Annotated in this window: 51 protein-coding genes, 2 tRNA genes, 1 rRNA gene, 1 pseudogene and 1 riboswitch; of the genes and pseudogenes, 45 read left to right on the top strand and 10 right to left on the bottom strand. The window is 38.5% G+C overall.

Annotated features, from left to right (window positions below; genetic code table 11):
• Positions 1-420: 420 nt before the first annotated feature.
• The 3 genes from moaC to mgtE all read right to left on the bottom strand — a co-directional run bounded on the left by moaC (position 421) and on the right by mgtE (position 3397).
• A complete protein-coding gene (moaC, locus tag PQ474_RS19490) occupies positions 421-906 on the bottom strand; it encodes a cyclic pyranopterin monophosphate synthase MoaC (protein ID WP_273846946.1) in 486 nt (161 codons plus the stop codon).
• 292 nt (positions 907-1198) lie between these two features.
• On the bottom strand, positions 1199-1798 hold the full coding sequence (locus tag PQ474_RS19485; protein WP_273846944.1) for a DedA family protein: 600 nt from the start codon (positions 1796-1798) through the stop codon (positions 1199-1201).
• A 237-nt stretch (positions 1799-2035) separates the two neighbouring features.
• Positions 2036-3397 (bottom strand): magnesium transporter, encoded by a 1362-nt coding sequence (mgtE, locus tag PQ474_RS19480; protein WP_273846941.1) that lies wholly within the window; start codon positions 3395-3397, stop codon positions 2036-2038.
• A gap of 190 nt (positions 3398-3587) precedes the next feature.
• A riboswitch (M-box (ykoK) riboswitch) is annotated at positions 3588-3753 on the bottom strand.
• A 231-nt stretch (positions 3754-3984) separates the two neighbouring features.
• On the opposite strand from mgtE, the gene PQ474_RS19475 reads away from it, so the two are divergent.
• From PQ474_RS19475 to PQ474_RS19415, 13 genes are all read left to right on the top strand, one after another.
• Positions 3985-4398: a fluoride efflux transporter FluC gene (locus PQ474_RS19475; protein ID WP_273846939.1), complete on the top strand. Its 414-nt coding sequence runs from the start codon at positions 3985-3987 to the stop codon at positions 4396-4398.
• Positions 4395-4772 carry a fluoride efflux transporter CrcB gene (gene crcB / locus PQ474_RS19470; RefSeq protein WP_273846938.1) on the top strand — a complete coding sequence of 126 codons (378 nt, stop codon included), beginning with the start codon at positions 4395-4397 and terminating at the stop codon, positions 4770-4772. Before PQ474_RS19475 ends, crcB begins: the two co-directional genes overlap by 4 nt.
• Positions 4773-4795: 23 nt before the next feature.
• A complete protein-coding gene (locus PQ474_RS19465) occupies positions 4796-5935 on the top strand; it encodes a trans-sulfuration enzyme family protein (protein ID WP_273846936.1) in 1140 nt (379 codons plus the stop codon).
• A gap of 143 nt (positions 5936-6078) precedes the next feature.
• Positions 6079-6194 (top strand): 5S ribosomal RNA (gene rrf / locus PQ474_RS19460).
• A 204-nt stretch (positions 6195-6398) separates the two neighbouring features.
• Positions 6399-6472: transfer RNA gene (locus tag PQ474_RS19455), tRNA-Met, on the top strand.
• 183 nt (positions 6473-6655) lie between these two features.
• Positions 6656-7702: a thiamine-phosphate kinase gene (gene thiL / locus PQ474_RS19450; protein ID WP_337956381.1), complete on the top strand. Its 1047-nt coding sequence runs from the start codon at positions 6656-6658 to the stop codon at positions 7700-7702.
• Between the two features lie 5 nt (positions 7703-7707).
• Positions 7708-8163: a tRNA (adenosine(37)-N6)-threonylcarbamoyltransferase complex ATPase subunit type 1 TsaE gene (gene tsaE, locus PQ474_RS19445; RefSeq protein ID WP_273846934.1), complete on the top strand. Its 456-nt coding sequence runs from the start codon at positions 7708-7710 to the stop codon at positions 8161-8163.
• Positions 8160-8882 carry a tRNA (adenosine(37)-N6)-threonylcarbamoyltransferase complex dimerization subunit type 1 TsaB gene (gene tsaB, locus PQ474_RS19440; protein WP_273846932.1) on the top strand — a complete coding sequence of 241 codons (723 nt, stop codon included), beginning with the start codon at positions 8160-8162 and terminating at the stop codon, positions 8880-8882. Before tsaE ends, tsaB begins: the two co-directional genes overlap by 4 nt.
• A complete protein-coding gene (gene rimI, locus PQ474_RS19435; RefSeq protein WP_273846929.1) occupies positions 8875-9333 on the top strand; it encodes a ribosomal protein S18-alanine N-acetyltransferase in 459 nt (152 codons plus the stop codon). The genes tsaB and rimI overlap by 8 nt, the downstream gene beginning before the upstream one ends.
• Positions 9330-10346, top strand: a complete 1017-nt coding sequence (gene tsaD, locus PQ474_RS19430; RefSeq protein WP_273846926.1) for a tRNA (adenosine(37)-N6)-threonylcarbamoyltransferase complex transferase subunit TsaD — start codon at positions 9330-9332, stop codon at positions 10344-10346. The genes rimI and tsaD overlap by 4 nt, the downstream gene beginning before the upstream one ends.
• A 272-nt stretch (positions 10347-10618) precedes the next feature.
• A complete protein-coding gene (locus PQ474_RS19425; RefSeq protein WP_273846923.1) occupies positions 10619-12802 on the top strand; it encodes a hypothetical protein in 2184 nt (727 codons plus the stop codon).
• Positions 12756-13154: a hypothetical protein gene (locus PQ474_RS19420; protein WP_273846920.1), complete on the top strand. Its 399-nt coding sequence runs from the start codon at positions 12756-12758 to the stop codon at positions 13152-13154. The genes PQ474_RS19425 and PQ474_RS19420 overlap by 47 nt, the downstream gene beginning before the upstream one ends.
• 251 nt (positions 13155-13405) lie before the next feature.
• The gene (locus PQ474_RS19415) at positions 13406-14365 is read left to right on the top strand and encodes a ComEC/Rec2 family competence protein (RefSeq protein WP_273846917.1); all 960 of its coding nucleotides are present in this window, start codon (positions 13406-13408) and stop codon (positions 14363-14365) included.
• A gap of 48 nt (positions 14366-14413) precedes the next feature.
• Here PQ474_RS19415 and PQ474_RS19410 read toward each other — a convergent pair whose 3' ends face one another.
• Complete coding sequence (locus tag PQ474_RS19410) at positions 14414-16348, bottom strand: ABC-F family ATP-binding cassette domain-containing protein (protein ID WP_273846914.1); 1935 nt, start codon at positions 16346-16348, stop codon at positions 14414-14416.
• 177 nt (positions 16349-16525) lie between these two features.
• On the opposite strand from PQ474_RS19410, the gene PQ474_RS19405 reads away from it, so the two are divergent.
• The 5 genes from PQ474_RS19405 (at position 16526) to PQ474_RS19385 (ending at position 20615) form a co-directional block, all read left to right on the top strand.
• Positions 16526-17161, top strand: a complete 636-nt coding sequence (locus tag PQ474_RS19405; RefSeq protein WP_273846911.1) for a redox-sensing transcriptional repressor Rex — start codon at positions 16526-16528, stop codon at positions 17159-17161.
• A 168-nt stretch (positions 17162-17329) separates the two neighbouring features.
• Positions 17330-17509, top strand: coding sequence for a twin-arginine translocase TatA/TatE family subunit (locus PQ474_RS19400; RefSeq protein ID WP_273846908.1), 180 nt, complete (start codon positions 17330-17332; stop codon positions 17507-17509).
• A gap of 17 nt (positions 17510-17526) precedes the next feature.
• Positions 17527-18279: a twin-arginine translocase subunit TatC gene (tatC, locus tag PQ474_RS19395; RefSeq protein ID WP_273846905.1), complete on the top strand. Its 753-nt coding sequence runs from the start codon at positions 17527-17529 to the stop codon at positions 18277-18279.
• Between the two features lie 250 nt (positions 18280-18529).
• A complete protein-coding gene (locus tag PQ474_RS19390; protein WP_273846903.1) occupies positions 18530-19066 on the top strand; it encodes a DoxX family protein in 537 nt (178 codons plus the stop codon).
• 136 nt (positions 19067-19202) lie between these two features.
• Positions 19203-20615: an MDR family MFS transporter gene (locus PQ474_RS19385; RefSeq protein WP_273846900.1), complete on the top strand. Its 1413-nt coding sequence runs from the start codon at positions 19203-19205 to the stop codon at positions 20613-20615.
• A gap of 331 nt (positions 20616-20946) precedes the next feature.
• Here the strand turns inward: PQ474_RS19385 and PQ474_RS19380 are convergent, their stop codons facing one another.
• Both PQ474_RS19380 and PQ474_RS19375 read right to left on the bottom strand, forming a co-directional pair.
• A complete protein-coding gene (locus PQ474_RS19380) occupies positions 20947-21165 on the bottom strand; it encodes a YdiK family protein (RefSeq protein ID WP_273846898.1) in 219 nt (72 codons plus the stop codon).
• Positions 21162-21887: a CPBP family intramembrane glutamic endopeptidase gene (locus PQ474_RS19375; RefSeq protein WP_273846895.1), complete on the bottom strand. Its 726-nt coding sequence runs from the start codon at positions 21885-21887 to the stop codon at positions 21162-21164. The genes PQ474_RS19380 and PQ474_RS19375 overlap by 4 nt, the downstream gene beginning before the upstream one ends.
• A 390-nt stretch (positions 21888-22277) precedes the next feature.
• On the opposite strand from PQ474_RS19375, the gene groES reads away from it, so the two are divergent.
• From groES to PQ474_RS19290, 17 genes and pseudogenes are all read left to right on the top strand, one after another.
• Entirely contained in the window at positions 22278-22562 is a 285-nt protein-coding gene (gene groES / locus PQ474_RS19370) for a co-chaperone GroES (protein WP_273846892.1), read from the top strand.
• Between the two features lie 49 nt (positions 22563-22611).
• Entirely contained in the window at positions 22612-24252 is a 1641-nt protein-coding gene (groL, locus tag PQ474_RS19365; RefSeq protein WP_273846889.1) for a chaperonin GroEL, read from the top strand.
• 353 nt (positions 24253-24605) lie between these two features.
• Positions 24606-25460, top strand: a complete 855-nt coding sequence (locus PQ474_RS19360; protein WP_273846886.1) for a MurR/RpiR family transcriptional regulator — start codon at positions 24606-24608, stop codon at positions 25458-25460.
• A 353-nt stretch (positions 25461-25813) separates the two neighbouring features.
• The gene (locus PQ474_RS19355) at positions 25814-26491 is read left to right on the top strand and encodes an RraA family protein (protein ID WP_273846880.1); all 678 of its coding nucleotides are present in this window, start codon (positions 25814-25816) and stop codon (positions 26489-26491) included.
• 22 nt (positions 26492-26513) lie between these two features.
• On the top strand, positions 26514-27395 hold the full coding sequence (locus tag PQ474_RS19350; RefSeq protein ID WP_273846877.1) for an NAD(P)-dependent oxidoreductase: 882 nt from the start codon (positions 26514-26516) through the stop codon (positions 27393-27395).
• 125 nt (positions 27396-27520) lie between these two features.
• On the top strand, positions 27521-27991 hold the full coding sequence (locus tag PQ474_RS19345) for a tripartite tricarboxylate transporter TctB family protein (protein WP_273846876.1): 471 nt from the start codon (positions 27521-27523) through the stop codon (positions 27989-27991).
• Between the two features lie 12 nt (positions 27992-28003).
• Positions 28004-29518 carry a tripartite tricarboxylate transporter permease gene (locus PQ474_RS19340; RefSeq protein ID WP_273846873.1) on the top strand — a complete coding sequence of 505 codons (1515 nt, stop codon included), beginning with the start codon at positions 28004-28006 and terminating at the stop codon, positions 29516-29518.
• 57 nt (positions 29519-29575) lie between these two features.
• The gene (locus tag PQ474_RS19335) at positions 29576-30655 is read left to right on the top strand and encodes an amidohydrolase family protein (RefSeq protein WP_273846869.1); all 1080 of its coding nucleotides are present in this window, start codon (positions 29576-29578) and stop codon (positions 30653-30655) included.
• Positions 30656-30684: 29 nt separating this feature from the next.
• Positions 30685-31680: a tripartite tricarboxylate transporter substrate binding protein gene (locus PQ474_RS19330; protein WP_273846867.1), complete on the top strand. Its 996-nt coding sequence runs from the start codon at positions 30685-30687 to the stop codon at positions 31678-31680.
• Positions 31681-31996: 316 nt separating this feature from the next.
• On the top strand, positions 31997-33022 hold the full coding sequence (locus PQ474_RS19325) for a tripartite tricarboxylate transporter substrate binding protein (protein ID WP_273846864.1): 1026 nt from the start codon (positions 31997-31999) through the stop codon (positions 33020-33022).
• Between the two features lie 107 nt (positions 33023-33129).
• Positions 33130-33717 carry an HDIG domain-containing metalloprotein gene (locus PQ474_RS19320; protein ID WP_273846862.1) on the top strand — a complete coding sequence of 196 codons (588 nt, stop codon included), beginning with the start codon at positions 33130-33132 and terminating at the stop codon, positions 33715-33717.
• A gap of 375 nt (positions 33718-34092) precedes the next feature.
• Positions 34093-34341: an Ldh family oxidoreductase gene (locus tag PQ474_RS19315; RefSeq protein ID WP_273846860.1), complete on the top strand. Its 249-nt coding sequence runs from the start codon at positions 34093-34095 to the stop codon at positions 34339-34341.
• Between the two features lie 37 nt (positions 34342-34378).
• A pseudogene (locus PQ474_RS19310) lies at positions 34379-34897 on the top strand (Ldh family oxidoreductase).
• Between the two features lie 95 nt (positions 34898-34992).
• The gene (locus PQ474_RS19305) at positions 34993-35136 is read left to right on the top strand and encodes a hypothetical protein (protein WP_273846858.1); all 144 of its coding nucleotides are present in this window, start codon (positions 34993-34995) and stop codon (positions 35134-35136) included.
• Between the two features lie 698 nt (positions 35137-35834).
• Entirely contained in the window at positions 35835-36575 is a 741-nt protein-coding gene (locus PQ474_RS19300) for a Fic family protein (RefSeq protein ID WP_273846855.1), read from the top strand.
• A 933-nt stretch (positions 36576-37508) separates the two neighbouring features.
• The gene (gene betA / locus PQ474_RS19295; RefSeq protein ID WP_273846852.1) at positions 37509-39194 is read left to right on the top strand and encodes a choline dehydrogenase; all 1686 of its coding nucleotides are present in this window, start codon (positions 37509-37511) and stop codon (positions 39192-39194) included.
• Positions 39195-39382: 188 nt separating this feature from the next.
• The gene (locus tag PQ474_RS19290) at positions 39383-39652 is read left to right on the top strand and encodes a VanZ family protein (protein WP_273846848.1); all 270 of its coding nucleotides are present in this window, start codon (positions 39383-39385) and stop codon (positions 39650-39652) included.
• Positions 39653-39779: 127 nt separating this feature from the next.
• Here the strand turns inward: PQ474_RS19290 and PQ474_RS19285 are convergent, their stop codons facing one another.
• Positions 39780-40676 (bottom strand): glycine betaine ABC transporter substrate-binding protein, encoded by an 897-nt coding sequence (locus tag PQ474_RS19285; RefSeq protein ID WP_273846845.1) that lies wholly within the window; start codon positions 40674-40676, stop codon positions 39780-39782.
• Positions 40677-40844: 168 nt separating this feature from the next.
• Positions 40845-41396 carry a choline uptake/conversion transcriptional regulator CudC gene (cudC, locus tag PQ474_RS19280; RefSeq protein ID WP_273846842.1) on the bottom strand — a complete coding sequence of 184 codons (552 nt, stop codon included), beginning with the start codon at positions 41394-41396 and terminating at the stop codon, positions 40845-40847.
• Between the two features lie 289 nt (positions 41397-41685).
• Between cudC and betB the strand changes: the two genes are divergently transcribed.
• The 3 genes from betB (at position 41686) to gerQ (ending at position 44994) form a co-directional block, all read left to right on the top strand.
• Complete coding sequence (gene betB / locus PQ474_RS19275) at positions 41686-43158, top strand: betaine-aldehyde dehydrogenase (protein ID WP_273846840.1); 1473 nt, start codon at positions 41686-41688, stop codon at positions 43156-43158.
• Between the two features lie 863 nt (positions 43159-44021).
• Entirely contained in the window at positions 44022-44498 is a 477-nt protein-coding gene (locus PQ474_RS19270) for a cell wall hydrolase (protein ID WP_273846838.1), read from the top strand.
• Positions 44499-44634: 136 nt separating this feature from the next.
• Positions 44635-44994 (top strand): spore coat protein GerQ, encoded by a 360-nt coding sequence (gerQ, locus tag PQ474_RS19265; RefSeq protein ID WP_390187630.1) that lies wholly within the window; start codon positions 44635-44637, stop codon positions 44992-44994.
• A 282-nt stretch (positions 44995-45276) separates the two neighbouring features.
• Here gerQ and PQ474_RS19260 read toward each other — a convergent pair whose 3' ends face one another.
• Together PQ474_RS19260 and PQ474_RS19255 are read right to left on the bottom strand one after the other, a co-directional pair.
• Positions 45277-46716, bottom strand: a complete 1440-nt coding sequence (locus PQ474_RS19260; RefSeq protein ID WP_273846834.1) for a glycoside hydrolase family 1 protein — start codon at positions 46714-46716, stop codon at positions 45277-45279.
• 260 nt (positions 46717-46976) lie between these two features.
• Positions 46977-47741, bottom strand: a complete 765-nt coding sequence (locus PQ474_RS19255; protein ID WP_273846951.1) for an HAD-IIB family hydrolase — start codon at positions 47739-47741, stop codon at positions 46977-46979.
• 396 nt (positions 47742-48137) lie between these two features.
• Between PQ474_RS19255 and licT the strand changes: the two genes are divergently transcribed.
• The 7 genes from licT (at position 48138) to PQ474_RS19220 (ending at position 57583) form a co-directional block, all read left to right on the top strand.
• Entirely contained in the window at positions 48138-48986 is an 849-nt protein-coding gene (gene licT, locus PQ474_RS19250) for a BglG family transcription antiterminator LicT (RefSeq protein WP_273846950.1), read from the top strand.
• 225 nt (positions 48987-49211) lie between these two features.
• Positions 49212-51146 carry a beta-glucoside-specific PTS transporter subunit IIABC gene (locus tag PQ474_RS19245; RefSeq protein ID WP_273846832.1) on the top strand — a complete coding sequence of 645 codons (1935 nt, stop codon included), beginning with the start codon at positions 49212-49214 and terminating at the stop codon, positions 51144-51146.
• Between the two features lie 86 nt (positions 51147-51232).
• A complete protein-coding gene (ascB, locus tag PQ474_RS19240) occupies positions 51233-52669 on the top strand; it encodes a 6-phospho-beta-glucosidase (protein ID WP_273846831.1) in 1437 nt (478 codons plus the stop codon).
• 17 nt (positions 52670-52686) lie between these two features.
• Complete coding sequence (locus PQ474_RS19235) at positions 52687-54096, top strand: aryl-phospho-beta-d-glucosidase (RefSeq protein ID WP_273846829.1); 1410 nt, start codon at positions 52687-52689, stop codon at positions 54094-54096.
• A gap of 413 nt (positions 54097-54509) precedes the next feature.
• Complete coding sequence (locus tag PQ474_RS19230; RefSeq protein ID WP_273846826.1) at positions 54510-55610, top strand: D-alanine--D-alanine ligase; 1101 nt, start codon at positions 54510-54512, stop codon at positions 55608-55610.
• Between the two features lie 218 nt (positions 55611-55828).
• On the top strand, positions 55829-57199 hold the full coding sequence (locus PQ474_RS19225; RefSeq protein ID WP_273846824.1) for a UDP-N-acetylmuramoyl-tripeptide--D-alanyl-D-alanine ligase: 1371 nt from the start codon (positions 55829-55831) through the stop codon (positions 57197-57199).
• A 308-nt stretch (positions 57200-57507) separates the two neighbouring features.
• Positions 57508-57583 (top strand) — tRNA-Ala (locus PQ474_RS19220).
• Positions 57584-57671: the final 88 nt, after the last annotated feature.

Below are 57671 nucleotides of genomic sequence, written 5' to 3'. Positions count from 1 at the left end.
AGACGAAGAATGACAGATTTCTTTTCTTTTTTCCTTCATAAACATAATTCTCAAAAGAGCCTAGTTCTTATAAAGAGTCTATATCCAAATTAAATAGTTCTGCAGCACGACTTAGCAGGTCCTCACTAAAATAATGTTCTACAGCCTTTTCCAATCCCTATTCACTCCTTTTATTATTTAATTAATGTTATTCTGCTTGAAATCGTTAAAACCCTTTTATTTTGAATCTAGAGGAGGTGTGAATGCATAACAGTATGAGTCAACGTTATTTCTTGTAAAATAGGAAGTGGAAGGTATGGAGAGTCAAAAGAAGCTTCGTGTTTAAGAATAAGTGTAAATAAGAGGAATCCGCTCGAACAAATAGACGTGATCATGAGAAAAAAGAGGACTAATCAGTTGATTGCCCTCTTAAACAAACATTTATTTAGAAATATGATAGTCTCCATTTTTTCCACCTGTCTTGCTAATTAACAGGGTTTCTTTAATACAGATACTTTTATCAATGGCCTTACACATATCATAAAAAGTCAAAGCTGCAACGGAAACGGCTGTTAAAGCTTCCATTTCAACTCCAGTGCTACCGTTACAACGTACAGATGCTTGGATGATTAAATTGTATTGATGATTGTCTTCTATGTATTCAAATGTAAAGTCTACTCCTTTAATTTGAATAGGATGGCACATCGGGATCAGTTCAGATGTTTTTTTGGCTGCCATAATGCCAGCGATTTGGGAAACTTGCAATGGGTCACCTTTTTTGATTTGTTGATTTTGAATGGCTTCGTATAATGCTCTTTTAAAGGTGATCGTACTTTGAGCAACAGCCGTACGAGTAGTTTCTGTTTTCTCTGTAATATCCACCATTTTAGGTCGCCCTTCTTCATTCCAATGTGTAAAGTCGCTCATGTGAATCAACTCCTAATCATTTTTTAACGGTATTCGTAATCTCTATACTTCTTAAAATAGAGTTTATGTTAATAGAACTAGTTGCTGTCTACCTATGTAGTACTTTAAACTATTTTTATCATCTTACCAAATTTTACTGTGTTTTAGCCTAGAAATATAAGCATATACCCATTATTGCAAGGAGACAAAAAGAAGAATCTCGGTCTTGAAAGGGTTGATAAGAAATATAGGATGTAGTGGAAAGGAAAAAAGCGTGGCAATTACCACGCTCTTTTTAAGTTTAGTTGTAGGACTATGGCTTTTTTTTCTTTGTTCTAAAAAAGAACAGCAGTGCAACAATCGATAATAGAATGGAGACACCAAAGTAGACGATAATTTTATAAGCCTCAAACGATTGTTTAATAAAATACCATTTAATACCGAGTTCGTAACCCGTTACGACAAATAAAGAGACCCAGAACAAAGCACCAACATAAGAATATATCATAAATATCCGAAGTGGCATGCGAGCAATGCCTGCTAGGTAACCTGTTAAGTGTCTAACTCCGGGAATAAAATAACCAATTAGCAATAACCATTTACCATGTTTGAAAAAGAGTTGTTGAGCCTTGTGTACTCGTGTAGGAGTAAGGCGTATTTTTCCTCCGAATTTCAAAAGAAACGGTAGACCTAATTTTGCACCAAGGAGATAGCTAATCGTGATCCCGATAATCGATCCTAGATAAGAACTTACCAATGCTGTAAGTAGGTCGACTCTGCCTAGATAGGCATAATATCCAATGGTGACTAACAAGATTTCGTCAGGGACAGGAAGTCCGACGATTCCGCCAACAAGAGCCAGAAAAATCCCGAAATAGCCATATTCAAAAATAAGATGCTTTAATAGTTCCATATTATCTTCCTGTTCTGTAGGGGCTTGTTCTAATTATAGCTAAAATTTAAGTGAGAAACGAGTTTTCAAAAAAAATGTATGAAAAAGAGAGTAACTCAAAATTTGAATTACTCTGTTACTAAATTGACGTAATTAACATATCATGTCTTTACCAATACATACAAAACTTAGGAAGTGACCAGGCAAAGTTTAGGCAAGGACTTAGCGCTAATTTCCATAGAAAGTTTATTAGCCTTTTTAAAGAAACTCAAGCAAGGAAGTCGCAATGGTAAAGTAAATGAGTAAACCTAAAATATCATTAACGGTTGTGATAAAAGGGCCAGATGCGAAAGCTGGATCTAGCTTAAGTTTATTAATGATGAGTGGAACAATAGCTCCGATTACAGTTGCAACACTTAATGAACAAAAGATTGAAATACCAACGATAACTGCAAGGATAAAGCTTCCATAGAAGATTGGGATAATGAGAAGGAGGGCAAGAGCGCAGATGAGCCCAATCATCATACCTGTATTAAATTCTCTTAATAATGTTTTAAATAATCCTTTCTTCTCGAGAGTACCAAGTGCAAGTCCCCTAACGACAACTGCTAAAGATTGTGTCCCTGCATTTCCGGCAGATCCCATTAGTAAAGGGATAAAGGCTGCCAGTAGGACAATTTGACTCAGTGTATCTTCAAATTGGTCGATGACGCCAGCTGTAATTAGACCAAAAAACATGAGAAGAACAATCCAGGGGGCCCGTAATCTTGCCGCTTTAAAAGCAGTTACATTTACATCGGTTGCACCACGAGAAGCTGTAAAATCTCCTAAATCTTCGGTGGCTGCGTCTTCTAATACATCCATGACATCATCAACGGTTACAATCCCTAAAAGAATCCCAGCAGGACTAACAACAGGAGCTGCTAAGAAATCATATTTTTTAATCAACTGTGCCACTTCTTCTTGGTCTGTCGTTGAGGCGACAGATACAACTCTAGGGCTCATTAAATCCTTCACAAGTTCATGGGACTGAGCGGTGATCAAGTCGCGTAACGAAACAACTCCAACTAATTGCTGCTGATAGTCGACGACGTACAAATAATAGATGGTTTCTGCGTTAGGTGCTTCTTCTCTTAATTGCTCAATGACTTCTTGAGCGGTTTGGGTGGAGGTAAGAGAGATAAATTCTTTAGTCATAATGGCTCCAGCCGTTTTAGATGGATACGCCATTAATTCTTTTACATCATTAGCATCTTCTAAGTTCATCGCTGTTAAAATTTTGAGTGCTTCTGCTTGTTCTAACTCTGCCAAAAAATCAGCAGCGTCATCTGCATATAGATGGTTTATCATTTCAGCTGCATAGTGATGGTCGATCTCCGTAATGAGATCCTTCTGTTCCTCAATCTCAAGAGCTTGGAAAACATCCGCCATTTCCTCAGAAGTGATTAGTTGATAAAGGTTTTGTCTATCTTCTTTTTCCAATGTCAAATAAAAATCAGCTTGATCTGTAGGGTGAAGCTGTAGGAAGTCTTCTTGAAATTGTTCAAGTTCATTCTCTTTTATTAAGCCAAGTAAATAGTTCGCGTATTCATCTCTAGTATCATTGTTAAGTCTAACCATGTGTTATGACCTCCTTCTAAGTTGAGTCACCACAGGCCACTAGGTGCATGTGGAATTTTTTAATTTTATAATTAATGGGGTCTGGTTCTGGCTTCTTATCCATACATGCACCACCTTAACAAATTAATAGAAAAGACACCTCAACGAATGCGAGGTGCCTAAAAAACATACATAATCCTTCGATTTAGAAGTGATCCTCCATTCGTAGAGCTTTAGCACTGTGCGGCATAGGTCAACGACCAGCTACATTAAGAACCACCTTATGTCGATAGTTCCTGTTGACCCATTGGCGTCTTTGGACATTTTTGGGCAGCAGCGTATCTCCAGCACAGGAGCCTCACCTAACGAGGTATATTTTATTTTTCACAATCCCCACCGTAAATCATATGCTTCTATCTGTCAATAGGTTAATAGAATAGCAGTAGGAAGATCTTACAAGAGACAGCAATGTCTCAAGGTCACTGAAACAAGGTGAAAAGTAACCTTATATACGCTCTTTAAAATGGAACTATATTACGTCACTCTTGCTAGAAGAGGCTTCTTTACGATAAAATCAAACTATTCGTACGAATTAGGAGCGTTTTTTTGTGAATAAACAAGTGATTCAAAATCTAACGGCGATTACGATTGGTGCTGCAGTAGGGACAAGCCTCAGGTACTCTCTAAATCTCTACACTCTAGCAGCAGGTTATCCAATTGGTACCGTTATCGAGAATTTGCTTGGGAGTGGCTTACTTGGTTTTTTAACAGGGTGGTTCGTCTTTAAGCATCCTCGTGAATGGGTAAAAGTCGGTCTAGGCGTTGGCTTATGTGGTGGGTTTACTACGATGTCAACATTGGCCAGTGATAGTGTTTTTTTATTATTAGAACGATCTTGGTGGATGAGTGCTATTTACTTAATGGTTTCTATAATTGGTGGAATGATACTTGCCTTATTCGGGTTTATGCTTGGGCAGAAATGCGGTCATAAGCAAAAGGAGAAGGAGGGGAGTAAGGCTTGAACATATTGCTTGTTAGCATTGGAGGAGTAGCTGGGGCAATAGCCAGGTACTTACTCGGCCTTATTCTCATGAAGCGGTTTCCTACTCCTCCCTTTCCGATAGCTATGCTTTTAGTGAACCTTTTAGGATCATTCGGTCTAGGGACTTTTCATGGTGCTTATTATGGAATCATTCCATTAGGAGCTTATGAAGAGCCTGTCTTTTTACTGATCGCTATTGGTTTTTTTGGAGCTTTTACAACTTTTTCAACCTTTAGTACGGAGGCAATCTTATTGCTTCAGAAAAAAAGGTGGAAGGCTTTGATTGCGTATGTAGGATTATCGATTGTAGGATCGATTTTAGTATTTGTGCTTGGATTCACACTGTTTAAATAAACGATTAATTAGGGGATGAAGAAATGACCGAGACGAATTTCAATACAAAAACAGTCCATTTTCAAACAAAGGAGCCAGCTCGGAACGCGAGTAAGGCGAAGCCGATTTATCAGACATCAGCCTTTGTTTTTACCGATTTAGATGATATGGAGAGCTTTTATGAAGGAGAAAAGGAATACCTATATTCAAGATACAGCAATCCAAATACAGATGATTTAGGGAAAGGGATTGCCCTGCTTGAAGAAGCAGAGGACGGGGTTGCGACTTCATCAGGAATGTCTGCGATTTTAGCAGGGATCCTTGCCGTTGCCGGTCAAGGTGATCACGTGATAGCTTCGGATGATTTGTACGGAGGGACGTACCAATTATTTGCGCAAGAGTTATTGAATTTTGGAATCGAAGTCAGTTTTATTTCGTTTGAAAATTTAGATGCCGTTACAAGTTCGATTAAAGAAAAAACAAAGCTCATCTATACGGAGTCTGTAACCAATCCTCTTCTACGTGTGGAGAACTTAGAAGAGGTCATGAAAATCGCCAAAGAACATGGGATCAAAACCATGATTGATAATACGTTTGCAACCCCGTATTTATTGCAACCGTGTAAGCTTGGGGTTGATTTAGTTGTTCATAGTGCAACAAAATACATCGGTGGCCACAGTGATGTAACAGCTGGAGTTCTTGTCGGAACACAGGAGTTAATTAATGTAGCCAAATCAAAAGTAATCACACTTGGCTGTAATTTAAGTCCATTTGAGGCATGGCTTGCATGCAGAGGGTTAAAAACATTAAGTGTGAGAATGGAAAGACAAAGCCGTAATGCACAGGCGTTAGCAGATGCGCTCAGCTCACATGAGGGAGTAGCAAGAGTTTATTATCCGAAATTTGTTTCGGAAAAAGGAAATGGTGCAATGGTCAGTATTGATCTTGCTGAGCATGTAAATGTTGAGACCTTTTTCAGATCACTCGGTTGGGTAAAAATTGCTCCAACATTGGCAGGTGTTGAAACAACGGTTTCTTATCCATTACGTACATCGCACCGCACGATTCCTGAGACACTCCGAAATGAATTAGGAATAGGAAAACAATTGGTTCGTATTTCAGTGGGAATTGAAGATCAGAAGGACATCATCAAGGCTTTTATGAAAGCAATTGAAAAAGCGTAATACACTTCTAAGAAAAGACATAGCTTACAAGCTATGTCTTTCTTCGTTTATACTTTTATCAACTAACCAGACATTATTTTTATAAAAAGCTTGCTTTCTTAAAATCAGCATGGTATGATATATCTTGTGTCAGAGAAAAACAGTCTGGTGGCGATAGCGAAGAGGCCACACCCGTTCCCATGCCGAACACGGTCGTTAAGCTCTTCAGCGCCGATGGTAGTTGGGGGCTTCCCCCTGTGAGAGTAGGACGTTGCCAGGCTGAAATTTATTTGTATAAAATAAGTTGAGTTGGCTATACTAAATAAGGTAGTCAAGTAAAACATTATAACGACGCGGGGTGGAGCAACGAGCAATACATCGTTGAACTCACTACGAGTAACATTGACGCATAGACGTCTGGGATTTGCTAGAAGAGGAAAATGTCTTCTTCATTGAAATAGCATCTTCCGTAACTTTAAAACGACGCGGGGTGGAGCAGTCTGGTAGCTCGTCGGGCTCATAACCCGAAGGTCGGTGGTTCAAATCCGCCCCCCGCAATACCAGGAAAAACCAAAGCGATTACAGCTTTGGTTTTTTTGTTTTTAGTGTTGGATCATAAATCCGTCCTTTACGAAAAAAGCACGTAGATTACGTTAAAATTCTGAGTGCATATTTAATATCGCCATTTCTATTAGGCTTTTTCCATGAAATCGGATAAACTAGAAGAGACGTTCCTTAGGTGTGAAGCATCCTAAGGATTTTTCAGAATTCGTTTATGGGAGTGGGACGATCAAAATGGAAGATGAATTTGCATTTATCTCGAAAATCTCGCCTAAGCAAACCCATCAACCCTCTCTAATATGTGGGATTGGCGATGATGCTGCTGTTTATCGTGGAGCTCCTAATTTGGATGAGGTCGTATGTGTCGATACGATGGTCGAAGGGATTCACTTTCGTCGTGATACGCTAACGCCTTTTCAAATTGGGAAAAAGGGTCTTGCTATAAATGTAAGTGATGTAGCTGCTATGGGAGCAGTCCCAGCCTTTTATCTTGTATCCATTGCTATTCCACCTACCTGGACCGAAGAGGAGCTAGGTGAGGTCTTTAAAGGGATGGATGAGATCGCTAAGCAACACAACATGGATTTAATTGGTGGAGATACCGTATCGATTAAAGAGTCGCTTGTGTTGACGGTGACGGTCATTGGGCGAGTGGAAAAAGGGAGAGGCCTTTATCGCAGCTCGGCCAAAGCGGGAGATCTTATTTTTATAACAGGCGCTGTGGGGAGTTCAGCTGCAGGGTTAGACCTTTTATTTGAAAAAGGGTTAAACGGAGATTTTAACGAAAAGGAACAGATTTTAGTAAAGAGTCATCAAGAGCCGCTGCCACATGTTGCTGAAGGAAGAATGTTAGCATATTCACAAAAACGAATTGCCTTAAATGATGTAAGTGATGGAGTGGCTAGTGAAGCAAATGAAATTGCAGAAGCAAGCCAAGTGAAAATGATCATTGAAGCAGACAAGCTTCCCATTCATGAGGCGATGAATGCTTATCCACTAGAAAAACGGCTTAAATGGGCTCTTTTTGGAGGAGAAGATTTTGTTTTAATTGGGACAGTGCCGAAAGAAGAAGCTGTTGAGCTCGCAGATCAATTTCAAACACAGGGTCACTTGTTCAAGATCATTGGTTTTGTAGAAGCAGGACCAGCGAGTGTTTATATAAAGCAAGATGACGAGTTAAAGAAATTAAAGAAACATGGATATAATCATTTTCAAAAGCGTGGGTGATCGAAGTGAACGAATGGAGCCTAATAACGGAATCTCCAGAAGCGACGATGGAACTAGCAGAGAAACTAGGGGAAATCGTGAAACCAGGTGACGTGATTACATTAGAAGGTGATTTAGGAGCTGGCAAAACGAGTTTTACAAAGGGGCTTGCTAAAGGGTTAGGTGTGAAACGAGTTGTCAAAAGTCCAACCTTCACGATTATAAAAGAATATAACGGTAGAATTCCTCTTTATCATATGGATGTGTATCGGATGGAAGATGATACGGAAGATTTAGGGCTTGAAGAATATTTTTACGGAGAAGGTGTTTCGGTCATTGAATGGCCAAGCATGATTCTCGCCCAATTACCTGAAGACCGGATGATCATTAGCCTTTTACATATGGGAGAGACTAGTCGGAAGATTACGATCTATTCAACAGGTGCACGGTCTTCTGAATTAGTAAAGGAGTTATCATTATGAGTAAGACATTAGCAATAGATACCTCTTCCTTTGTCATGGGTTTGGCTGTTACAGATGGTGATCTGACACTGGGAGAAGTGACAACAAATATAAAAAAGAATCATTCAATTCGGCTGATGCCAGCGATAGATGCACTGATGAAAGAAGTTGGGATGAAGGCGAAAGAGTTGGAACAAATTGTCGTAGCCAATGGTCCGGGTTCCTATACAGGTGTTCGTATTGGCGTGACAACGGCTAAAACACTGGCGTGGTCGCTTCAAATCCCTGTTATAGGTGTGTCTAGTTTAGCTGTGATGGCGCAAGCGGGCCGTTTTTTCAATGGAATTGTCTCGCCAATTTTGGATGCGAGACGTGGACAGGTGTATACAGGGCATTACGCAAGTATGGGGATGTCTGTTGAAATCGTCGAAGAAGATCGCTTAATTATGCTAGAAGATTGGTTAAAACATCTAGAAAATCTAGGTGAACCGGTTCTTTTTATTGGACAAGATGTGGAATTACATCGTTCATTGATTGAGGAGAAATTAGGTGATCATGCTCACTTTGCTCTAGGGGCCATGGCCTTACCGAGAGCGGCTGAATTGGCTAGGTTAGGAAATGATCAAAAGAATAGGGAAACAACCGTCACTCATACGTTTGTACCGAATTATATACAGTTGGCAGAAGCAGAGGCCAAGTGGCGTGCGGCGCAACAGGAAAAGGATGAGGCCCATGATTGATCAAGAAAAAGGGATGATTCGTTTCATGACTGTTGAGGACTTGCCTGCTGTTATGGCTGTAGAGCAAGACGCATTTTCTACACCGTGGGACTCGGCAATTTTTAAAAGTGAGATCACCTCTAACCAATTTGCTCATTACCTCGTGTATGAAATCGATGATGTCATTATTGGCTACTGTGGACTTTGGGTCGTGATGGATGAAGCGCAAATTACGAACATTGCCATTCATTCCAATTATCGAGGTCAGAAACTAGGAGAGCAATTGTTACGTTATGTGATAGCGTTTGTGAAACAAATGGGGGTGACGAAGCTTTCTTTAGAAGTTCGTGTTTCAAATAGTGTGGCACAAAACCTTTACCGGAAAGTAGGGTTCCAAGAAGGTGGAATTAGAAAAAATTATTACGCAGATAATTTAGAAGATGCTTTAGTAATGTGGGTGAATGTAGAATGAATACAAATGAATTAATTTTAGCCATTGAAACAAGCTGTGATGAAACGTCAGCAGCCGTGATTAAAGACGGCACGACGATTCTAAGTAATATCGTTTCCTCACAAATTGAAAGTCACAAACGATTTGGTGGCGTTGTACCAGAAATTGCATCAAGACATCATGTCGAGCAAATTACCGTGATTATTGAAGAAGCGATGCAACAAGCAAATGTAGAGTTTGCTGATTTAAGTGCTGTTGCGGTGACGGAAGGACCCGGTTTAGTGGGAGCCTTATTGATCGGTGTGAATGCCGCGAAGTCGATTGCTTTTGCCCATGATATCCCGCTTATTGGGGTCCATCATATTGCAGGACATATTTATGCGAACCAATTAGTACAGCCATTATTGTTTCCTTTAATGGCACTAGTTGTTTCAGGTGGGCACACGGAACTTGTTTATATGAGTGAAGATGGCTCGTTCGAAATAATCGGTGAAACGCGAGATGATGCTGTCGGTGAGGCCTATGATAAAGTGGCTCGAACACTTGGTCTTCCTTATCCAGGAGGTCCTCATATCGATCGTTTGGCTGCAGAAGGCAAAGAAACCATTGCTTTTCCACGTGCGTGGCTAGAACCCGATTCCTATGACTTTAGTTTCAGCGGATTGAAGTCTTCGGTTATTAATACACTACACAATCTTAAACAACGTGGCGAAGAAATGGTGATTGAGGACATTGCCGCAAGCTTTCAAGCTAGCGTCATTGAAGTTCTTGTAAAAAAGACAAAGCGCGCAACGGAAGAATACGGAGTCAAACAACTACTCTTAGCTGGTGGAGTTGCTGCGAATAAAGGCTTACGGCAGGCGCTAGATGAAGAGTTTTCTACAGGCGAAGTAGAATTAGTCATCCCTCCTTTTTCGCTTTGTACAGACAATGCAGCAATGATTGGAGCAGCCGCTAGTGTAAAATGGAGAAAAAATCAATTCTCCTCTTATGACTTGAATGGGAATCCAGGGCTTGATTTAGAACAAAGATAAATGTTTAAAACCACTTATTGGAGCAAATGCTACCAGTAAGTGGTTTTTTTACAGTTGTGCACAATTATTATCCACAATAATGTTAACACTGTGGGTAAGTTTAAAAATACTAGAGTTAATGCTGTTTTTGTTGTGGTTAACTTTACTTGTGGATAACGTAGTGGATAATGTGAATAAATTAAGAAACTCTTATAAATTAAGGGTTTTAGTTGTGTATAACTATGTGGATAGTGTGGATATGTCAGAAAATTAGGCCAAAAAGGTTGAGTGTTATGTGGAGAAAAGTGTTGCTGGTTGTATTTATTAGTTTTCTAGTTATTCCAATCGTTGAAAGCCAAGCTGAACAAGTTGATGAATCAAAAAAAATTCTGGCTCTAATCGTACCTGGTTTGTCGTTTAACGAGGCGGAATGGCTCATCTATCATGGTGATTCATCGATATGGAAGAATGCCTCTTTTGGAGCCATGAACGTTCGGTCGGATGGACCTTATTCGTATTTGAATCACATGGTTACAATTGGAGCAGGTGCCAAAGCAGTCGGAGTACAAGGATGGAATAGCTTTGAGTTAGATGAGGAGATAAATGGTTTTGAAGCTAGTGAGTGGATGTACCAGCTTACTGGGTTCAAACCGATGACAGGATTAGTTCACCCTGATTATCACCGTTTAGAAGACAAAAATAAAGAAACAACTCACAAAGGGTCAGTTGGTCTTTTTGGAGAGATATTAAAGCAACATGATATTGCTAGAGCTGTGTACGGGCATAGCGATACGTTGGAGGAGAAGGTTCGGTATGGTTCGTTATTAGCGATTGATCAAAGCGGGTATGTGAGTGGACAGTTAAAAGAGGCTGTTCAACATAAAACCGGTGCTCCTTATGGGATCGAAATGAATGAGGATTTTCTTATCAACAAGTTGTCAACAAATGTGGAGAAAGGTAATCAGTTTTTTGTAATTGAGTGGGGGGATTTATATCGCCTTTATGACCAACAAAATTATATGGAGGTTCATCACTTTGAAAGGGAAGAAAAAAGACAACTAAAACGAATTAGTTCATTCGTAACAAGAGCAAGAAATGAAGTGGACCAAGTTTGGTTGTTAGCTCCAATGATGAATAAACAAGCGTATGATGAACGGAAGCAGCTTGCTCCTGTTTTCTATTGGGGAGAAAATGCAGGGGGATTTCTAACATCTAATACAACCAAGCAAGACTATTTGGTTAGTAGTCTTGATCTTATTCCGACGTTTCTTGCTGCTTATGATATACAAGAGAAGGGTTTTTCCGGAAATGCGATTAAGCAATCAAATATTGGAATGGTCGATAAAACACCAGTTATAACGAGGGTCAACGAAATCGTATTAATTTATAAAAGCCGTGCTAGTGTATTGTCCATTTATATTTCTTGTCTAGTTATTGCGTTGATTGTAGCCGCGATATTTGGCTTTCTTGGGGCGAATAAAAGACAAACTTGGCGCTATATAACTAGACTAATCTTGCTTTGTGCATTATGGTCGCCTTTTTGGTTTCTCGCCTTGGCTGGAGTTGTTGATAAATTGGGGATAGCAGGATTTGTCTTAACCTTAATAACTGGTTCTTTTTTATGTGGATATATTGTGGAAAGAACAGCTCGGAATCCAATCTTTTGGATAGGGTCTTTTACCTTTTTATTAATGACAATCGATGTTTTTATGGGATCTCCACTTATGCAACGGTCTTATTTAGGTTACGATCCCATCATAGGAGCAAGATATTATGGAATCGGCAATGAATTTGCAGGTGTGTACCTTATTTCAGCCATGATGTTGCTTCATCCTATTTTAACCCATTCCAATCGTGTCTTAAGAATTGCGTACATCACCATCATGCTTCTTTTCTTAACAATTGTTCTTGGAAAAAATACACTTGGTACGAACGCTGGAGCAACTTTGTCAGCGGGATTGGCCTTTGCTTTTTTATGTTACCGGTCGGTGTTTCAAACTTGGTCTTGGCGACTTCTAGTGCTTTTGTTTGGGGGGGCGCTTAGTTCGTTATTCATCCTTCTATATATGCTACAATTAACGGGAGAACAAACACACATAGGTTTGGCATTTGAACGATTATTAAATGGGGATCTTCTTTATATTAAAGACACCATTCAACGCAAATTAGCAATGAATTGGAAGATCTTTAAGCATTCAAATTGGACTCAATTGTTTGTTACGAGTTATTTGCTTGGTGCTGTAATTCTTTATCGAAAAAGACTACAGCTTAATGAGCTAGGAAAACAGCTCTTTTTACAAACGGGTGTCATATCGTCATTTGCCTTACTCTTATTAAATGATTCTGGAGTCGTTGCAGCGGCAACGTCCATGTTCTGTGTGGTATCAGCCCATTATTATTGGTTGTCAGTAAGCAAGGAGGAGAATGAGTTTGTCATTGGAAAAACGATTAATCCTGGCCAGGCGGTTGAGGATTAGTGTTCTTGTTATCATTGCCATCGGTCTTGCGATGGACTATTTTCCTCAGATGACAGGGGGAGCAGTTGGGAAAAATGCGATATTCGCCTTGGTTTTGTTCTGTTTTCTCGCTGCAGTGGTTGCGGAAATTTTGCTGCCTAGAAAGAAAAACAAAAAGGTAAATGTTCCGTTGTTTGAACATGATTTGTTTTTTATTATGTATGTCATTGCGTTAATTGCTTTATATACGTTCTTAGGTGGAAATTCGCAAATTGGGTTAACGATTGTTCATCCTGTACTATGGATATTTGTTGTCTATGCCTTTATCAAGTGGAATTTAGAAAGAAAGCAAGAAAAGGAAGAAGTAGAGTAAGGATTGAAAGACGAATCTGGCCTATTTGCTTGACTGCAAATAGGTCAGATTTTTTTTAGGTGAAAGTTTAAGTGATTCAATGAAATAGGGAAATCTATTGGAAGAGTAACGGCTTTTCCCTGAGAAGAACGCGTCTTTTTAATGGAAAAAGATGTCGAATAAAGCTAATAATTAGGACCAAATAGGAGACACTTTAACTAACATAGGATTTGTTCAGTACGACAGTTTGTAGCAGAAAGAGGGATCAGACGATGTTTCATCGGTTGGTATATATCTTACTCATGTTGCTAGTAATGATTAGTTTAATGGTCTCTATTAGTCCTGGTAGCACAGTGATAACGACGTCAAGTATAGAAACGGTTACTTTAAATACAGAGGAAGTATTTGACACAAAACAGAACGAAGGATCATTGCAGGTTAGGTATTTACATTTAAAAGCAGATCGTAAATCAGGAGATTCCATTTTCATCCAAAGTCCGGATGGATACACAATGTTAATTGATGCAGGGATGGTCGACACGGGAGAACAATTGGACAGGTATTTAGATCATTTATCTGTGGATCAGATTGATTATGTGATTGCGACACATCCACACCACGATCATATTGGTGGATACCATACTCTTTTGCAATCAAGAAAAATAGACACTCTGCTTATGCCAGAACTTCCACATACAACGGAAGTTTACTCCGTCTTTCTAAACAAAATGATCGAGAAAAACATTCGACCAACTTATGTAAAGGAGGGGGACCGATTTAAGCTTGGAGAAAACATTGACGTTGAATTTCTAAGTCCGAGCGAAGGGGAATTAGAAAAAGCAAGAAAGGAAAAGAAGCTTTCTACTAGAGATATAAATAATCTTTCCTTAGTCATTAAAGTAACTTATCAAGATCATAGCTTTCTATTTACGAGTGACATTTATCAGAAACAAGAGAAGCAATTAGTGCATTTTAAAAAAGAGCTGCTAGATGTCGACGTTTTGGATGCACCTCATCACGGTGATAGCACGTCTTCCTCTCAAGCGTTCATTAACGCTGTCAAACCACGATATACGATTATGAGTGCGAATATTTTTCAAAGTGATAAAGTTTATGAGCGTTATTTAAAAAGTGGGAGTGAAGTCTATGCGACAAGCATTCATGGTAATATTCTTGTCGTCTCAGACGGGGAGACAATTAGGATTATCCCTGAAAAAAAAGTGAAGCGATAAAATGGAAGCCTCACTACTCTTTTAGTAAAGGGTAGTGAGGCTAGCTCATTATTCTTGAAGTTGTTCCCATTCTTCCATAAGCGAATCAATACTTTTTTTGGCTTGATCGATTTCTTCTTGTAACAATTGGGCTTTCTCATGGTCCGAGTAAACAGCAGGATCACAAAGTTCTTCTTCTTTTTCTACTAATATGGTTTCTAATGATTCAATTTGACTTTCAATTTCTTCTATGCGTCGTGTGCGTTGACGCTCCATTTTTTTTGCCTCTTTATCTAATTCATAGGCTCGTTTATCGGATTGTTCACTTTCAGATTCAGCTACATTAGGGCCCTTTTTCCCATCAGAGTTCAGCAGTTCCCTTTGCAGCATTTCATCTTTCTTTTCAATGTAATAGTCGTAATCCCCAAGGTAATTGGTGATTTTTCCATTTTCAAGCTCAGCCATCCTCGTTGCAATCCGGTTTAGAAAATAACGGTCATGAGAGACAAATAAGAGTGTCCCAGGATAATCAATTAAGGAATTCTCTAGTATTTCCTTCGCGTCAAGGTCTAAGTGGTTCGTCGGCTCATCAAGTATGAGTAGATTAGCTTTTTGCATCATGAGTTTCGCTAAAGCAAGACGAGCCTTTTCTCCGCCACTTAATGCGGATACGGGTTTTAGTACATCATCGCCACTGAATAGAAAATTGCCGAGGACCGTTCGTATCTCTTTTTCAGGGACTAGCGAATAATCATCCCATAGTTCGTGCAGAACAAGTTTATTAGACTTAAGATTTGCTTGTTCTTGATCGTAATAACCAACGGTCACATTGCTGCCTAATTTAACGGTTCCGCCTTTTATAGGAATTTGATTCATAAGTGCTTTTAGAAGTGTCGTTTTTCCAGCTCCATTTGGTCCGATCAAAGCAATGCTTTCTCCTTTATCAATGGCAAGGTTAAGTCCGTTAAAAATGGTGTCCTCACCGTACGCGACATGAAGATCTTGAACACGGAGAACCTCATTTCCGCTCTGACGTTTAATATCAAATGAGAAGGAGGCCGACTTTTCAGATCCGGCAGGGCGATCGAGTAAAGTCATTCGTTCGAGTTGCTTTCTTCTACTTTGAGCACGTTTGGTCGTAGACGCTCTCGCTAGATTGCGTTGAATAAAATCTTCAAGTTTCGCGACTTCATCTTGTTGTCGTTCAAATTGCTTTAATTCTTGTTCGTAGCGCTTTGCTTTTTCGTCAAGATACGAGCTGTAGTTGCCAAGGTATTTCGTTGATTTCGTTCTAGAGATCTCAACAACACCTGTCACAATTTTATCTAGAAAATAGCGATCATGGGAAACGATCAAGATGGCTCCTTTATAAGACACCAAATATTGTTCTAGCCATGTTAGTGTAGCGATGTCTAGATGGTTGGTCGGTTCATCTAACACAAGAATATCGGGCTTTGTTAGAAGCAGCTTGGCAAGAGCAAGTCTTGTTTTCTGACCTCCGCTTAAAGTCGAGATCTTCGTTTGGTAATCGAAGTCAGCAAAGTTCATTCCTGATAATACGCCACGAATATCCGCTTCATATTGGTAGCCGCCTTGGTCTTTAAAGATCAATTGAAGTTGATCATATTCTTTTAACAGCTTTTCATATTTCGTTTGGCTTTCGAGTAAATCCGGGTCAGACATTTGGTGTTCCATCTCGCGGATTTGTTTTTCCATTTTTTGAAGTGGTTTAAAAACGGATAACATTTCCTCCCAAATCGATAAATCTGATTCGAGTCCTGTATGTTGAGCTAAATAACCAAGTTCAATTCCTTTTGGAATCATAAGCTGTCCGCTATCGTAAGAAAGTTGTCCAGCTATTATTTTAAGAAGCGTTGATTTCCCAGCACCATTTCTTCCTACTAGTGCAATCCGTTCACCCGTTTGAATATCGAGTTTAATATTTGTTAGAATGGGATCGACGCCAAATGATTTTGATATATTAATACATTGTAAGACAATCATAGGTTTCCTTCCTATCTGCAGAGAATCAGTTTCATCTAGTTTAAGTGTATCGCAGATTGGAGCTTTCAACAACTTCATGAACACTCAGGTTAAACGATTACAAACTCTGTGAAATAGTGTACAATATAGGTACGTTTAGAGCTCCAACTAGGGCAGGCGGTTAAGGGAGGCAATCCGATGAAAAATGACCAAACTAAGATTCCGCAAGCAACAGCAAAGCGTTTACCACTTTACTATAGATTTCTAGAAAATCTCTCTGCCTCAGGCAAGCAACGAGTATCGTCAACAGAATTAAGTGAGGCTGTGAAAGTGGATTCTGCTACGATTCGAAGAGATTTTTCTTATTTTGGAGCGCTTGGAAAAAAAGGATATGGGTATAATGTCAATTATTTGCTATCCTTTTTTCGTAAAACGCTTGATCAGGATGAATTAACAAAAGTGATTCTTGTGGGTGTCGGAAATTTAGGCACGGCCTTTTTGCATTATAATTTTTCGAAAAACAATAATACACAAATTGTCATGGCTTTTGATGTAGATGAGAATAAAATAGGAAGCGAAGTGGGTGGCGTACAGATTCATAACTTAAAGAATCTGAAAGAAGAGATGGACCCGGAAGTAACAGTAGCCATTTTAACCGTTCCTTCCGCTCCGGCACAAAAAATTGCTGATCAATTAGTAGAAGCAGGAATACAAGGAATATTGAACTTTACACCAGCTAGACTAGATGTACCAGAAAAAGTTCGAGTTCACCATATTGATTTGTCTGTTGAATTACAGTCATTGGTTTATTTTTTGAAGCATTATCCTGTGTAAAGGCATGGTCAAATGTCGTTTTTTTCCACTTTGCACAAGCTTGAAGCAAGTCGCAGAGCTGTTTCGTTCTAAGAGTGGGTGCTTTTATGATACGAAGTCTCTGGGGCCATTGCGATCTTTTGAAATACGCTCTATAATAACAAATAGTCGGACAAGGAGGTGCTCCCTATGGGTTTAGGAGCAGGTAGTATTGCCATTATTGCACTAGTTGCATTATTAATATTTGGTCCAAAGAAACTTCCAGAGCTAGGAAAAGCAGCTGGAAACACATTGCGTGAATTCAAGCAAGCAACAAAAGGCTTAGCAGATGATGATGAAGACAAGAAAAAAGAAAATGACAAAGCCTAAGTAGGAAGGGTCTATAAATGGAACAAAGAGACATGTCGGTGATGGAGCATATTGTGGAGCTGAGACGAAGAATAGTTATATCGCTCATCTTTTTCACGGTGGCACTGATCGCCGGCTTTTTTTTAGCGAAACCACTAATCATGTATTTACAAAGCACGCCAACAGCACAAGACTTACCGATGAATGCCTTTAAAATGACGGATCCGATTCGAATTTTTATGACATTTGCGGTTTCGATCGGCTTTATCTTCACATTTCCAGTGATCATGTATCAACTTTGGGCGTTTATTAGACCAGGGCTACATGAGAAAGAACAAAAAGCAACGCTTGCTTATATTCCGTTTGCTTTTATCTTATTTATAGCGGGTCTTTCGTTTGCCTATTTCATTTTATTTCCGTACATTATTCAATTTATGGGAAATCTAGCAGGCAGTCTAGGAATAACGGAGCAATACGGAGTCAATGAATACTTCTCCTTTTTGTTTCAGATTACACTCCCGTTTGGCATCCTCTTTCAGTTGCCAGTTGTTGTGATGTTTCTAACTCGACTAGGGATCATTACCCCAAGCTTCTTATCGCAAGTTCGAAAATTTGCTTACTTTGTCTTACTAGTTCTTGCGGGTTTTATTACACCACCAGAAATCATTTCACATTTAATGGTGACTGTACCGATGTTGCTCTTATATGAATTTAGTATTTGGGTATCTTATCTCACTTATCGTAAAGTACAAAAGGCAGAAAAAGAGCGCGAAGCAGGATTGGAAAAGTAGACGTATAATAGGAGGTACAAACTTAAATGGTTTGTATCTTTTTTTTATTTGGAGTTCCTATTAGAGTCACTCGCAAGTGTAAATAAATAGGGAAGGGATTGTGAAATATTGAACAAAGTTTGACAACTCTATGATTGCTATAGTCAAATCAAGAGATCTGACATATACTATGTGTATAGTAAGGTTGTGAAAACATTCACAATAAATTGTGAAACGTTGAACAATCTTTATAAAAAAAGGAGGAGTCAGCATGATTGGTCAATTTTTTAGAGAAAACAAATATATGGCAGGTGTTTGGTTATTCTTACGAGTGTATCTAGGTTGGTCTTGGTTAACTGCTGGTTGGGGAAAAGTAACTGGTGAGTTTAATGCAGGAGGATTTTTACAAGGGTCTGTTGCCAATCCAGTAATGAAAGGCGAAGCGGCTCTGTACCCAAATTATATTGCATTTCTTGAAAACTTTGCAATTCCGAATTCTGAAATCATTAGCTTTATGGTAGCATGGGGAGAGGTATTAGTTGGTTTAGGACTTATTTTAGGAGTATTAACCTCTGCCGCAGCATTCTTCGGAGTTGTCATGAATATGTCATTCTTATTTGCAGGCACTATTTCTACTAACCCTTGGATGATTTTAATCTCTATGTTCATCCTTGTAGCAGGTGCAAATGCTGGTAGATATGGTGGAGACAGATGGGTATTACCTTATGTGAAGCAAATGTTATTCGAAAATCGTCTTAATCAAGGAAAAGATAAGAACGTAAAACATCAATTAAAAGAAGCCATCTAATAAGAATGATTAGAGGTTGACTCAGGAGAGGTACGAGTTGACCTCGATTTGTTTTCTCGTTTGTTGACTGATGCCATTTCATGATATGATAAGTTTGGTATTTATTTCGATTGGCGAAATGGTGTGAGTGAAGAAAATGAAAGTATCAGAAAAGTGGTTGGTTGTTGTAGCGGTATTACTAGGGTCTTTTACGATGATTTTAAATAACAGTATGTTAAATCCAGCCGTGCCACAGCTAATGAATGTATTTGAAGCTGACGCGATTGCAACAGGCTGGGTCATTACGATATTTATGGTTACGATGGGAATGACGGTACCTGTTACTGGATATTTAGGAGATCGCTTTGGAAAAAAGAAGCTGTACGTAATAGGATTATTTATTTTTATCATTGGTTCGATTCTAGGTTCAATGTCTTGGAATCTCAGTTCTTTGATTGTGTTCCGAGGATTACAGGGTATTGGTGGTGGCGTGATGATACCATTATCGATGGCCCTTATTTTTGAGGCGTTTCCTCGTAAAGAACGAGGCTTGGCCACGGGGGTTTGGGGGATCTCCGCGATGATGGCCCCAACGATTGGTCCGACGTTTGGCGGATTCATATTAGAAACCCTGGAGTGGAAATACTTATTTCTAGTCAATGTTCCATTCGGTTTAATTGGGTTATGGTTTGCCCTCCGATATTTGCCGAGGACAAAAGCCAATCCAAATGTAACGTTTGATCGCTATGGCTTCGTAACTATTACCATAGGGGTAGGAGCGGTTTTGTATGCTTTAGGCCGAATGTCTGAGCTTGCGCATTTAACCAACCCAGTAAATTTACTTCTAGTCGTAATTGGAGTTGTCCTTTTGTACGTATTTGTACAAATTGAACGTAAAGTGAAGCAGCCATTATTAGATTTGACGTTGTTCCGCGTTCCTGCATATACGTTCAGTATGTTGATTGCGAGTATCTCGTCGATTGGTTTGTTTGCTGGAATTTTTCTTATTCCCTTATTAATTCAGCAAGTATATGGTCTTGGTCCGATCATGACGGGTCTTATCTTTTTACCATCCGCTCTCTTAACGGGTGTCTTCATGAGTGTCGGTGGTCGGATCCTTGACCGAAGGGGAGCAACAGGGGTGATCTCATCCGGTCTCATTATTTTGACCATTGGTACTCTGCCACTCGGGTTTATGACCATTGAAACATCACTTGTTGTCATCTTTATTTGGATGGCAGTTAGAGGAATCGGGATGGGTCTTTGCAGTATGCCGTCGACGACGACGGGAATGAACGCAATCCCTAGTCACTTGATCTCTCGTGGATCTGCCATGAATAATGTAATTAGGCAGATGAGCTCAGCGCTAGGTATCGTCTTTGTATCGATTTATTATGAAGTGAGAAGAGGCCAACTAGCGGTCACGATGAACTCATTCGAAGAAGCGAGTATTCAAGCAATCAACGAAGGATTCCTTGTCATAACCGTATTAACGGCCTTGTCGATACCAGCTGCTTTCTATTTAGAACGAGCATCACGCCAAGATGAAAAACGAATGGCAGCAGGATAAAAGAGTAGGTAAGAATGCTAAGCTAATCCGCAGTGAGCGACATCTCACTGCGGGTTTCTTTGTTGTGGCGAAGGGTAGAAGATGTTGTGCTTGGAAAAGTTGGTGAAAGTGATGAAACCAGGTAAAATTTTACTGAAGGTACTGCAACCATTCAACAACAGTGGTTGTCCCACGAAGAATGAAGATAGAAACAGACGAAGGGGAGAAGATGATTGACGTAGGATGGATTGCGATGTATCCATCTTTCCAAGAAGATCAACTCAAGGAATTTGTCAAACAACATAAATAAGAAAAGGCTGTCGTCAATAGAATGGGACGACAGCCTTTATTATTAGTCTTTTTTCTTTTTATTTTGATCTTGTAGCTGCTTAATCACTCGACGTAAGCGGTAGAAGCGATAAGCAATCATGAAGTCGATCGCTGCAAAAGATACAATTAAATAGCTCCAAAAATTCCAACCAGAGGTACTCACGTTTTGAATGGCAAAAAAGATGAGTAACACCCCTATTGAAAAATAAAGGAGAGCCATTGTAATGGGAGATGCTCTCATAATAACCCTCCAATTATGATGATGATTGATTGTTGGATCTGTTCAAGTTGCTCTAATATTTCTTCGAGTCTGTCTGCAAGTAAAACATTGACAATTGCGACAAAAAGATTTAAGGCAACATGGGCAATAATAGGAACAAGAATCCTACCTGTTTTTACATACAAAAAGGCAAAGACGAATCCCATCGCAGTATATACTAGTAAGTGTGTGAAATCCATATGAACAGCGGCAAATACTAAGGAACTAGCGAAGCCAGCAATCCAAAAACCAAATCTTTTATAGAGTGCTCCAAAAATGACTAAGCGAAACACAATCTCTTCAAGAATCGGACCAATAACGGAAATAACAATAATAAAGGCTGGAAATGCTTTCGCATATTGCACAATGGTTTCTGTATTCTCAGAGCCTGGTTCGATTCCGAGTACAAACATTTCAATTAATGCCGCAGCATATTGAGCAGCAAAAACTAGAAAAACCCCAATAACAGACCAACGAAGGGCTTCTCCTCTGGTTGAACGCTCAGAACGAGCATGACGATTTCTGATATCAGGTCTTAGGAGAAGAAGAATAATGACCAATCCAATTGTAAAACTGAACATGCTCCAAAGTCCAGGAATCCGCTCTATTTCAACGCCAAGTGATATTAAAAGAGGCATTCCTATAATAGCAGACAGTTGCATAATGGCATATGTAATTAGAATCCACCAATAACGTTTATTCAATGTACAAAGCTCCTTTATTAGAGGTAATGTAAAAATTTCATCAACATATTTTAACATAAGTATTCCAGAAAAGCAGAAGGAAAGCCTTGAGTCAGTCTCGAATTAATGCATAAAGCCCGTCTGTTTGGGTATGATAATGAAGGTTTGAATTTGGACATGTTCTTCCTACGTTATGTTAGAAATGCAAATTATATGAAAGTAAGTTACGATAAAACGTACCAGATAAAAACGAATTAATTATTAAAATGTAAACGTTTTGCAAATGTAATTTTTTTTTGCAAAACACTTGCAAAAAGATCCAGTTATTATTATTATAATAATTGTGTTAGCACTCGTTAGAGTCGAGTGCTAATAATAAAAATGTATAGAACTTGAAGGAGGGTGTTTTCCTTGTTAAAGCCGTTAGGTGATCGTGTTGTCATTGAATTAGTTGAATCAGAGGAAAAAACTGCAAGTGGAATTGTATTACCGGATTCTGCAAAAGAAAAACCTCAAGAAGGTAAAGTGATTGCTGTTGGTTCTGGTCGTGTGACAGAAAACGGTGAGCGCGTTGCTCTTGAAGTGAGTGAAGGAAATACAATTATCTTCTCAAAATATGCAGGTACTGAAGTGAAGTTTGAAGGAAAAGAATATTTAATTCTACGTGAAAGCGATATTCTTGCTGTTATTAGCTAATTTGAGTTTGAGACTCTACATATAAAATAAAATCTTAGGAGGTAATATCATGGCTAAGGAAATTAAATTTAGTGAAGACGCTCGTCGTTCTATGCTTCGTGGTGTAGATGCACTTGCGAACGCTGTGAAAGTTACACTTGGACCAAAAGGACGTAACGTGGTTCTAGAAAAGAAATTCGGTTCACCATTAATTACAAATGACGGTGTAACAATCGCAAAAGAAATCGAACTTGAAGATGCATTCGAAAACATGGGTGCGAAGCTTGTTGCTGAAGTAGCTAGCAAAACAAATGACATCGCAGGTGACGGTACTACGACTGCAACAGTTCTTGCACAAGCAATGATCCGCGAAGGTCTTAAAAACGTTACATCTGGTGCGAACCCAATGGTCATCCGTAAAGGGATTGAAAAAGCAACAGCTGCTGCTGTTACGGAATTAAGAAACATCTCTAAGCCAATCGAAGGAAAAGCTTCAATCGCACAAGTTGCTGCAATTTCTTCTGCTGACAATGAAGTCGGCGAAATCATTGCTGAAGCAATGGATCGTGTTGGTAACGACGGTGTTATCACAATCGAAGAATCAAAAGGTTTCTCTACAGAGCTTGAAGTTGTAGAAGGTATGCAATTCGACCGTGGATATGCATCTCCTTATATGGTAACGGACTCTGATAAGATGGAAGCGACTCTTGATAACCCTTATATCTTAATCACTGACAAGAAGATTTCTAACATTCAAGAAGTTCTTCCTGTTCTTGAGCAAGTTGTCCAACAAGGACGTCCGATCCTTATCATCGCTGAAGATGTTGAAGGTGAAGCTCTTGCAACACTAGTTGTGAACAAATTACGTGGTACATTCAATGCTGTAGCTGTTAAAGCTCCAGGATTTGGTGACCGTCGTAAAGCAATGCTTGAAGACATCGCTACATTAACAGGTGGAGAAGTGATTACAGAAGACCTAGGTCTTGACCTTAAGTCTGCTAACATCTCTCAACTTGGTCGCGCTAGTAAAGTTGTTGTAACTAAAGAGAACACAACAATCGTTGAAGGTGCTGGAGACGCTGCTCAAATCTCAGCTCGCGTTAACCAAATCAAAGCTCAACTTGAAGAAACAACTTCAGAATTTGACAAGGAAAAGCTTCAAGAGCGCCTTGCTAAATTAGCTGGTGGTGTTGCGGTTCTTAAAGTTGGTGCTGCGACTGAAACAGAATTAAAAGAGCGCAAACTACGTATTGAAGATGCTCTTAACTCTACTCGTGCTGCTGTCGAAGAAGGTATCGTAGCTGGTGGTGGAACTGCACTTATTAATGTAATCAAAGCTGTTCAAGCCGTTCAAGCTGATGGCGACGAAGCTACAGGTGTGAACATCGTCTTGCGTGCTCTTGAAGAGCCAGTTCGTCAAATCGCACACAACGCTGGTCTTGAAGGATCTGTCATCGTTGAACGTCTTAAAGGCGAAGCGATTGGCATGGGCTTCAACGCTGCAACTGGCGAGTGGGTAAACATGGTTGAAGCGGGTATCGTGGATCCAACTAAAGTTACACGTTCTGCACTTCAACACGCAGCAAGTGTATCTGCTATGTTCCTAACAACTGAAGCAGTTATCGCTGATAAGCCAGAAGAAAACGCTGGCGGCGGCATGCCTGACATGGGCGGCATGGGCGGAATGGGTGGAATGGGCGGCATGATGTGATAGTTGCTCAACCCCTTGGTATATAAGCGTTTTAAAGTGATTTGCTAACAAAATGCTAACATTGGGAATAAAAAAGAGGCTTCTCATAAGTTGACTAAACTTTTGAGGAGCCTTTTTTCTATTCACCTAAATTTGGACCAAATCGGTGTAGAGTAAATCATTGTATAGATAGTGGAAGAATAAAGGTAGTGAAGACGATTTTAACTAAATAAATTAAAATATAACCTCTAAAGGAACAATTTATAGTTAACATTTATATATTTTAGTGTTAACATTTTCAATGTAGTAATTAATACACTTTTATAAAAGTTCGTTAAATTTAAGACATTTTAAATTGAAAAATGGTGATAAAAATGGATGATCCAATATTAAAATTAAAAGAAAAAATATTAGATTTAACAGCTTCCCAACGTAAAGTTGCAGATTATATTCTTAAAAATCCAATGGAAGTTGCCTTTTTAACTGTAGATCAGTTAGCTGGTTTAGTTGGTACGAGTACGACAACTATTATGAGACTTACATTTAGCTTAAATTATACGGGCTATACAGAATTTCAAAAAGGACTTCAAGAGTTATTACGGAACCAAGCTGCGCCTCATACAAGGTTAGAGGCCAATTTAAAGGGTGTTTCCGAGAATGATTTGTGGACGCGTTGTGCGGAAAATCAAATTAGCAACATAAATAAAACAAAAGAAATTATTTCTAATGATACATTAATGCGTGTCTTAGATATGGTTATGTCCTCTAATCGAGTTTATTGTACAAGTGTGAAAAGTGGTTTACCTGTTGCACAGTACTTAACGTTTGGGTTAAATCGATTAATAGGAAATTGCGAGTTAATTGTAGCAGACCAAAGTGATTGGGTTGATTTGCATTTGAATCTAGACTCAAATGATTTGATTATCGCAACCAGCTTTCCAAGATACGCCAGAAGGATTGTTGATTTCGTATCTCAAGCAAAGGAGCGTAATGCCAAAATCATTGCGATTACAGATAGCTATTCTTCTCCTTTAATTAAGTATTCAGACATTGTTCTACCTTGTAACTCAGGAAGCTTAGCTTTTCATAATTCACCAATTGCTTCCATGGTTGTCGCAGATTATCTAATAAGTGCGATAGCTATAAATTATCCTGATAAGACAAAAGCACGTCTAGATAAAGTGAATGAAGTACTAACTAAAATTAATTATCATTACAATAATAATTAAAAAAGGTTGAAGGAAAGCGTTTTTAAGCTTTTCCTTCAACCTTTTTTTCGTTTCATTATTTTAAAAAGAAACTAAATTCTCAAAAAAATTAAAAGTAAGGGTTTACATAAAAGAGAGGCGATGGTAATATGATTTTAAAGTAGTAATAAATATTACGTAAGTATTTTAAGGTGTAATAAATACTACAAAGATAAATTTGCAACTTAATTTAATGAAGTTACCCCAATTTTTAAATAACGAATATTAAAAGCGTCTGAAAAAGAAATGAAAAAAACTTCATTAAGTTAAATAGGAAATTGTAGTATAGGCATGCCGAGGAATCTTAAACTAAAAGAATTGAGGGGAGAAAAGTTGTGAGTAATTTACCTCCGTTATTATCGATTGATATTATTGAAAGGGTCAAGAAACTAAACACTACTCTTTTATCAGATGCAATGGGATGTACTGGTTCTATGGACTACAAAATAAAACCTGTGACAAATACAGTAAAGGTAGTGGGTACGGCGCTAACTGTAAGTTTAAGACCGGGAGATAATCTATTTTTACATCAAGCAATCCATATTGGTGAGGAAGGGTATGTAATCGTTGTTGATGGTAAGGGTCATACCCAAAATGCTTACCTAGGTGAACTAATGGCATTTGCTGCTAAAGCTAGAGGGTTAGAAGGAATAATTATTGATGGCTTAGTAAGAGATAAAGATATTCTTAGTCAACTAGATTTTCCGATTTTTGCAACAGGATTTATTCCGAATGGCCCTCTTAAAGATGGTCCAGGGAAAATTAATACGTTGATCTCATGTGGAGGTGTCTCAGTTCAACCAGGAGATTTAATCATCGGTGATGATGATGGGGTTATCGCAGTTCCTAAAGATGAAATTGAAACAGCTTTATTAAAAGCAGAGAAAAAATTAGAATATGAAAACAATAGAATAGAAATTATTAAACAATATGAAGAAAGACGCAAAGCAGGGGAAGCAACAGGCAGTATTGAGCCACCTTGGTTAAAGGAAAAAATTGAATCGTTTAGATAAAAGTGTGTTGGAGGAGGAGAAAATGAAATTAGGATTTATCGGTTTTGGAGAGGCATCATATGAAATGTCAATGGGTTTGAAAGAAGAAGGTCTAAAAAATATAGTAGCTTTTGACCCATTATGTAATGACGAAAAATTTGGAGGGCTCATTAAAGAACGTGCTAATAAAGCAAATGTAGTTCTTAAAAAAGCTCCAGATATCGTTGTTAGCGAAGTGGATGTTTTGATTGTAGCAGTACCAGCGGATAAAGCACTGGCCGTTAGTCAATCATTAATTCCTAATTTAAAAGAGGATAGTGTTTATATTGACGTATCCGCTTCCACACCAGATGTGAAGACAAAAATAAGTCAATGTGTTAATAAAAAAGGCATTACATTCGTAGATGTTGCGATGATGGGACCTTTACCAGTGTATAAGCATCAAGTTCCGATACTTGCTAGTGGTGACGGTACAGATAAGTTCATTGAACTAATGTCAAAGTATAACATGAAAATCAGTAAAGTAAGTGATACCGCTGGAGAGGCTTCAGCTGTTAAATTGATCCGTAGCATATTTATGAAAGGGCTTCCATCTCTGTTGTTTGAAATGCTTGAGGCTGCTAGAAAATTTAATGTAGAAGAACTAGTGGTGAAATCAATCAGTGAAACGATGGATAGTAAGACTTTTGAAGAAACGATGAATAGATTAGTTACGGGAACATCTATTCATGCACTTAGAAGATCTGTAGAATTAGAAGGTACAATTAAAATGTTAGAAGCTGCAAAAGTAGATAACCTAATGTCAAAAGGAGCTTGTGAAAAACTTCAAAAGGTTGGAGAATTTAATTTTAAAGAAAAATTCGCAGGGGAAACTCCAAGTTCTTGGTCACAAGTAATTGATGCTATGCAAGTAAAAAATATTTAAGTAAGAGATTTTAGGAAATGGATATTGAGATCTTATAGGTATTGATTTTAGAAATGGAATTTTCATAAAGTCAAAACAAATTACTTTAGACTTTGAATTTTAATTTAGGTGAAAGGAGGAAAAAAATGCGGATTTTACATCAAGATGTTTTCATTGGGATTGGGATGCTAATACTTTCACTTTTTCTTTATATTAAAACATTTGAGTTTGCTGGTGAGGCTGCTCTTTATCCCAGAGGGCTTCTTCTTCTATTAATAATTTTTGGAATACTCATTGTTTATGGTGGATTTAAGAAAACAAAGCAATTAAAAGAGGGGAAGGATGTTCAATCTGAGGGAGAAGAAGAGAAATTAACTTTCACTATTCTTAAATCCCCGCTGACTATTTTATTACTTGTTATGATATATGCAGGACTAATAAGTTTGATAGGTTTTTTTCCATCAACAATACTATTTGTAATTGTTTTTTTATGGTATGTAGGAGTGAAAAAGTGGACGGTGTATGTTTATACGGTGGTTGGATTAAACTTATTTATTTACGTTCTCTTCGTACTTCAACTAAATGTTCAGCTTCCGGTAGGGGCATTGTTTAATTAGAAGGAGGAGACTATGAATTCAGAAATGCTACTTCAAGTATTTGGTCAGTTATTTACATTTCAAGTTTTGTTTGCAATTACAATGGGAGTTATTGGCGGAATTATTGTTGGTTCGCTACCTGGTTTAAGTGCCACAATGGCTATAGCCTTAATGATACCTGTTACGTTTGGTATGGATCCAATAGCAGGATTAACAATGCTTACGGCTATTTACACTGGTGCCATTTATGGAGGATCCATCTCAGCCATTCTTATTCATACTCCAGGTACTCCGTCATCGGCAGCGACAAGTCTTGATGGTTATCAATTAACATTAAAAGGTAAAGGTGCAAAGGCCCTTGGAGTTTCAACGATCTCATCAATGATTGGTGGATTTATTAGTGCCATAGCATTACTTTTTCTGGCTCCGCCGTTATCAAGAATCTCATTAATGTTCAGTGCTCCTGAATATTTCTTAATCGCAGTATTTGGGTTAACAATTATTGGCGGCTTAGCTACCAAATCAATGGTTAAAGGTCTAGCAGGAGGAGTTATTGGTTTACTTATTGGTACTATTGGTATGGATATTTTAACAGGTTACTCTAGATTTACATTTGACTTTGTGTCTCTTCAATCAGGTGTTCCGATTATACCAGCGATGATTGGATTATTCTCATTGTCGCAAGTTATGATTCAGGCGGAGAAACTTGGAAGAAAAGATACTAGTAAGATTGTCTCGAAAGTGAAGGGTAAAGTTTTACTGACGCTTAAAGAGTTTAGGCAGATTTGGGTGACTATCATTCGCTCATCAGGAATTGGAACTTTTGTAGGAATGTTGCCTGGTGCTGGTGCGGATATTGGTTCTTGGGTTGGTTATAATGAGGCGAAACGTTTTTCGAAGAATAAGGAAGAATTCGGAAAAGGAAGTATCGAAGGTGTTGCTGCATCTGAGGCAGCCAATAATGCTGTAACAGGAGGTTCACTCATTCCATTATTGACATTAGGTATACCAGGTAATGTAGCGACAGCCGTTTTTTTAGGTGGTTTAATGATTCAAGGTTTGGTGCCAGGTCGCGAGTTATTTACTACCCATGCGAATATAACTTACTCAGTTATTATTGGGTTTATATTAGCTAACATCTTGATGGGAATTATTGGGCTACTTGGAGCAAGGTATTTAGTCAAAATATCCGAAATTTCGGTAAGTGTTTTAGCCCCGCTTATTATTGGTTTTAGTGTGGTGGGATCTTATGCGATTAGTAACAACATTTTTGATATTTGGGTTATGATTGTTTTTGGATTTATCGGCTATATAATTCGTAAGACTGGTTTTCATCCTGCTCCGATTATTCTTGGAATGATTTTAGGACCAATTGGCGAGCAGGGTTTTAGACAATCTCTCGTTATGGCTAAAGGGGATATTCTTCCATACTTTTTTTCTCGTCCGATTTCGGTTGTCTTAATCTTGTTAATAGTCATTACACTCTTTTCACCTTTAATAATGAAGTGGTGGAAGAATAGAAAAACAAATAACTTAAAACAGGTGTAGACCATATAAGTGGTTACAAAATAAATCAGTATTAATGAAAGTATTTGAGGTGAAGGAATGGCTACTTGGGGATTTAAAGGTGGATTAAAGTGGTTCAATAGTGGTTTTGTAGAAAATGAGGAAGTGAAAATTGATGTAATAAATGAGTTGGATCGAGAATTTGAACTTCCTGACGGGTGTTTAATTGTTCCAGGTTTGGTTGATTTCCATTGTCATGTTTGGGCTCCTGGAGCGTCAGTTGGAGTTACTGACATAGAATATCTTTCTTCGGGAGTTGTAGCTGTTGTAGATGCAGGAACGTTTGGCTATGATGGCTGGGCGAATGCGGACCGCTTATGGCAAAATAGTCAGATTGAAATTAGTTCTTGGCTTTCAGTACTTCCAGAAGGATTAACCCTACATCCTAATCCAAATCCAACGAAACCAGAGAACATTTCCATGGAACGCTTATTGGAAACAGCATCATTGTCGGGGCAAAGGCTCTATGGTTTCAAAGTGAGATTAGGACAAAGGGGTGTAGAAAATGATCGAGGTTTACTTAGAGTAGCTCGTGAAGCAGCGGAGAAAAGCGAACTAAAAATGATGGTTCATCTTACTGACACCAGTCTTACAATAGATGAAGTGTTAGATACTTTAAGACCAAATGATATTTTGACACATCCGTATCACGGAAAAAAAGGTAATATCTTAGATGCGAAGGGAAAAGTAGCAACCTGTTTTTTGGATGCAGTTGAGAAAGGTCTGCTATTAGATGTCGGACAAGGCAGCAAGCATTTCTCTTGGAAGGTATTTAAGCAAGCGATTTCAGAAGGATTAAAGCCGCATTTTATTAGTTCAGACCTTGTAAGAAACACGTGGAAAAAACCGCCTGTAGATGATATGAGCTATATCGTATCTCGCTTTATTGCGGGTGGACTATCAAAAGATGAAGTATTCTCATCTTTGTTGAATAATGCTACTGATTTTATGGGGATAAAGATTGATCCTACTAAAAACCTCGTTGTTTTACAGCCAGATTACTCGAAAATTTCCTATTCGGATTCGGAAGATATCTTGGAGGGGAATATTAGGTATTCACCTGTAATTCAAATTTTTAATGGAAAATCTATATTTGTAGCTGATTACTTATCAAAATAAAACCAATTAAGAGGTAGGAGAGGTTAATTATGAAGAAGTTTCTAGGTATATGTATTGTGTTTTTTCTTTTAGTAACCATAACAGCATGCGGGACAGATGGGAATAACCAGCCTTCCGGGGGAACTGCAAATGAAAGTAATAGTGATTTCCCTAATAAGCCAATCAGCGTCATTGTTCCTTTTGCAGCAGGTGGTGGAATGGATACAGCAACGAGAATTCTTACTCCTTATTTAGAAAATGAGTTAGGTGTACCAGTAAATGTAATTAATAAAACAGGTGCGGGAGGATGGGTTGGTTGGGCTGATGTGGCAAATGCCAATCCGGATGGCTATACGATTGGATATATAGGTACACCTAATTTCATAACAGGTTATTTAGATCCTAGACAAAATAGAGAACAAAACTTAGATAGCTTTTCGATGCTTGGTAAACACGTTACTGACCGGGTGGTGATGGCCGTTAAAAAGGATGAGACTCGTTTCACTGATATTAAAGAATTGATAGAGTATGCGCAAAGTAATGAGTTGACATCAACATCGACTGGAGTTGGCAGTAACGGTCACATTGTTTCTTTAAAATTGAATCAAGAGCATGGAACAAACATTACTACTGTTCATAATCAAGGTGCTGCAGAAAGTTCGGCAGCTGTAATGGGAGGACATATAGACATTTTATTTGCAAACTTAGGAGACATTAGATCATCGCGCGAAGACCTTGAAATTCTGACTATATTTGCTGAAGAAAGATCTCCACTTTTACCTGATGTACCAACATTCGAAGAGTCTGGTTTTGGTGTTATACTTGCAGGCGTGGATCGTGGCTTTTTAACTCCTAATGGAGTAGATGACGAGACATTGGCGATTTTGCGTCAGGCTTTTGAGAATGCCATAAATCATGAGGAGCAGGTTGAGAAACAAGTAGAAATGGGTCTTCAATCTGATTATAAAAATTACAATGAGTTTGAACAAGAACTAAGAGATATAGAGCAAACCTTAATTGAGTTGGAAGATCTAATCTGGGAATAAACAACGACCTCTTACTTAAAGTTGATGAAGTAGATCTGGATAGAAAATATCCCCAGATCTACTCTCCAATAAATAACGGGAGATATCTTCGAACTACAGAAATCAAAGGGTGCTGAAGACATTATATAAGGAAGGGTACTGAGGTATTTTGATTTTTTTCTTAGTTTATGGGAGCCTTTACTAGTTATCATCGGCAAAAAAGGTCGAATATAAATTTTTTAACGGTCTTTGTAAGCGCTTTTTTTGTAATTTGTTTTGATTAACAAATAAAAAAGTATATTAAATCTTATTTCTTTAAAAGAGAAAGGGGAAAAAAATGAAAAAAATCAAATTTAGTTTAGTGCTCTTCTTTTTATCAATCGTAATAGCGGGTTGTTCTTCAAATCAAAATTCTAGTATAGAGCCAAGGCCTGAAAACTCTAGTGAAAGTGAGTTAACTAGTGAAAGTGACATTGACTACCCTACAAAACCAATTAAAATGATTGTTTCTTATGGTGCAGGTGGAGGTACGGATACTGGAGCACGTTTATTAGCTCCCATATTAGAAGAAAAATTGGGAGCCCCTGTAGTTATCGAAAATAAACCAGGTGCTGCTGGTTGGATTGGGTGGCAAGAATTAGTGAATGCGAACCCAGATGGATATACGTTAGGATTCATCAACGCCCCAGCAATCATTGCGGGGTATTTAAATCCAAGCACAGGAATAAATGAGGATTTGGATAGCTTTACACATATCATAAGTCATGTTAATGATGCGGGAGTTATTGCTGTACGTGCAGATGATAATCGCTTTAATACAATTGAAGAGTTAATAGAGTATGCAAAGGAAAATGAGCTTACAATTAATGCAAATGGTGTAGGTACCGAAAACCATATTACGATATTAGAAATGAACGAACAACTTGGAACTCAATTTTCAACGGTTCAATTTACAGGTGCCGCTGAATCGTTAACTAGTGTTCTTGGTGGACATGTGGATGTATTATTGGCAAAAGTAGGTGAAGTTAACTCATCTCAAGAGGAAGGTGGCTTGAAAGTTCTAGCTACGATGATACCATCTAGAGTACCACAATTACCTAACGTACCTACTTTCCAAGAAACTATTGGTTCTGATATCGAATTTTATTCTTTGAGAACAATAGCAGGTCCAAAAGGGCTTGACCCTAAAATTGTTTCCATTCTTCAGGATGCATTAGAGGAAGCTTTTGCTGAACCAGGCCATATTCAAAAAATGGCTGAAATGGGGCTTAACATTGATGGGACAAAAGGTGAGGATCTTGTTGAAGTATTAAAAAATGAAGAAGAAAAAATGTTGAATGTAAAAAGTGTGTTAGGGTGGTAATAAAAAAGTTACTCTATAAAGTTTTGGTATAAATGTAGTGAGGTTATCTCAAAGTGTCAAAAACTTTGGTGATAACCTCTTTTTCAAAAAAATTGGTGAGGTGCTATATGGGAGCATTTTATACTCTTCAAGAGGGCACTAGTGAAGAACGTGCTCATATTAGAAGTGTATTATTGGGACTAGACCGTTTGCCTTGGGCAATACAAGAAAATATTATAACTGCTTGGATAACCTCTTGGAAATGTAGTTGTTTTAAAACAATCGAAGAAGTACCTGGGTTTTCTTTTTCTGAGTATAAATTAATTGAACACGTGAATGATGTGGTGTACTTTGGGATAGTGCTTGCAGAAAGATCAATTAATAGATGGAATACTCATGTTAATTGGGAAGAACTAATTCAAATATTAATACTCCATGATATCGATAAACCTTTACTACTAGCTAAAGAGGAAAATGAAGTTATAAAGACAGAAATAGCTAGTCAGATACAGCATGGAGTACTCGGAGCATTAATTTTAAATGAAATTGGATTTTCAGATAAAGTTATTAGTACGGTAGCAACACATGCTACTAATAGCCCTTTTCATGGTTCTAATACTGAAGCGTACATTTTACATTATGCGGATTTGTTTTCTGCTGACCATGCGCTAAGAATAGATGAAAAAACTCCTTTTTATCAAAGAATGTCTTTATAAGTGGATTTTAAGAGTTCGTTTAATATCGTTATATCCCAATTTTTTTAGGAGCAAATAATCTTCAAATCGGATTAATTATTGTTAAGTTTTCATTATTATCATTATTCATGACTGCTTCATCGGTAAAGTAATTGAAAGATTAGTAGTTAAAAGCCTTTTAACGTTAAGCGTCATGATAGAGAGTATATTATTAATAATCCCTTATTAATATCGTTTTAATAACCACTTTTAGTTCTATATGTAGTTACTGAGACAGCATGGTAAATTCTCTTCTCTCTAGATGTTTTTTTAAGTAGTCGTTATCTTTTATGATTATTCAATAATAGAAAATTTGAAAAAGTAATGAAAAGAATAGAAAAAAGGTGGGAATTTAATATGTCAATTGTGGATGCTAAAATAAGTGAACTCAAAACTAAATGTCTTAATATATTTGTAAATGTTGGACTAAATATTGAGGACGCTCATATCATTGCTGATAACTTATTAGATGCCGAAATGCGTGGTGTTCCTTCCCATGGGCTCATGAGATTAAAACATTATGTTCAAAGAATTGAGAAAGGTTTGATCAACCTTAATCCAAACGTTAAGGTAATTAAAAGAAACTGGTGCACTATTATTAATTGATGGTGACAATGGTTTAGGTCAAATAGTAGCTAATAAAGTGTTAGATTTATGTATGGCGCACTCAGAGGCTTTTGGAATAAGCCTAGCAACCGTAAGAAATAGCAATCATTTTGGAACATGTGGTTATTATACAAGAAAAGCAGCTTCAAAAGGATTTTATTCTATGGTTCAGTCAAGTGCTGGCCCTACAATGGCTCCATGGGGAGGTAAAGATCCATTGCTAGGTACTAACCCACTTTCTATATCGTTTCCAGCTAGTGACTTTGATGATTTCACACTAGATATTGCTGTAAGTGCAATAGCTAAAGGGAAAATTCGAAGTTATGAAAGAGAGAACAAAAAAATCCCTCTAGGATAAGCTAAAGATGGATTTGATACTACAGATCCAACAAAGGCAATCGAAGGTACCATCCTACCCATGGGTGGTCATAAAGGTTACGGACTTGCAATTGCAGTTGATGCATTATGTGGAGGACTAAATTTAGGTAATTTTAGTTATGAAACAGAGTCAGTTACAAAAGCAACAAAATTTGTCGGAACCGGACACTTTTTCTAACAATAAAAATAGAAAAGTTAGTCCCTATTGGTGAGTTTGAAAACCACATAGGGAACTGGTTTCACAAAATGAAGTCTTCATCGAAAAGAGATGGTGTGGATGAGATCATTATTCCTGGCGAAATAGAAAATAGTTTTATGAAAACTAACGAAATAAGTATTTCTATTCAAAAAGAAACATTGAATGAAATAGAAGAATTATCTTTAGCTTTAAATAAAGCCAAAAATAGATTTATATAATAACAAAATGCTAACATTATGCTAACGCAATCCAGTGAAAAACAATATATCCCCGTTAAAGATGTTACAGTAAAAATTTAACAAATCCTTAATTCACCGCACTTTTCGCACACATCGTGTAAGATATTACACACTCTCACCTTAGGGGCAGCATGATGTAATAGCTGCTCAACCCCTTGGTATATAAGCATTTTAAAGTGATTTGCTAACAAAACGCTAACATTATTCAAATTATAGTGCTTATTTAGAGGCTTCTCAAAGGTTGATAAAACTTTTGGGAAGTTTCTTTTTTCAACTCGTTGGTTACGTGGTGATAAATATTAATCTTAGTAAGAGTCTTTTGATATTTCTAATAACCTATCTTAACTTCTGCGAGTAACTATGCAAAGGTTTTTATTGATTATGGTCTAAATGGTGAAAATAAAGAGAAGGGTTAGCAAATTCAATTGTTCTAATAGGTAGAGGTGATATAAACAATTTAATAAACGATTCTACTGTTTGTTCTAGTTAAAACCCTATAAAAAAGCTGTTCTTCGACGATTTAAGATACTAATGAAACTAAGGAAATAATATTGGTGAAAATTGGGGAAGTATATACTTTTATCAAACATTTGATTAAAACTGGTTTAGAAGGTATATTCAGAACAACGACGGTATTCTCAATTTAAATATACGTTTAAGTGAGAGAGGTGAAGCAAATGTTCGAACATATTAATCAAAAGAAGGAACGTCTAGATGCCAATCGACCGTTACCTAAATATACAGTAAAAAGCTTACGTGAAAAGTTATTACTCGAATGGACATACAATACAAATGCAATTGAAGGAAACACGTTAACTATCAACGAAACGAAGGTAGTTTTAGAAGGAATTACTGTTGGTGGCAAAACGCTACGTGAACACTTGGAGGTTTTAAATCATCGGGATGCGATTCACTTTGTAGAGGAGATTGTACAAAAGGGTGAACCTTTGTCAGAGTGGCAAATTAAGAATCTACATCGACTTGTACTAAAAGGAATTGATGATGAATATGCAGGTGTATATCGGGACCAGCAAGTTTTTATTTCTGGTGCTAAACATATACCTCCAGCTCCCTTCCTCATAAAAGAAGAGATGGAGCAGTTGATGGCATGGTATGAACAAGCAGAAACCAAAAAGTTGCATCCGGTTGCTCGTGGCGCTATGTTATATGCTATTTTTGTTGGGATTCACCCATTTATTGATGGAAATGGCCGGACATCACGCTTGTTATTAAATTTAGAACTAATGAAAGATGGTTTTCCACCAATTGTTATAAAAGTGGAAAATCGAATAGCTTATTATGAAGCATTAGATAAAGCACATACACTAAAAGAATATGATGGCTTTATTGAGTTAGTCACCAACGAAGTAGAAGATTCATTAAACCTATATTTAAGTACAATAAATAAAAACGCTTAGTAAAATATACAGTAGAGTTGTCAGCTTAATATAAACACCCCTACATCATTTTATCTGCAATGCTTCAATGAAAAACGGTAAAATTCCGTTAAAGGTGTTACAGTAAGAATTTAGCAAAGCCTTGATATACCGCACTATTAATATACAGAATGAAAGATGTTACCCACTCGCACCTTAGGGGGCGGCATGATGTAGGATGCCACCGAAAACCTTGGTATAACAGGGTTTTCTAGTAAGCTGAACAATTTTAAAAAATAGTACTTATTAATTGAGGCTCTCAAAGGTTCATTGAACTTTTTGGAAGTCTTTTTTTCATTTTAACTTTCACAATACGATAAATGATCCCTTCGTCATAAGTGTCCGACGCATTTCATTTTATAATATCCTCTAAAATTCCTGTATTTTTTAAACTGCTACTAATATTATTCGGTCCCTGTTTCTTCTTTTTTTGTAGCTTATTTTCAGTGTGGCAACGAGTCAATGACTGCACCATTTGCTTTATTCTGGTTTCCATCCACTTCCTCTTCCAAGGATATTCCTCCTTTCTTATTATGTTTTGCCAATATTCAATGCTAAATTTATTCAGTACTAAAACGTATCTTGAACAAATGTAAAATATAGAATCTAGCCCTGGTTTACAAAAAAAATTCACTGTGTTATATTAATGTTATTAAGAACGTTAAATAAAAATTTAATAAAATTAACAGTGGGGAGTGGGATGTTCCTCAACTGGGAATGGTTTGAGATCTGTTTCAAAAAAATGAGGGACATTATCCATATTTTGCGTAGGTCTTGGGATAGATATAAAACAGTCTGACATTGGACGTAAGTTAGGAAAAATCCAAATTGGAAGAATGCATAGAATCTAAAGACCAAGCCACAAATTGGTTTAATTACTGAATTCAATTTTCAACATTCTAGGAGGTCCAAAAGATGAAAGAAACATATGATATTGTTATTGTAGGTGGCGGAAGTGCGGGTTCTGTACTTGGCGACCGTCTAAGTGCAGATGGGACACGTAGTGTTCTAGTATTAGAAGCAGGACGTAAAGATTTTTCATGGGACCTATTGATCCAAATGCCAGCGGCTTTGCCGTTCCCCTCAGGGAATCCATTATACGACTGGAGATACGAATCTGACCCTGAACCTTATATGAATGGACGGCGCATCAAGCATGCTCGGGGAAAGGTGCTCGGAGGTTCGGGTTCAATCAACGGAATGATTTACCAACGAGGCAATCCAATGGACTATGAACGTTGGGGAGCAGACCCAGGCATGGAAACGTGGGATTTTGCACACTGTCTTCCGTATTTCAAACGCTTGGAAAATGCTTTAGCTGCGGATCCAGATGATGAATATCGTGGCCACGATGGTCCTCTTAAATTGGAACGCGGGCCAGCTACTGGTCCTCTATTCCAAGCCTTCTTCGACGCAGCTGTCGAGGCTGGCTACTCGCGAACTCCCGATGTAAACGGTTTTCGACAAGAGGGATTCGGTCCGTTTGATAAGCATGTGTACAAAGGACAACGGTTTTCACCTTCGCGTGCATATTTACATCCGGCTATGGGGCGTCAGAACCTTACTGTGAAAACTCGTGCTTTCGTTACAAGTATCGATTTTGATGGTACCCGAGCGACCGGTTTGACATATCAACGAGACAGGAAGACTCATCAGGTTAATGCAGGTGAAATCGTACTCGCAGGCGGTGCAATCAATACCCCGCAACTACTTCAACTGTCAGGTGTGGGCAATGCCGAATACTTGCGTTCACTTGGTATCGAACCGGTAGTTGATCTTCCAGGTGTAGGTGAAAACCTTCAGGATCACCTTGAAACCTACATCCAATATGCTTGTCCGCTACCGGTTTCTGAGCAGCCTAACTTAAATAAAGCGCGGATGCCTTGGATCGGTTTGCAGTGGTTACTCGCACGTAAAGGTCCAGCAGCAACCAATCATTTTGAAGGTGGAGGTTTTGTTCGTTCGAACGAAGACGTCGACTACCCAAATTTGATGTTCCACTTCCTTCCGGTAGCGGTTCGGTACGACGGACAGAAAGCGGACACTGCCCATGGATTCCAGGTGCACGTCGGACCTATGTACTCTGATGCCAGGGGATCATTAAAGATTCGTTCGAAAAATCCTAAAGAGCATCCGAGTATGGTTTACAACTATCTTTCAACTGAACAGGACCGTCGTGAGTGGATTGAAGCGGTAAGGATTTCACGTGAAATCCTAAATCAGTCAGCAATGGCACCTTATAATTCGGGGGAAATTTCACCAGGTCCTTCTGTTAGTACAGATGAGGAGATTTTGGAATGGGTGAAGAACGATGCTGAGACTGCGCTTCATCCGAGTTGCACGGCGAAGATGGGGCCCGCTTCAGATCCAATGGCTGTCGTAGATCCGCTAACGATGAAGGTCCATGGACTTGAAAATGTACGAGTGGCCGATGCGTCTGCTATGCCTTATGTCACTAATGGTAATATTCATGCACCGGTGTTAATGTTGGCGGAAAAGGCATCGGACATAATCCTTGGACGTGAACCGCTGGAGCCTATTCATGTCGACTATTACCGTCATGGAGTACATCCGGCCGACGCAGGCACAATAAAAGGTTAAGTCAAATAATGCTTTCCGGGAGAAGGCCTCTTTCATAATGTATTTGCCAGTCAAAGCAGACATTTTATGATAGAGTGCCTTCTCTTTTTTGGGTTAAGAAATAACCGTAGCTATCCATTTTACGCATATACTTTGACCTGAAACCATCAATTAGCCCATTAGTTGATAAGGTGTGACCGCTTAATAAAATGATACAGTTTTTGTTGAATAAGCTAATGCTCTTTATAAAAGCGATGAAGGACAAACTGGAACAGAAAAGCAGGGAAAATGTCCTCCATAAAGCGGAGGAAGAACAAAACAGAATAGAAATAGGAAGAGGGAAGAGGGAAGAGGGAAGAGGGAAGTCCTTCATCAAGCTTGTTGCTAAATTAGGTGTGTTTGACGTAGATGATAGTATATTAAATACATCAGGTGGACTTTTAGGTATTTTTATTTTTAGTTTACTTAAAAAGATATAGGGGGTCAGGTTTAGCCGAAAAAGGAAGAATTCAAATTAGATTTTGATATAGTTTTTATACAAAAAAGCTAGTCTCTTCAAAAATGAGAGACTAACTTCTTTGTTTCTTTCTCGAAATACCTAATCCTTTATTTTACCCATTCATCAACCAATTCTTGATTCTTTTTAATCCATTGCTTAGCCCCCTCAAGAGGGTCATCGCCACTTTCTACATAGTCGATAAGTTGGCCAATTTGTTGATCATCCATCTTCCAATTTTTAAGCCATTGACTCACTTCTGGATAATCTTCTTCAAATCCATGTCTTGTAGCATGGTGAATTTTTTCTACACCACCGAATGTGTTTTGTGGATCTTCTAGGAATTTTAAGTCATATTTGGAGAATACCGAGTGAGGGCTCCAAAGTGGTGCCACAATCGGTTCTTCATTTTCAATTGATTTTCCAATCTCAGATAACATTGCAGGTTCAGAACTTGCTACTAGATCAAACTCAAGACTATAATCTTCAATTAATTGTTCCGTAACTTCCATCGTACCTGCACCTGGATCAAAACCGATAATGTTTCCATTAAACAGTTCTTTATGTTTATTTAAGTCTTCTACACTATTAACATCTTCCAAATAGGTTGGAACAACAAGTCCTACTTTTGCATGGTCAAACCAAGTAGATTCTGAGAAATGAATCGTATCTTTAAATTGTTCCAAATAAATGGCATCTTGGACAGGCAACCATATTTCTAAACTAGCATCTAGGTGGCCACTTTCTAAAGCCTTCATCGTAGCACCCATGTTTAATACGCTTAACTTCACGTTATAACCTTTATCTTCTAGAATTGCTTTCCACATATTTGTTACGGCAATATTTTCAGCCCAGTTAATTTGACCAATCGTTAATTCTTGATTACTTGGCTCTGTTTCTGCACCTGATTCACTGTTTGTTTTCTCACTAGTGTTTCCGCATGCTGTCAGTACAGCAACCATTAGCAGCACAAAGATAAAACTAAGTTCTTTTTTCCAATTGTTCATGTAGAAAAACTCCCCTCTATTATATGTATAATTTATTTAAAAATATCCTAATAATTAAATACGTTAAGAATATTTTTAATAATAATACAAGACTAACCTATCCCTTATTTAGAAGGGATAGTGAAAAATTCAAATACTGGTTAATCTATCTGATAACTTCTTTTTAAATTAATCTTGCTTATCTTTAGGTAAATACTCAAATATTTTACCACTTTTTATGCTTGCAACTAAGTCTTCCAACCAGTAATAGTAGGTTTTAGATTCTTCTAATTGGTCATAGTATTCTTTGGCCTCTGCAACAATTTCTGTTGTGCTCGTGGAATCTTTAATGACATTTATAAAATCTTCTTGTGCTTCCTCAATTGCTTCCATATTCATCTTTACTTCTCGTTCCCACATCTGACAATAAAACACCATAAAGGAACGGAAGAAATTTTTTTCGGCTACATAGGTATGTTTTCTAGAACCACGTGTAAATGTTTTTTTCACCATTTCTATTTCTTGGAGCTTACGGACACTAGTACTCATACTCGGTTTACTCATTCCGAGCTCCGTACGCATTTCATCAAGTGTCATCTGACCTTTAAAGTACATCGTTGCATACAAATTTGCAGCAGCGGGTGTTACACCATATAAGTCCATTGTCTCTGCAATGGCGCCAATGACTTTATCCTTGGCTTCTTCAATTTTAATTCTGGAACTTTCAGTAGAATTACTCATAAAGTTACTCCTTCAATATAAAGTAAAGCGCGTTAAATATTTTGTAAATCTTCTTTATAAACTTTATGATACCTTGTTTAGATTTAATGTCAAATGGAAAACGTGATTTTAACCAATTGAAAATACCGAAACACTTAGTAATTTCAGTCATTCTAGTTAAATTTTATTCTTCTAAAATTTTGTGCATTAGATTGATTTTTGACAGCCTTAAAAAGACATGTTATTATTCTCATTACATTAAATAAATTTTTAACAAACTTAATATATTGAAAAATTGGAGTTGATAGATTTGAGTCTTAAACAACAACAATACATTAATGGTAAATGGGTGGGAGCGATTTCAGGTAATACGCGTGATATTATTAACCCATTTAACGCGGAAGTTATTGCTACTGTTCCAGAAAGTGATGAAACAGATGCTAAAGTAGCAATTGCTGCAGCAAGAGCAGTATTTGATAAGGGAGAGTGGTCTTCTACTCCAGCAACTGAGCGAGGGACTATCGTAAGAAAAATTGCTGAATTAATAGAAAGAGATAAAGAAGAACTTGCTAGATTGGAATCTTTAGATACTGGTAAAACAGTAGAGGAAAGCCGTGGAGACATGGATGATATCGCTGGAGTATTTCGTTATTATGCAGATCTTGCAGATAAAGATGGTGGGGAACTGATTGATTCTCCAGTGCCAAACTCGATCAGCAAGGTCGTTCGCGAACCCGTTGGAGTTTGCGGTCAAATTACTCCTTGGAATTACCCCTTACTACAAGCATCTTGGAAGTTGGCTCCAGCATTAGCTACAGGGAACACACTAATTATGAAACCTAGTGAAATTACCCCTCTTACTACGATTAAAGTATTCGAACTAATGGAAGAGGCAGGAGTTCCTGCTGGTGTTGCTAACCTAGTACTTGGTGCTGGTAATACAGTTGGTGCAGAGCTAACTAGTAACATGGATGTGGATCTTATTTCTTTTACAGGTGGAATTTTTACTGGGAAGAAAATTATGCAAGCAGCAAGCGTTAATGTGAAGAAGCTTGCACTTGAACTTGGTGGAAAAAACCCTAACATCATCTTTGCTGATGCTGATTTTGAGACAGCAGTTGATCAAGCTTTAAACGGGGTATTCTTCCACGCAGGGCAAATTTGTTCAGCAGGTACAAGACTGATTGTAGAAGAAAGTATTCACGATGAGTTCGTTAACGCACTTGTTGAGCGAGTGAAAAAATTTAAGCTAGGAAGCGGATTTGACGAAGATACACAAATGGGCCCACTTATTTCAGCTGAACACCTTGCGAAAGTCGAAAAGTATGTCGAAACAGGTATGAAAGAAGGAGCTACATTAGCAGTTGGTGGTAGACGTCCAGAAGAGCCAGAACTGCAAAGTGGTTTTTTCTTCCTGCCAACTATTTTTACAGACTGCACAACAGACATGAGCATTGTTCAAAATGAAGCTTTTGGTCCTGTTATGACGGTTGAGAAATTCCGTACAGAAGAGGAAGCGATGAAGCTTGCTAATGACTCTATTTACGGACTTGCTGGTGGTGTTTGGACAAACGATATTGTAAAAGCTGAACGTTGTGTAGCAAAGATGCGCATGGGTACTGTATGGATTAATGATTTCAACCTTTACTTCCCACATGCCCCTTGGGGTGGATTTAAGCAGTCTGGTATTGGACGCGAATTAGGGAGACTAGGAATAGAAGAATATACAGAAACCAAGCATATCTTTCAAAACCTTAAACCAGAACCTATCAACTGGTTCTAGCTATCAAACTAAGGAAAGCTATTGGTGTATGAAGGTAGTGTACTAGATATGAAACAGCTGAAAAAAAACTAATAAAAAGATATTCGCGAACAGAATGCAGTAAAAAACGGTAAATCTCCTTTAAAGTCCGTACAGTAAAAATTCAACAAATACCGCAATTTCTGCACTACCGTTAAAAATATTACACACTCTCACCTTAGGGGCGTCAGATTAATCTGCCCCTGAAAACCTTGATATGAATAGGTTTTTTAGTGAGGTGAGAGTGAAATGCTAACATTGAGGTAAATTAACGAAAGCTTCTTATGAGTTGACCAACTTATGTGAAGCTTCTTTTTTTATTTTTTACGTTACATGGAGTTAGACATTTTGGGTTATTGGATCATCTGAATGGCCGAGTCTGTCTATAATTTGTTCAAGATACTCCGGCTTCCACTAGTAGTGGAGTATGGATATGCTTCAATGTACTAGTTTCTCTTCTCTAAATACTTAGGAACTTCTTCTAGTTCAGGCTGTTCATTGGATGAATTATCTTTTTGATATAAGCAAATTCGGGTAGGTCTTTTTCATTAGCTCGAATTTCAATGCATTCTTCCTGTTTGGTTTATATCCGCACTTGTACTATCAGAATATAAATCGTGTTTGATTAAGAATTGTGGGCAGAATTTATTTCCACCTATAAAACAGGAAAGTGGATACATAATTTCAGGGTTTTCTCTTGTTGATCATAATTATTTACATAGATTTAATGACAAAATGCCAAGGAACTTGGTTAAGAATAATTACCCAAGTTTGGGCTGATAGACAAGTTGCTAAAACCGCCTTCAGGCAATAAGTTACTTGTATAGGCTGAAGGGGGTGAGAAAATGGGTAGACGAATAAAACATACTTCCCGGGACGTGGATTCGTTAGCGAGGCTCATGCTGTCGGAAGCGATCGGTGAAGGAGCCCAAGGGATGAGCATGGTAGGGACGGTTGTGGCCAATCGGGTGGAGGCAGACTGTGATCCGGACTTCAAAAATTTGCGCAATATCAGACATGCGATTTATCAAACCATCCCAGGAACTGGAATCCCTCATTTCGAGCCCGTCTTAAATGGAACTTTGTATACACAGCGCCCTGACGAAGCTGACCTTCAGAGGGCCAGGGATTTGCTGCAAGGTTACAGAGAGCCTCGGGCGAGAATGAATTTGTGGTTTTTTAACCCCAGTCCGGGACAGCAATTCCGAGATCCTTGTACCGCCACGATGCCAAGATCCCCCATGACGCAGTTTGATTTTGCGCACAAGAATCATTGCTTCTATGTCGGTGTACCGGGCTACTGTCCAGAGTTTTATCGCTAAAATAAAAAAAGGAGCTGATCTTCATATGAGGTTTGGAGACTCCAGTTATTATCCAACGAATTCTTTTCCTGGTTATTATCCCACTTCCGTAATGCAGGGTATGACTGCACAACAACAACAACCAGGAGGCTTCCCTATGAATGTGCCTTCTGGACCGGCATATTCCGTCCCCGTTGTTCCTATGGGCACTGGGCAACAATTGCCGACAGGCGTGGTGGAAGAATCATTTATCGAAAATATCCTGCGCTTTAACAAAGGGAAGATAGGTACCTTCTATTTTACTTACCAAGGGAACAGCAGATGGAATGCAATGGTTTATCAGGGGCGCGTGGAAACAGCTGGCCGTGACCACATCATCATCAGTGACCCGTCCAGCGGGAAACGTTACCTGCTTCTGATGGCAAATCTCGACTGGGTAGAATTTGGGGAACAAATCAACTATCCTCACACGGAAATTAGTCCGGCTATCGAGGCGGCCATGGAGACATCGGAGTGAATCTGTAGAACACTAGAAACCCGCTTATTTCTTTCGAGAAGGCGGGTTTTTAGTTCTACCACACAAGGATGCAAATTGCAGAGGTACTAGAAGAAGGGATAGTTCATTAGCGCTCAAAAGAGAGAATGGAAGAATATATCAATTATTATAATAACAAGCGTAAAAGAAAAAATTGGCTGGCATGAGTCCGGTTCAATACCGTATCCATACCAGCCATTTATCTGCTTAAAAGCTTTACCTTTTGAGGGGCACCTCAGGCACATCATCTCTGCTTTTTCTCTATTATTCTAATTCCTGTCCATTTGTTGAAATCACGTTCTTGTACCAGTAAAATGATTTTTTCTTTTTACGCTCAACGGTTCCGCTGCCGTCGTCGTGCTTGTCAACATAAATGAGGCCGTAGCGCTTCGACATTTCACCAGTTGACATGCTTACGAGGTCGATACACCCCCAAGCTGTGTAGCCCATTAATTCAACGCCATCTTCAATGGCTTCACCCATTGCTTTAATATGCTCACGAAGGTAATCAATACGATAATCATCATTGATGCTTCCGTCTTCTTCGACAGTGTCGTATGCGCCGAGTCCGTTTTCAACCACAAAGAGAGGGACACGGTAACGATCATATAGTTGATTTAAGCCAATACGTAGACCGGTTGGATCGATTTCCCATCCCCAGTCACTCGCTTTAAGGAACGGATTTTTTACACCAGCGATGAGGTTTCCTGATGCTTTTTCCTCTTCTGTTAGCTCTTTCTTTTCCGTGCGAGACATATAATAGCTAAGGGAAATGAAGTCAACAGGATATTGCTTTATCGTTTCTAAATCGTTTTGTTGCATTTCAATGTTAATGTCGTTTTCTTTAAAGTAACGCTTTGAGAAGGCTGGATACTCACCGCGAACTTGTACATCGCCACAAATATAGTTAAAGACTTGTTCTTCTTTTAGCGCGTGTAGTACATTTACAGGGTTGCAATCATATGCGTAAACAGGCATATAAATTAACATACAACCAATTTGAGAGCCAGGAATGATTTCGTGGCATGCCTTTACAGCTAAGCTGCTCGCTACAAATTGGTGGTGTAAGCCTTGGAAGCTTTCTTGAAGACGAACATCTTCTGTCGCCGGGGAGAAACCAAGACTCATAATAGGAAGATGTGTAGCTCCATTGATTTCGTTAAAGGTTAACCAGTATTTCACCTTGTTTTTATAACGGTTAAATAAAGTAATCGCATAACGCTCAAAGAATGAGATGACTTCACGGTTTCTCCAACCGCCATATTCTGTAATTAAATATAAAGGCATTTCATAGTGGGAAATCGTCACAACTGGTTCGATCCCATGTTTTAAACACTCATCGAATATTCTATCATAGAAAGCTAGACCTTCTTCGTTTGGTTCTAGTTCATCTCCTTTAGGGAAGATACGAGACCAAGCGATTGACATACGGTATGTTTTAAAACCCATTTCAGCAAATAGCGCGATATCCTCTGCATAGCGATGATAGAAATCGATACCGTCGTGGTTTGGATACGTATAGGTTTCTTTGTCGATTTTAAAATCGAATCCCGGTTTAGAAATCACGTTTAGACGAACTTTTCCACCAGGCATCACATCTGCAAGGTTCATCCCTTTGCCGCCTTCAAGATACGCACCTTCTAATTGATTGGCAGCTGTTGCACCGCCCCATAAAAATCCTTCTGGAAATTGATAGTTAGTCATATGAAAACCTCCATGTTAAATTTGAAATGAATATTCATTCACTAGGATGAAATAAAAAAAACCTAAATCACGTAGGGAAGACATATTAGTCTCATAGATACGTGATTTAGGTTTTGCCTGTTTGAACAGTTACAATCCTAAATGGATATTTGTTTATTTGCGATTTAACTATAACATGGTTTTTTTGAGCTAGCAAGAATATTTGTAATCGTTATTTTAAGTGGTTTTATACAAATCCTACATTTGAAACGATAGGTATCTTACCTAACCATCTTCTTGATTCTACCTTGAAGGACCTCTTCAATCGCAAAGGCTACCCCATGTTCTGAATTCTTTTTGGTTGTGAAGTCACAGACTTCTTTAATGCCTGGAGCCGCATTTTCCATTGCGACACTGAACCCAGCTACTTCAAGCATCGAATAATCATTGAAATGATCCCCAATGGCCATGACATCCTCTAATTCGATGCCTTGTATGCTAGAGTAGAAAGCGAGGGCGGCTCCTTTATTGGCATCACGATGGTTAAATTCAAGATTCATATGACCTGAAGACGTAATGTTGATATCTCTTTCACCTTCTAACTGCTCACGGATTCTTTGTAAAGCATCCTCTTCTAAAGAAAAGGTAAGAAATTTATAGACCTCAATGTCATTATTATTGAAAATATCATCGAAATCATCCACGGTTTGAATCATTTCATCTTGGAAACGTTGCTGAACTTTTTCTTTAATGACGTTTGTTTCAACGTCTGGATAATGGGCTTTCATCACATCGACCAGTATATGAATAAAGGCATCCCGATTGACAGAAAAGCCTCCAGCGCTAGTAAAGATTTCAAAATAACTTGACTCACTCGTACATGCGAGTTCAATTTTTTGACATGCTTCCTTGTTTAATGAAATATTACGAATTATTTCGCCATTCTTTCGATGAATTTGTGCTCCATTTAAACAAATGATTGGGCAAGTTAAACCAGCTTTTATTAAAGGTTTTATCGCCGCTTCGTAAGACCGGCCTGTTGCAATGACGACCTGGATCCCTAAATCTTGTGCTTTGCGGATTGCGTTCGCATAACCTCGTTTTTTTCGTTTAATAATGTCCCATCCATATCTGTTGTGATTAATTTCATAGTTTTCTCCTCCCTATGACTCTATAATAATGATGGATAAAGCATAAACTAGTTTTGAAAAAATGAAAAATTATTTTTTTTGAAAGGTTATTGACACTGATTGTTTTGTCGTGGTATAAATTTAGTAAGCGATTTCAATTAAATATTTTCTTAGACGGATTGTTACTGTTCGGCAGGCAAAACCTAAGTTTGTTTCGGAGGCTCTTCATGGGGTATTCTGTATTCAAGGTTGGGTTTTTTTTATACCCATTTTTACAGACTGGAACAAAACAGAAGTAGGGCGGGTTTGATGATGAAGATTAAAAAAGTGTTTAACAATAATGTCGTGATAGCGAATAATCAACAAAACCAAGAGGTTGTTGTGATGGGCCGTGGACTGGCTTTTCAAAAAAAGGCCGGAGAACCAATCGACACTTCAAAAATTGAGAAGACCTTTGTATTAGAAAAACAGGGTGTTTCTGATAAGTTAGCTCAGCTATTAAGCGATACTTCTGAAAGATATCTCAATATATCGTCTAAGATTTTAGATTATGCCAAGTCGCGATTGCCGTACAAAATAGATGATCATCTGTATGTAGCTTTAACCGATCACATTAGCTTTGCCATAAGTAGACATAAGCAGGGAATTACTTTAAAGAACCCTCTCTTATGGGAAATCAGAAAGCACTATAAGCTTGAGTATCAAGTATCGTTGAAAGCGTTAGCTATCATTCAAGAGGAAACAGGTATTTTATTTGGGGAAGATGAGGCGGCATCCATTGCTCTGCATCTAGTCAATAGCCAGTTATCTGGAGAGAATATGGCTGAGGCTGTACAAGTAACAGAAATGGTCAATAATATATTGAATATTGTAAAGTACCATTTCGGAATGGAATTAGATGAAAGTTCCATTAATTATGAACGGTTTCTCACACATCTTCGCTTTTTTGCGATGAGGTTTATACGGAAAGAGCGTGTGATGGAAACAGAAGATCATTTCCTCTTTGAACAGTTGAATAGAAAATATCCTGAAGCCTTTCGGTGCAGTGAAAAGATTCAACTGTACCTAGAAAAGAGCTATAATTGGGAGATTTCTAAGGATGAAATCATCTATTTGACGCTGCATATTCATCGTGTTACACAGCGTCACCAGCAAAGCTGAGGTAGGGTAAACAAACGATCAAAATGTAACAGCAATCATATCTTTCTTTTTTGAAAAAGAAAGCATTACCTTAGTCAAAACATAATATCTTTACCAAGGAATGTTACCTTAAGTGGGCTTAACCTGGTCTGATTAGAAGCACAAAGCTTATTCTGTGTGCTCAATCGGATCAGGTTTTTTATTTACAAAAAATACTAAAGATAAATAAGAAAGTGGGGGTTAGTCATGAAATACGAGCAATTAGCCAAAAGAATTCTTGAAAAAGTTGGCGGAAAAGAAAATGTGAAAAGTGTTGTTCATTGTATTACAAGATTACGATTTAAATTAAAGGATGAAAGCAAAGCCCAAACAGAGGCTATAAAAAATATGGATGAAGTTGTAACAGTCATGAAAAGCGGAGGACAATATCAGGTCGTGATCGGGAACCATGTTCCTGACGTGTACAAAGCGGTTGTTACCGTTGGTGGATTTGCTGATCAATCGCAGCAAAGTGACGAAGATGGAAACGAAGAGAAAGGTAGTGTTTTTAGTCGCTTTATTGACATTATCGCAAGTATTTTCACACCAATCTTAGGTGTGTTAGCCGCAACAGGGATGATTAAAGGGTTTAATGCACTATTTTTATCCGTTGGATGGTTAGAAGCAACGGATGGAACGTATCAAATACTAAATATCGTTGGGGATTCATTATTCCATTTCTTACCGATATTCTTAGGTTACACAGCGATGAAGAAGTTTGGTGGATCGCCATTTATCGGGATTGCCATTGGTGCGTCGTTAGTGTATCCAGCGGTTGATACATTAATGACAGGAGATCCGCTTTACGTATTATTTGCAGGGACGATGTTTGAATCTCCTGTACATGTAACCTTCTTTGGGATACCAGTTATTTTAATGAGTTATGCTTCTTCCGTAATCCCAGTCATTCTTGCAACATACTTTGGAGCGAAGATTGAAAATGGGTTTAAGAAAGTCATTCCTGATGTTGTTAAAACATTCTTAGTACCATTCTTTACATTGCTTGTTCTTGTACCATTAACATTTATTATCATTGGTCCAATTTCTACATGGGCTGCACAAATTATTGGTCAAGCAACGGTGTTCGTCTATGATTTAAGTCCAATTATTGCAGGGTTATTTATTGGTAGTTTCTGGCAAGTGTTAGTTATTTTCGGGTTACATTGGGGTCTTGTACCAGTTGCCATTAACAACTTATCAACATTTGGTGCTGATCCAGTATTAACAATGATGTTCGCAGCTTCGTTTGCACAGATTGGTGCGGTACTTGGAGTTTATTTAAAAACGACAAATAAAAAATTAAAGTCACTTAGTATTCCAGCATTTATTTCAGGTATCTTTGGTGTCACAGAGCCTGCAATTTACGGAATTACCCTACCTAAAAAGAAACCATTTATTATCAGTTGTATCGGTGCTGGTATTGGTGGTGCATTAATCGGATTTTTCGGAACAAAAACGTATATGATTGGTGGACTTGGAATTTTCATGATTCCATCATTTATTGGTCCAAATGGTCTTGATATGACCGTATGGGGTGCTTTAATTGCTATGGTTGTTGCATTCGTATTGGGTGTAGTCTTAACGTATTTATTTGGTGGGGTCAATAAAGGAGAAACTCCACTTGAGAAAGCGGAAGTAGCAGCTACTGAAGCTCCTATAGAAGCGCGAGTAACCAATGCAGCAGAAGTGAAAGGTGAAGTGATTTCTAGTCCTTTCGTAGGTCAAGTACTACCTTTATCAAATATTAAAGATGAAGCCTTTGCAACCGGTGCACTTGGAAAAGGAGTTGCTGTTGTGCCGACAGAAGGAAAATTAGTGGCACCTGTGTCAGGAACGGTATCAGCCTTATTCCCGACAAAGCATGCTGTTGGAATTACTTCTGATAATGGGGCAGAATTATTAATTCACGTTGGAATGGATACAGTTCAGTTGCAAGGAAAGTTCTTCGAGGCTCATATTCAACAAGGAGACCGTGTGGAAAAAGGACAACTTATGGTTGAGTTTGATATTAAGGGGATTCAGGAAGCTGGGTTTGAGCTTGCTACACCTGTAGTTGTAACGAATTCAGATCAATATAACCTAATGACAACAGAAGAAAAAGAAGTGAAACATGGTGATAGCTTAATTACCTTAATTAAATAAAAATAAGTAAGAATGATAGAAGCCAGAAGGAAAACGAGTAATTAGACCTTCCTTCTGGTTATTTATTTAACTGAAAGGAGTTTGTTATGTCTACTTATCAATTCCCAGATAATTTCTTATGGGGTGGCGCTATCGCTGCCAACCAAACAGAAGGTGCTTATTTAGAGGGTGGAAAAGGTTTGACGTTAGTTGATTTGTTGCCAACGGGGAAAAAACGTTGGGACATAATGCTAGGGAAACTGGATCAGTTTACACCGGTAGAAGGAGAATTTTATCCTTCTCATGAAGCGATTGACTTTTTTCACCGCTATAAAGAGGACATTGCTCTTTTTGCCGAAATGGGCTTTAAAGCATTGCGTGTGTCGATTGCTTGGGCTCGTATTTTCCCAAATGGCGATGATTTAGTGCCGAATGAAGCGGGTTTACAATTTTACGATGATTTATTTGATGAGCTACTAAAACATGGGATTGAGCCTGTTGTAACAATTGCTCATTTTGATGTTCCTGTCAATTTAATTGTGAAATATGGAAGCTGGAGAAATCGCAAGCTAGTGGGATTTTTCGAAACATATGCGAAGACGATTTTGGAACGATATAAGGATAAAGTGAACTACTGGATGACGTTTAATGAAATTAACATGCTTCTTCATCTGCCTTTTGTTGGGGCAGGTCTTGTTTTCAAGGAAGGGGAAGACCAAAGGCAAATCAAGTATCAAGCGGCACATCATCAGTTAGTTGCCAGTAGCTTAGCGGTGAAGGCATGTCATGAGATCAATCCCGATGCCAAAATTGGTTGCATGCTTGCAGCAGGGATGACGTATTCGTACACGTGTAATCCGGATGATGTCATGGATGCGATGGAGAAAGATCGTGAATCGTTCTTCTTTATCGATGTACAATCTCGCGGAGCATATCCAGGTTATGCGAAACGTTTCTTCAAAGAGAATGATATTACGATCGAAATGGAAGCTGATGACGAAGCTTTATTAAAAAATCATGCCGTCGATTATATCGGCTTTAGTTATTATGCAAGTCGTGCCACAAGTACAGATCCTGAAGTGTTAAAGAACCAAACAGCTGGTAATGTATTCGGATCGATAGAGAACCCGTACTTAGAAAAGTCAGAATGGGGCTGGACGATTGATCCGAAAGGCTTTCGAATCACGGCAAATCAATTATACGACCGTTATCAAAAGCCTTTATTTGTTGTCGAAAATGGGTTAGGTGCTGTCGATGAAGTGAATACAGATGGAGAAGTAAACGATGACTACCGTATTGAGTATTTACGAAAGCATGTTGCTGAAATGGGCGAAGCGATTGAAGATGGAGTCGACATCATCGGTTATACGAGTTGGGGACCGATCGATATAGTTAGTGCCTCAACGGGAGAAATGAAAAAACGGTATGGCTACATTTATGTAGATAAAGATAATGAAGGAAATGGTTCTTTAGAGCGTCAGAAAAAGAAAAGCTTCCATTGGTACAAGCAAGTCATTGAATCAAATGGAGAGATTTTAGATTAATCAATGAGGTGAAAAGGATGAGTAAATTAGCTAAGTTCCCAGAATGTTTCCTATGGGGGGGAGCGGTTGCAGCCAATCAATTAGAAGGTAATTTCCAAGCTGATGGGAAGGGATTATCAACGGCGGACGTTTCTCCTAATGGAATTTTAAGTCCACCGGATTTTTCTATGAAGGACTTTAATCTTTATCATGAAGGCATTGATTTCTATAACACATATAAAGAGGATATCGCCCTGTTTGCAGAAATGGGCTTTAAGGCATTCCGCTTTTCGATCGCATGGACACGTATTTTTCCTAACGGAGATGAGTTTCATCCAAACGAAAAAGGATTAGCTTTTTACGATAACGTGATCGATGAGTTAGTAAAGCATAATATTGAGCCAGTCGTTACGATCTCTCACTATGAAATGCCTTTGCACTTGGCGAGAGAGTATGGTGGTTGGAAAAATCGCAAAGTTGTAGAATTTTACGAGCGTTATGCAAAAACGTTATTTGAGCGTTATCATGAAAAGGTGAAGTATTGGATGACGTTTAACGAAATCAATGTGTTGCTTCACGCACCATTTACGGGTGGCGGCCTATTATTTGAAGATGGTAAAAAAAATGAGCAAGATATTTACCAGGCGGCACACCATCAATTTCTAGGAAGTGCCTTGGCAGTAAAAGCAGGGCATGAGATTAATCCGGATCTACAAATTGGTTGTATGATTGCTTCGATGATCACATATCCTTACACGTCAAAACCGGAAGATATGTTTGCAGCAACTCAGCAGGATCGTAAAACGTTATTTTTCTCTGATGTGCAATCAAGGGGCTACTATCCTTCCTATATCAAAAGTGAATGGCTTGAAAAGGGCATTCACATTGAAATGGAGGATGGGGACTTAGAGATCCTTCGTGAACATACAGTGGATTACATTGGCTTTAGCTACTATATGTCCTTTGTGGCAAGTACTGATCCTGAGCACCTGAAGCAACAAGCATCTGGTAACCTATTAGCTGGTATTAAAAACCCTTATTTGAAAGCATCAGAGTGGGGCTGGCAAATTGATCCTGTTGGTTTAAGAACCGTTTGTAACCAATTATACGATCGCTATGAAAAACCACTTTTCATTGTAGAGAATGGATTAGGTGCTGTAGATGTGGTCGAGGAAGATGGATCTATTGAAGATGATTACCGTATAGACTATTTACGTGCTCACATTGAAGAAATGAAAAAAGCAATCGGTGACGGCGTGGACCTTATCGGTTACACATCCTGGGGGCCCATTGATTTAGTAAGTGCTTCAACAGCTGAGTTGAAAAAACGGTATGGCTTTATTTATGTAGACCGAGATAGTGAAGGAAAAGGTTCTAATAAACGCTTGAAAAAGAAAAGTTTTAACTGGTACAAAAATGTAATAGCAACCAATGGTGAAGAACTTTAAGAAACAAGGATAATTATAGGGGTACAAATTCCCTACATCCAGGATTCATGATAGTTCTTTAACGTTCTTAAGAATAAACAGAAAAAGGCGTATCATAAAATTGAATTCAGATATCTTGGCCCGCTATGAACATTTTCATAGCGGGCTAAAAAAGGTTCTATAATAAGTGGCTAATAAATTGAAGGAAGTGGTGACCGTAGTGAAGCACTAAGAAGTCCTACCAAATGCGACACCTCTTATCACGAAAACTTTCCAATAAACATGCCCAAAGAAAAAAAATTTACATACAATAATTAAATATAGGGCCATTAGCCAGTACGAGTGGTGTAAACTAAGCAAAAATTCATATTTAGTTTAGGGACGATAGTGTTACAATAAGAAGTGGATATGGAAATGGACATGGAGGGTGAAAATTGAAGATTAAACTTGGATTATTATATGGTGGAAAATCTGCGGAACATCAAGTATCATTACAAACGGCAAAAGCTGTTATTAAAGCATTAGACTTAACAAAATATGAAATTCATCCAATATATATATCAGCAACGGGAGAGTGGGTCAGGGGAGCGCAGCTCGAAGGCCCGGTGGAGGATGTCAAAGAGCTTCAATTAATAGATGGAGGGGAAACGATCTCTCCGGTAGCGTTAAATTCGGAAATCTTCCCGGTTGCAGCAAAAGCTGACAACAACCAAACGAATGAAGATAAGATCGATGTGGTTTTCCCGCTGCTTCACGGACCGAACGGGGAAGATGGAACGGTTCAAGGATTATTAGAACTGATGAACATTCCTTATGTGGGTAACGGGGTGCTGGCATCGGCTGCCGGAATGGATAAAGTCATGATGAAAAACATCTATGAGCAGGCTGGTATTAAGCAGGCTAAATATGTTTGGTACCTACGCACTGACTGGGAAATGGATGCTGAAGCGGCATACAAGAATGTCGAAGAACAGCTTGGCTATCCTTGTTTTGTTAAACCGGCCAACTTAGGATCTAGTGTTGGAATTAGTAAATGTAAGGACCGCGAAAGCTTAGAAAAAGCCTTTGAGGTAGCCTTTGAATATGACCGTAAAATTATAATTGAAGAAGGAATTGACGGTCGGGAAGTAGAAATTGGAGTGTTAGGAAACGAGGATCCCGAGTGCTCTGTTGTCGGTGAGATCGTACCGACAACAGATTTTTACGACTATCAAGCGAAATATGAGGATGGGGACACTGGACTTATTATCCCTGCTGATATCACCGAGGAAGAATATGAGAACATTAAGAGTGTAGCGATTCAATCTTTCAAAGCTCTCGATTGCTCTGGATTAGTCCGTGCCGACTTCTTCTTGACTAAAGAGGGTGAAGTTCTCATGAACGAAGTGAACACGATGCCTGGGTTTACGCCATTCAGTATGTTCCCGATGTTGTGGCAGGAATCAGGTTTGCCGTACTCCAAACTGATTGAAAAATTAGTCGATCTTGGAGTCAAGCGCCATGAGGAAAAACAGAAGATTAAACACACCTTTTAAGGTATAAAATGAGTATTGAGGTTGACTCCGTTGTGAGTCAGCCTCCTTTTACATAGAATAGAAACAGCGAACAGAAAAGAGGGGTCTTTTAAAGGTAACTGAAAAAGTAAAAAATCATACCTTTTTCAGTTACTTCCTCGGTTATTCCGCCTACTCTGTGGAACCTACAATTATGTTCATAATACTTAAGATACATCTGACAAGAAGGAGCGATAATGATGATTAAAAGAAAATTTAAGGAGATATCTACGTGGGTGAACGGGGAAATTGTTGACCAAGGTTTTACTAATACGGAGATTGCAGGAGTTTCTACAGACACAAGAACGATTCGAGAAGGTAATCTGTATATTCCGCTTGTTGGAGAGAACTTTAATGGCCACGACTTTGTGAGTGCAGCAGTTGAGAATGGAGCATCAGGAGCCCTATGGCAAAAAAATCAGCCGACCCCTCCTGCTGACATTCCGCTTATTTATGTGGAGAATACTTTATTGGCATTGCAAGATTTAGCCCAAAACTATTTGGCAAGTCTTCCTGCGAAGGTTATTGGAATCACTGGTAGCAACGGGAAAACAACGACGAAAGATATGGTGACTTCCGTGCTTGCAACGACTTATAAAGTTCAAAAAACGGCAGGGAACTATAATAACCACATTGGTCTGCCATTGACGATTCTCCAATTAGAGGAAGACACGCAAATGGCTGTGTTGGAAATGGGGATGAGTGGAAGGGGAGAAATTGAACTTCTATCAACGATTGCAAAACCTGATGCCGCGATCATCACAAATATTGGTGAGTCCCACTTATTAGATTTAGGTTCAAGGGAAGGGATTTCCGAGGCGAAATTTGAGATTACGGCTGGATTGCAGAAAAACGGGGCACTAGTGATCCATGGGGATGAGCCACTATTAACGGAAAAAGTAGTGAACAGTCCTTTTAATGTCATTACCTTTGGCAGCTCTAATACGAACGACTATTACCCTGTGAAGAGCGAGCAGAAGAGTAACGGCACGTATTTTACGTTGAACGGTGAGGATGAGAACGAATTTTTTATTCCGGTTCTCGGTAAACACAACATTAATAACGCCCTCTCCGCTATCGCAATTGCTCAACTTTTCGAAGTGTCTATTCCTAATATCCAAAAAGGGTTGGATCTGATCAAGATTACGGGGATGCGAACGGAGTTGATCCAAGGCAAAGGTGGAGTAGCCGTTATTAATGACGCGTATAATGCCAGCCCAACTTCGATGCGTGCCGCGATTGAATTGCTTCAAGATTTAAAGGACTATGGGAAAAAAATAGTCGTTTTGGGGGATATGCTGGAACTAGGTGACAATGAAGAGGTCTTTCACTATGAAATGGGAAAAGGAATTGATGCTGAGAAAATCAGTTATGTTTTTACATTTGGTAAATTAGGCAGAAAGATTGCAGATGGGGCAAAGGAGAATTTCACAGAGAATCATGTTTTGGCTTTTGATGATAAACAGGTGTTGATTGCTAAACTAAAGGAAGTTGTGGAGGAAAGCGATGTGGTCTTAGTTAAAGGCTCGCGCGGCATGAAACTAGAAGAGGTTGTTAATGCTTTAACATAAGAACTGAGTTGTTAACGAAAAGTGGTTATATTCAAACAGAAAGGGAGGAATATTTGCCAGTTCCAGCTTAATAGATAGACTGGAATGCGCATCAGATCCTCCACTGTTTACAATCGATGTTGGATTTGTTTGGTGCTGATTGAGGAGTCTAAATCAGGGGCCTAAAAAGGTTTTAATAACAATTGTACTATTTAAAATGGTGTCTTGCTGAAATCTTTTCTAATTACTTGTTGCCATTTGAAATATATTATGATAATATTTTAAATCTCGGGTCATAAAGATTTGTTAATAATGACTTGCATTCTAATGGGGCCTTAGCTCAGCTGGGAGAGCGCCTGCCTTGCACGCAGGAGGTCAGCGGTTCGATCCCGCTAGGCTCCACCATTTTTGTTACGCGGAGGAATACCCAAGTCCGGCTGAAGGGATCGGTCTTGAAAACCGACAGGCGGGTTAAACCGCGCGGGGGTTCGAA

This window comes from Halalkalibacter alkalisediminis, assembly GCF_028610705.1.
In the GTDB taxonomy this organism is placed as follows: Bacteria; Bacillota; Bacilli; order Bacillales; family Bacillaceae_D; genus Halalkalibacter; species Halalkalibacter alkalisediminis.
Note: the sequence above shows the minus strand (reverse complement) of the source record. Positions and strands in the feature narration are given on the sequence as shown.

Bases quoted from the DNA above. Each gene is read 5' to 3' on its own strand.
- moaC (WP_273846946.1), bottom strand. From the start codon at position 906: ATGAGCGACTTTACACATTGGAATGAAGAAGGGCGACCTAAAATGGTG.
- PQ474_RS19485 (WP_273846944.1), bottom strand. From the start codon at position 1,798: ATGGAACTATTAAAGCATCTTATTTTTGAATATGGCTATTTCGGGATT.
- mgtE (WP_273846941.1), bottom strand. From the start codon at position 3,397: ATGGTTAGACTTAACAATGATACTAGAGATGAATACGCGAACTATTTA.
- PQ474_RS19465 (WP_273846936.1), top strand. From the start codon at position 4,796: ATGACCGAGACGAATTTCAATACAAAAACAGTCCATTTTCAAACAAAG.
- tsaB (WP_273846932.1), top strand. From the start codon at position 8,160: ATGAGTAAGACATTAGCAATAGATACCTCTTCCTTTGTCATGGGTTTG.
- rimI (WP_273846929.1), top strand. From the start codon at position 8,875: ATGATTGATCAAGAAAAAGGGATGATTCGTTTCATGACTGTTGAGGAC.
- tsaD (WP_273846926.1), top strand. From the start codon at position 9,330: ATGAATACAAATGAATTAATTTTAGCCATTGAAACAAGCTGTGATGAA.
- PQ474_RS19425 (WP_273846923.1), top strand. From the start codon at position 10,619: ATGTGGAGAAAAGTGTTGCTGGTTGTATTTATTAGTTTTCTAGTTATT.
- PQ474_RS19415 (WP_273846917.1), top strand. From the start codon at position 13,406: ATGTTTCATCGGTTGGTATATATCTTACTCATGTTGCTAGTAATGATT.
- PQ474_RS19410 (WP_273846914.1), bottom strand. From the start codon at position 16,348: ATGATTGTCTTACAATGTATTAATATATCAAAATCATTTGGCGTCGAT.
- PQ474_RS19405 (WP_273846911.1), top strand. From the start codon at position 16,526: ATGAAAAATGACCAAACTAAGATTCCGCAAGCAACAGCAAAGCGTTTA.
- PQ474_RS19400 (WP_273846908.1), top strand. From the start codon at position 17,330: ATGGGTTTAGGAGCAGGTAGTATTGCCATTATTGCACTAGTTGCATTA.
- tatC (WP_273846905.1), top strand. From the start codon at position 17,527: ATGGAACAAAGAGACATGTCGGTGATGGAGCATATTGTGGAGCTGAGA.
- PQ474_RS19390 (WP_273846903.1), top strand. From the start codon at position 18,530: ATGATTGGTCAATTTTTTAGAGAAAACAAATATATGGCAGGTGTTTGG.
- PQ474_RS19385 (WP_273846900.1), top strand. From the start codon at position 19,203: ATGAAAGTATCAGAAAAGTGGTTGGTTGTTGTAGCGGTATTACTAGGG.
- PQ474_RS19380 (WP_273846898.1), bottom strand. From the start codon at position 21,165: ATGAGAGCATCTCCCATTACAATGGCTCTCCTTTATTTTTCAATAGGG.
- groL (WP_273846889.1), top strand. From the start codon at position 22,612: ATGGCTAAGGAAATTAAATTTAGTGAAGACGCTCGTCGTTCTATGCTT.
- PQ474_RS19360 (WP_273846886.1), top strand. From the start codon at position 24,606: ATGGATGATCCAATATTAAAATTAAAAGAAAAAATATTAGATTTAACA.
- PQ474_RS19350 (WP_273846877.1), top strand. From the start codon at position 26,514: ATGAAATTAGGATTTATCGGTTTTGGAGAGGCATCATATGAAATGTCA.
- PQ474_RS19345 (WP_273846876.1), top strand. From the start codon at position 27,521: ATGCGGATTTTACATCAAGATGTTTTCATTGGGATTGGGATGCTAATA.
- PQ474_RS19340 (WP_273846873.1), top strand. From the start codon at position 28,004: ATGAATTCAGAAATGCTACTTCAAGTATTTGGTCAGTTATTTACATTT.
- PQ474_RS19335 (WP_273846869.1), top strand. From the start codon at position 29,576: ATGGCTACTTGGGGATTTAAAGGTGGATTAAAGTGGTTCAATAGTGGT.
- PQ474_RS19330 (WP_273846867.1), top strand. From the start codon at position 30,685: ATGAAGAAGTTTCTAGGTATATGTATTGTGTTTTTTCTTTTAGTAACC.
- PQ474_RS19325 (WP_273846864.1), top strand. From the start codon at position 31,997: ATGAAAAAAATCAAATTTAGTTTAGTGCTCTTCTTTTTATCAATCGTA.
- PQ474_RS19320 (WP_273846862.1), top strand. From the start codon at position 33,130: ATGGGAGCATTTTATACTCTTCAAGAGGGCACTAGTGAAGAACGTGCT.
- PQ474_RS19315 (WP_273846860.1), top strand. From the start codon at position 34,093: ATGTCAATTGTGGATGCTAAAATAAGTGAACTCAAAACTAAATGTCTT.
- PQ474_RS19300 (WP_273846855.1), top strand. From the start codon at position 35,835: ATGTTCGAACATATTAATCAAAAGAAGGAACGTCTAGATGCCAATCGA.
- betA (WP_273846852.1), top strand. From the start codon at position 37,509: ATGAAAGAAACATATGATATTGTTATTGTAGGTGGCGGAAGTGCGGGT.
- PQ474_RS19290 (WP_273846848.1), top strand. From the start codon at position 39,383: ATGATACAGTTTTTGTTGAATAAGCTAATGCTCTTTATAAAAGCGATG.
- PQ474_RS19285 (WP_273846845.1), bottom strand. From the start codon at position 40,676: ATGAACAATTGGAAAAAAGAACTTAGTTTTATCTTTGTGCTGCTAATG.
- cudC (WP_273846842.1), bottom strand. From the start codon at position 41,396: ATGAGTAATTCTACTGAAAGTTCCAGAATTAAAATTGAAGAAGCCAAG.
- PQ474_RS19270 (WP_273846838.1), top strand. From the start codon at position 44,022: ATGGGTAGACGAATAAAACATACTTCCCGGGACGTGGATTCGTTAGCG.
- gerQ (WP_390187630.1), top strand. From the start codon at position 44,635: ATGAATGTGCCTTCTGGACCGGCATATTCCGTCCCCGTTGTTCCTATG.
- PQ474_RS19260 (WP_273846834.1), bottom strand. From the start codon at position 46,716: ATGACTAACTATCAATTTCCAGAAGGATTTTTATGGGGCGGTGCAACA.
- licT (WP_273846950.1), top strand. From the start codon at position 48,138: ATGAAGATTAAAAAAGTGTTTAACAATAATGTCGTGATAGCGAATAAT.
- PQ474_RS19245 (WP_273846832.1), top strand. From the start codon at position 49,212: ATGAAATACGAGCAATTAGCCAAAAGAATTCTTGAAAAAGTTGGCGGA.
- ascB (WP_273846831.1), top strand. From the start codon at position 51,233: ATGTCTACTTATCAATTCCCAGATAATTTCTTATGGGGTGGCGCTATC.
- PQ474_RS19235 (WP_273846829.1), top strand. From the start codon at position 52,687: ATGAGTAAATTAGCTAAGTTCCCAGAATGTTTCCTATGGGGGGGAGCG.
- PQ474_RS19225 (WP_273846824.1), top strand. From the start codon at position 55,829: ATGATTAAAAGAAAATTTAAGGAGATATCTACGTGGGTGAACGGGGAA.